The 57,395-nt window shown below is 71.1% G+C and carries 49 protein-coding genes (1 of these 49 cut by a window edge); 14 read left to right on the forward strand and 35 right to left on the reverse strand.

From position 1 onward, the window contains the following. Positions 1-357: 357 nt before the first annotated feature. Positions 358-888: a ferritin-like domain-containing protein gene (locus OHB04_RS05915; RefSeq protein WP_326686622.1), complete on the reverse strand. Its 531-nt coding sequence runs from the start codon at positions 886-888 to the stop codon at positions 358-360. Between the two features lie 170 nt (positions 889-1,058). On the opposite strand from OHB04_RS05915, the gene OHB04_RS05920 reads away from it, so the two are divergent. Then, positions 1,059-1,715, forward strand: coding sequence for a TetR/AcrR family transcriptional regulator (locus OHB04_RS05920; RefSeq protein ID WP_326806963.1), 657 nt, complete (start codon positions 1,059-1,061; stop codon positions 1,713-1,715). A gap of 70 nt (positions 1,716-1,785) precedes the next feature. Further along, complete coding sequence (locus OHB04_RS05925) at positions 1,786-3,951, forward strand: HelD family protein (RefSeq protein WP_326806964.1); 2,166 nt, start codon at positions 1,786-1,788, stop codon at positions 3,949-3,951. Here the strand turns inward: OHB04_RS05925 and OHB04_RS05930 are convergent. Further along, entirely contained in the window at positions 3,928-4,122 is a 195-nt protein-coding gene (locus OHB04_RS05930) for a hypothetical protein (protein WP_326686625.1), read from the reverse strand. The genes OHB04_RS05925 and OHB04_RS05930 overlap by 24 nt on opposite strands. A gap of 211 nt (positions 4,123-4,333) precedes the next feature. Here OHB04_RS05930 and OHB04_RS05935 point away from each other — a divergent pair, with 211 nt between their 5' ends. Together OHB04_RS05935 and OHB04_RS05940 are read left to right on the forward strand one after the other, a co-directional pair. Beyond that, positions 4,334-4,576, forward strand: coding sequence for a DUF397 domain-containing protein (locus OHB04_RS05935; protein ID WP_326686626.1), 243 nt, complete (start codon positions 4,334-4,336; stop codon positions 4,574-4,576). A gap of 166 nt (positions 4,577-4,742) precedes the next feature. Then, on the forward strand, positions 4,743-5,651 hold the full coding sequence (locus OHB04_RS05940; RefSeq protein ID WP_326686627.1) for a helix-turn-helix domain-containing protein: 909 nt from the start codon (positions 4,743-4,745) through the stop codon (positions 5,649-5,651). 100 nt (positions 5,652-5,751) lie between these two features. On the opposite strand, the gene OHB04_RS05945 is transcribed toward OHB04_RS05940, so the two are convergent. Next, positions 5,752-6,582 carry an SAM-dependent methyltransferase gene (locus tag OHB04_RS05945; protein ID WP_326686628.1) on the reverse strand — a complete coding sequence of 277 codons (831 nt, stop codon included), beginning with the start codon at positions 6,580-6,582 and terminating at the stop codon, positions 5,752-5,754. Between the two features lie 197 nt (positions 6,583-6,779). After that, complete coding sequence (locus OHB04_RS05950) at positions 6,780-7,232, reverse strand: ATP-binding protein (protein ID WP_326686629.1); 453 nt, start codon at positions 7,230-7,232, stop codon at positions 6,780-6,782. Positions 7,233-7,560: 328 nt separating this feature from the next. Between OHB04_RS05950 and OHB04_RS05955 the strand changes: the two genes are divergently transcribed. From OHB04_RS05955 to OHB04_RS05970, 4 genes are all read left to right on the forward strand, one after another. Continuing rightward, on the forward strand, positions 7,561-8,418 hold the full coding sequence (locus tag OHB04_RS05955; RefSeq protein WP_326686630.1) for a helix-turn-helix domain-containing protein: 858 nt from the start codon (positions 7,561-7,563) through the stop codon (positions 8,416-8,418). A gap of 3 nt (positions 8,419-8,421) precedes the next feature. Further along, a complete protein-coding gene (locus tag OHB04_RS05960) occupies positions 8,422-8,682 on the forward strand; it encodes a DUF397 domain-containing protein (protein ID WP_326686631.1) in 261 nt (86 codons plus the stop codon). 30 nt (positions 8,683-8,712) lie between these two features. Next, positions 8,713-9,537 (forward strand): SAM-dependent methyltransferase, encoded by an 825-nt coding sequence (locus OHB04_RS05965; RefSeq protein WP_326686632.1) that lies wholly within the window; start codon positions 8,713-8,715, stop codon positions 9,535-9,537. A 279-nt stretch (positions 9,538-9,816) separates the two neighbouring features. After that, positions 9,817-11,628, forward strand: coding sequence for an acyl-CoA dehydrogenase (locus OHB04_RS05970; protein WP_326806965.1), 1,812 nt, complete (start codon positions 9,817-9,819; stop codon positions 11,626-11,628). Positions 11,629-11,679: 51 nt separating this feature from the next. On the opposite strand, the gene OHB04_RS05975 is transcribed toward OHB04_RS05970, so the two are convergent. Next, a complete protein-coding gene (locus OHB04_RS05975; protein ID WP_326686634.1) occupies positions 11,680-13,230 on the reverse strand; it encodes an FAD-dependent oxidoreductase in 1,551 nt (516 codons plus the stop codon). A 259-nt stretch (positions 13,231-13,489) separates the two neighbouring features. On the opposite strand from OHB04_RS05975, the gene OHB04_RS05980 reads away from it, so the two are divergent. Together OHB04_RS05980 and OHB04_RS05985 are read left to right on the forward strand one after the other, a co-directional pair. After that, complete coding sequence (locus OHB04_RS05980; RefSeq protein WP_326686635.1) at positions 13,490-14,482, forward strand: DUF6227 family protein; 993 nt, start codon at positions 13,490-13,492, stop codon at positions 14,480-14,482. A 193-nt stretch (positions 14,483-14,675) separates the two neighbouring features. Continuing rightward, positions 14,676-16,031, forward strand: coding sequence for a transglycosylase family protein (locus tag OHB04_RS05985; RefSeq protein WP_326806966.1), 1,356 nt, complete (start codon positions 14,676-14,678; stop codon positions 16,029-16,031). Here the strand turns inward: OHB04_RS05985 and OHB04_RS05990 are convergent. The 5 genes from OHB04_RS05990 to OHB04_RS06010 form a co-directional block, all read right to left on the reverse strand. After that, positions 15,988-16,776, reverse strand: a complete 789-nt coding sequence (locus tag OHB04_RS05990) for an ABC transporter ATP-binding protein (protein WP_326806967.1) — start codon at positions 16,774-16,776, stop codon at positions 15,988-15,990. The two genes, OHB04_RS05985 and OHB04_RS05990, sit on opposite strands and share 44 nt — an antisense overlap. Beyond that, entirely contained in the window at positions 16,773-17,804 is a 1,032-nt protein-coding gene (locus tag OHB04_RS05995) for an ABC transporter ATP-binding protein (protein WP_405807601.1), read from the reverse strand. The genes OHB04_RS05990 and OHB04_RS05995 overlap by 4 nt, the downstream gene beginning before the upstream one ends. A gap of 122 nt (positions 17,805-17,926) precedes the next feature. Further along, on the reverse strand, positions 17,927-18,739 hold the full coding sequence (locus tag OHB04_RS06000; RefSeq protein WP_326692605.1) for an ABC transporter permease: 813 nt from the start codon (positions 18,737-18,739) through the stop codon (positions 17,927-17,929). 86 nt (positions 18,740-18,825) lie between these two features. Continuing rightward, a complete protein-coding gene (locus OHB04_RS06005; RefSeq protein ID WP_326686639.1) occupies positions 18,826-19,824 on the reverse strand; it encodes an ABC transporter permease in 999 nt (332 codons plus the stop codon). Beyond that, complete coding sequence (locus tag OHB04_RS06010) at positions 19,821-21,416, reverse strand: ABC transporter substrate-binding protein (protein ID WP_326686640.1); 1,596 nt, start codon at positions 21,414-21,416, stop codon at positions 19,821-19,823. Before OHB04_RS06010 ends, OHB04_RS06005 begins: the two co-directional genes overlap by 4 nt. Positions 21,417-21,696: 280 nt before the next feature. On the opposite strand from OHB04_RS06010, the gene OHB04_RS06015 reads away from it, so the two are divergent. Together OHB04_RS06015 and OHB04_RS06020 are read left to right on the forward strand one after the other, a co-directional pair. After that, the gene (locus tag OHB04_RS06015) at positions 21,697-22,518 is read left to right on the forward strand and encodes an SAM-dependent methyltransferase (protein ID WP_326686641.1); all 822 of its coding nucleotides are present in this window, start codon (positions 21,697-21,699) and stop codon (positions 22,516-22,518) included. Beyond that, complete coding sequence (locus OHB04_RS06020) at positions 22,428-24,659, forward strand: putative bifunctional diguanylate cyclase/phosphodiesterase (RefSeq protein ID WP_405806529.1); 2,232 nt, start codon at positions 22,428-22,430, stop codon at positions 24,657-24,659. The genes OHB04_RS06015 and OHB04_RS06020 overlap by 91 nt, the downstream gene beginning before the upstream one ends. Before the next feature lie 27 nt (positions 24,660-24,686). On the opposite strand, the gene OHB04_RS06025 is transcribed toward OHB04_RS06020, so the two are convergent. The 22 genes from OHB04_RS06025 to solA all read right to left on the reverse strand — a co-directional run bounded on the left by OHB04_RS06025 (position 24,687) and on the right by solA (position 51,658). Continuing rightward, positions 24,687-25,622 carry an alpha/beta hydrolase gene (locus OHB04_RS06025; protein ID WP_326806969.1) on the reverse strand — a complete coding sequence of 312 codons (936 nt, stop codon included), beginning with the start codon at positions 25,620-25,622 and terminating at the stop codon, positions 24,687-24,689. A 51-nt stretch (positions 25,623-25,673) separates the two neighbouring features. Next, positions 25,674-28,754 (reverse strand): glycoside hydrolase family 2 TIM barrel-domain containing protein, encoded by a 3,081-nt coding sequence (locus OHB04_RS06030; RefSeq protein WP_326806970.1) that lies wholly within the window; start codon positions 28,752-28,754, stop codon positions 25,674-25,676. 242 nt (positions 28,755-28,996) lie between these two features. Next, positions 28,997-29,581: a GAF domain-containing protein gene (locus tag OHB04_RS06035; RefSeq protein WP_326686645.1), complete on the reverse strand. Its 585-nt coding sequence runs from the start codon at positions 29,579-29,581 to the stop codon at positions 28,997-28,999. Then, positions 29,532-30,173 (reverse strand): GTP-binding protein, encoded by a 642-nt coding sequence (locus OHB04_RS06040; protein ID WP_326686646.1) that lies wholly within the window; start codon positions 30,171-30,173, stop codon positions 29,532-29,534. Before OHB04_RS06040 ends, OHB04_RS06035 begins: the two co-directional genes overlap by 50 nt. Further along, the gene (locus OHB04_RS06045) at positions 30,151-30,594 is read right to left on the reverse strand and encodes a DUF742 domain-containing protein (RefSeq protein WP_326686647.1); all 444 of its coding nucleotides are present in this window, start codon (positions 30,592-30,594) and stop codon (positions 30,151-30,153) included. Before OHB04_RS06045 ends, OHB04_RS06040 begins: the two co-directional genes overlap by 23 nt. Before the next feature lie 8 nt (positions 30,595-30,602). Continuing rightward, complete coding sequence (locus OHB04_RS06050) at positions 30,603-31,019, reverse strand: roadblock/LC7 domain-containing protein (protein WP_326686648.1); 417 nt, start codon at positions 31,017-31,019, stop codon at positions 30,603-30,605. 32 nt (positions 31,020-31,051) lie between these two features. Continuing rightward, positions 31,052-33,106, reverse strand: coding sequence for a sensor histidine kinase (locus OHB04_RS06055; RefSeq protein WP_326686649.1), 2,055 nt, complete (start codon positions 33,104-33,106; stop codon positions 31,052-31,054). A gap of 194 nt (positions 33,107-33,300) precedes the next feature. Next, positions 33,301-34,053, reverse strand: coding sequence for an alpha-ketoglutarate-dependent dioxygenase AlkB family protein (locus OHB04_RS06060; protein WP_326806971.1), 753 nt, complete (start codon positions 34,051-34,053; stop codon positions 33,301-33,303). A gap of 89 nt (positions 34,054-34,142) precedes the next feature. Next, on the reverse strand, positions 34,143-36,899 hold the full coding sequence (locus tag OHB04_RS06065) for a SpoIIE family protein phosphatase (protein WP_405806521.1): 2,757 nt from the start codon (positions 36,897-36,899) through the stop codon (positions 34,143-34,145). Between the two features lie 107 nt (positions 36,900-37,006). Further along, entirely contained in the window at positions 37,007-38,110 is a 1,104-nt protein-coding gene (locus tag OHB04_RS06070) for an ABC transporter substrate-binding protein (RefSeq protein WP_326686651.1), read from the reverse strand. Positions 38,111-38,482: 372 nt separating this feature from the next. Next, positions 38,483-39,766 carry an NAD(P)/FAD-dependent oxidoreductase gene (locus OHB04_RS06075; RefSeq protein ID WP_326806972.1) on the reverse strand — a complete coding sequence of 428 codons (1,284 nt, stop codon included), beginning with the start codon at positions 39,764-39,766 and terminating at the stop codon, positions 38,483-38,485. 29 nt (positions 39,767-39,795) lie between these two features. Then, entirely contained in the window at positions 39,796-40,461 is a 666-nt protein-coding gene (locus tag OHB04_RS06080) for a haloacid dehalogenase type II (protein WP_326686653.1), read from the reverse strand. An 80-nt stretch (positions 40,462-40,541) separates the two neighbouring features. Then, on the reverse strand, positions 40,542-41,495 hold the full coding sequence (locus tag OHB04_RS06085) for an aldo/keto reductase (protein WP_326686654.1): 954 nt from the start codon (positions 41,493-41,495) through the stop codon (positions 40,542-40,544). Continuing rightward, on the reverse strand, positions 41,492-42,946 hold the full coding sequence (locus tag OHB04_RS06090; RefSeq protein WP_326806973.1) for an aldehyde dehydrogenase family protein: 1,455 nt from the start codon (positions 42,944-42,946) through the stop codon (positions 41,492-41,494). Before OHB04_RS06090 ends, OHB04_RS06085 begins: the two co-directional genes overlap by 4 nt. Continuing rightward, positions 42,943-43,896 (reverse strand): succinylglutamate desuccinylase/aspartoacylase family protein, encoded by a 954-nt coding sequence (locus OHB04_RS06095; RefSeq protein ID WP_326686656.1) that lies wholly within the window; start codon positions 43,894-43,896, stop codon positions 42,943-42,945. Before OHB04_RS06095 ends, OHB04_RS06090 begins: the two co-directional genes overlap by 4 nt. A 35-nt stretch (positions 43,897-43,931) precedes the next feature. Continuing rightward, entirely contained in the window at positions 43,932-45,332 is a 1,401-nt protein-coding gene (locus tag OHB04_RS06100; protein ID WP_326686657.1) for an aminotransferase class III-fold pyridoxal phosphate-dependent enzyme, read from the reverse strand. Beyond that, a complete protein-coding gene (locus OHB04_RS06105; protein ID WP_326686658.1) occupies positions 45,329-46,192 on the reverse strand; it encodes an ABC transporter permease in 864 nt (287 codons plus the stop codon). Before OHB04_RS06105 ends, OHB04_RS06100 begins: the two co-directional genes overlap by 4 nt. Further along, on the reverse strand, positions 46,189-47,109 hold the full coding sequence (locus tag OHB04_RS06110) for an ABC transporter permease (protein WP_326686659.1): 921 nt from the start codon (positions 47,107-47,109) through the stop codon (positions 46,189-46,191). Before OHB04_RS06110 ends, OHB04_RS06105 begins: the two co-directional genes overlap by 4 nt. Before the next feature lie 5 nt (positions 47,110-47,114). Next, complete coding sequence (locus OHB04_RS06115; RefSeq protein ID WP_326686660.1) at positions 47,115-48,281, reverse strand: ABC transporter ATP-binding protein; 1,167 nt, start codon at positions 48,279-48,281, stop codon at positions 47,115-47,117. Then, on the reverse strand, positions 48,274-49,374 hold the full coding sequence (locus tag OHB04_RS06120) for an ABC transporter substrate-binding protein (protein ID WP_326686661.1): 1,101 nt from the start codon (positions 49,372-49,374) through the stop codon (positions 48,274-48,276). The genes OHB04_RS06115 and OHB04_RS06120 overlap by 8 nt, the downstream gene beginning before the upstream one ends. 119 nt (positions 49,375-49,493) lie before the next feature. Beyond that, on the reverse strand, positions 49,494-50,519 hold the full coding sequence (locus OHB04_RS06125; RefSeq protein WP_326686662.1) for a succinylglutamate desuccinylase/aspartoacylase family protein: 1,026 nt from the start codon (positions 50,517-50,519) through the stop codon (positions 49,494-49,496). A gap of 5 nt (positions 50,520-50,524) precedes the next feature. Next, entirely contained in the window at positions 50,525-51,658 is a 1,134-nt protein-coding gene (gene solA, locus OHB04_RS06130) for an N-methyl-L-tryptophan oxidase (RefSeq protein ID WP_326806974.1), read from the reverse strand. Positions 51,659-51,924: 266 nt separating this feature from the next. Between solA and OHB04_RS06135 the strand changes: the two genes are divergently transcribed. Next, entirely contained in the window at positions 51,925-52,671 is a 747-nt protein-coding gene (locus tag OHB04_RS06135) for an IclR family transcriptional regulator (RefSeq protein WP_326692607.1), read from the forward strand. A gap of 347 nt (positions 52,672-53,018) precedes the next feature. Beyond that, positions 53,019-53,813: a tyrosine-protein phosphatase gene (locus OHB04_RS06140; protein ID WP_326806975.1), complete on the forward strand. Its 795-nt coding sequence runs from the start codon at positions 53,019-53,021 to the stop codon at positions 53,811-53,813. Positions 53,814-53,917: 104 nt separating this feature from the next. Here the strand turns inward: OHB04_RS06140 and OHB04_RS06145 are convergent, their stop codons facing one another. From OHB04_RS06145 to hpnH, 3 genes are all read right to left on the reverse strand, one after another. Continuing rightward, on the reverse strand, positions 53,918-55,309 hold the full coding sequence (locus tag OHB04_RS06145) for an aspartate aminotransferase family protein (RefSeq protein ID WP_326686665.1): 1,392 nt from the start codon (positions 55,307-55,309) through the stop codon (positions 53,918-53,920). Beyond that, entirely contained in the window at positions 55,306-57,270 is a 1,965-nt protein-coding gene (gene dxs / locus OHB04_RS06150; RefSeq protein ID WP_326686666.1) for a 1-deoxy-D-xylulose-5-phosphate synthase, read from the reverse strand. The genes OHB04_RS06145 and dxs overlap by 4 nt, the downstream gene beginning before the upstream one ends. Before the next feature lie 67 nt (positions 57,271-57,337). Beyond that, positions 57,338-57,395, reverse strand: partial view of an adenosyl-hopene transferase HpnH gene (hpnH, locus tag OHB04_RS06155; protein ID WP_326686667.1) — the final stretch only. The gene runs 974 nt beyond the window's last position; 58 of the gene's 1,032 nt are visible here — the last part of the coding sequence; the start codon falls outside the window, past its right edge; the stop codon is at positions 57,338-57,340.

Genomic DNA, 57,395 nt, shown 5'->3' on the forward strand with positions numbered 1-57,395 from the left:
ACACCCCGTCAAGGATTCATCGCCGCACACCCGTTGGCCTTCAGTCCACGGGAACGGCTGTCGACGAACAGGCACTCGGCCATGGCACCGGGCTCGCCCGGACCAGGCGGGCACGCGCCCTCCTTCGCGCCCGCGTGCGTGGGCGCTCCTCCAACGTGCTGGTATCGCGGGGCCTTCGCACGTCTCCTCCAGGGACGGCGTTCCCCGCGGCGGCGCGGCCGGTGGTGTCTCGGCCGCGCCGCCGCGGAGCGGCAGTTCAGGTCGCGACCTGTCCTGACTGCCCTGCCGCCCCCTCCTGATCCCCATGGCCCACGCCGGACGCTCGCCTCCGGCTCGCCCACTCCGTCGCCCGCCGGCTCAGCGCTGCGGCTCAAGGAAGGTGAGCATGTCGTCGGCGTGCTCCTCTTCCTTCTCCAGGACGTTTTCCAGCACCCGCCGGGTGGTGGGGTCCGCCGTGCCGATCCAGTTGATCATCTCGGTGTAGGAGGCGATGGCGATTCGCTCGGCGATGAGGTTCTCGCGGATCATCTCCGTCAGATCCGTCGAGGTCACGTACTCCGAGTGGGAGCGGTCCAGCAGGCGTGAGGGGTCCATCAGCGCCTCGCCGCCGAGCTGGTAGATGCGGTCGGCGATCTGGTCGGCGTGGTCCTGTTCCTCGTTGGAATGCTCGAGGAACTCCGCGGCGACCGGCTCCGAGTCCAGACCCTTGGCGGCGAAGTGGTGCTGGCGGTAGCGCAGTACGCACACCAGCTCGGTGGCCAAGGCGGTGTTCAGCAGCTCGATGACCCTCCCGACGTCGGTGCCGTACGCCGTGGTCACCGGGCCGTTCATGATGCCGTCGCGCGCGCGCTCCCGGAGGGTCTGTACGTCGGTGAGGAAGTCAGGCATGCCACGTCCCTGTTCGCTCGCGGGTGGTTCCGCTGGGTTTCCCCTCACGGGTCTCCGCTCCACTACAGCAGCACCGGGAATAAGCCGCAAAGGGAAGAAAATCTACACACAATGCCCCATTAACCGGGGAATAAAATTTACCCAGTTACATTTTCTGTTACCGTCTTTCCATGAGTGAGAACCCCACAGGACTGCGCGAGCGCAAGCGGCAGCGCACCTACCGGACGATCTCCGAGGCCGCCGTCGCCCTCTTCCTGGAAAAGGGCTTCGCCGCCGTCTCCGTCACCGAGATCGCCGAGGCGGCCCAGGTCTCCAAGCCCACCCTCTTCCGCTACTTCCCGGCCAAGGAGGACATGGCCCTCTACCGCTTCGCCGACCACGAGGACGAGGCCGCCCGGGTGGTCGCGGCCCGCACCGAGGGGACCGCACCCCTCGACGCGCTGGAGGCACACTTCCTGACCGGACTGGAGGCCCGCGACCCGGTGACCGGGCTGTGCGACGCGCCGGAGGTGCTGGCCTTCCACCGGCTGCTGTACGGCACCCCGAGCCTGGTCGCCCGGCTGCACTCCTACACCGCGCGCTCCGAGGACGCGCTGGCCGGCGAGCTGGCGAAGGCCGCCCCCGCGGGCGCGGACCCCGGAGCGGGCGCGAAGCTGACGGCGCGGCTGGCGGCGGGTCAGATCGTCACCGTCCAGCGGGTGCTGGCGACCGAGAACTGGCGCCGGATCTCCGAGGGAGCCGACGCCGAGAGCCTGTACCCCCCGTCCCGCCGGGACGCCCGGAAGGCATTCGCACTGCTGCGCTCGGGCCTCACGCCGTACGCCTGACGACGAACGACAAACGACCAACGACGAAAGAAAGACGAAAGAAAGAACAACGACGAAGGGGGGAGGCCCCATGACCGGGGAGCACACCACGGGTGACGACGGCGGGAGCCCGCACGGCGAACTGGCCGCCGAGCGCGCTTACACAGCGCTGTGCGGCGCCGCGCTCGACCGGATGTCCGAACTGGCACAAGGCCGTGTCCTGGAGGGCGCCGGCATCCTCACCGGCCGGCACTCGGGCGAGAGCGCGGGTGAGGGCGTGGCGGGCGACGGCGCGAGCGCGGAGGCCCTCGGGCGCCATCTGCGCAGCCGGGCCAAGGAGTGGCGCGAGGAGCCGCAAGGGCCGCCCTTCTTCGGACGGCTCGACTTCGAGTGCGAAGGTGCCGGCGGCGACGAAGCCGGGGAACACCGGGGTCAGCGCTACTACATCGGGCGCCGCCGCGTCTGCGAACACCCCGCGTCACCGCCCCTGGTCCTGGACTGGCGCGCACCCGTCTCCCGCGCCTTCTACCAGGCGAGCGCCCTGCACCCCCAGGGCGTCCGGATGCGCCGCCGCTTCGGCTGGGCGCCGGGCAGCCCGGGCACGGCCGGGGATCTGACGGGCATGGAGGACGAGCCGCTCGCGGACGCGGACAGCGCGCCGGAGCCTGTCCGCGCGAGCCGGATCGTCGCCGGGGAGATCGAGAGGCCACGGGTCGGCCCGATGCGCGACATCGTCGCCACGATCCAGCCCGAGCAGGACGAACTCGTCCGCTCGGGGCCCGAGGACTCCGTGTGCGTCCAGGGCGCGCCCGGCACCGGCAAGACCGCCGTGGGCCTGCACCGGGCCGCGTATCTGCTCTACACCCATCCCCGCAGGTTCGAGCGCGGCGGCATGCTGGTGGTCGGGCCCAACAGCGCGTTCCTCGGCTACATCTCCGAAGTACTGCCCTCGCTGGGCGAGGCGGGCGTGCGCCAGTGCCGGGTGGACGACCTGCTGCCCGGCCGCCCGGTGCGCGCGGCGGACAGCCCCGAGGCGGTGGAGGTCAAGCACGGGGCGGCGATGGCGGCCGTGCTGCGGCGGGCCCTCTACTCCCGGGTCCGCCTTCCGGACGCGCCGCTGGCCGTGCCCGACGGCTCCTACCGTTGGCGCCTGCCCGAGGAGGACCTGCGCGCCGTCGTCGAGGAGACGCTGGCCCAGGCGCCGCCGTACGGGGTGGGCCGGGAGCGGGTGCGGGCGCGCACCGTGGCACTGCTGCGGTCCCAGGCCGAGCGCCGCGCCGGGCCGCCGGACGGGGCCTGGCTGCGCCGGATGGGCAGGACCAAGGCGCTCACGGGCTTTCTGGACGCGGTGTGGCCCCGGGCGAAGCCGGAGGAGGTCTTGATCCAACTCCTGGGCAGCAGCGCCGCGTTGGAGGCGGCGAGCGAGGGCCTGCTGAGTCCCCGGGAGCGGGAGGCGCTGCTGTGGAGCGCGCGCCGTCTGCGATCCCCCCGTGCGGCGCAGTGGTCGCCGGCGGATCTGCTGCTGCTGGACGAGGTGGCAGGGCTGATCGCGCATCCGGAGGAGAGCTACGCCCATGTGGTGGTGGACGAGGCACAGGACCTCTCTCCCATGCAGTGCCGCGTCCTGGCGCGCCGCAGCCGCTTCGGCTCACTGACCGTGCTGGGCGACCTGGCGCAGGGCACCACGCCGTGGGCGGCTCGCGACTGGTCCGCACAGCTCGCACACCTGGGCGCGCCCGGGGCGAGCGTGGTCCCGCTGACCACCGGATTCCGGGTGCCCGCCGTGCTCGTCGAGGCCGCCAACAGGCTGCTGGACTCGCTGGAGGTGCGGGTACCGCCGTCGCGGTCCCTGCGCCGCGACGGCGAGCTGACGACACTGCGGGTGCCGGGTGACTCCGCGCTGGCGCGGGCCGTGACGGAACGGGTCAGGGCCGCACTCGACGGGGAGGGTTCGGTCGCGGTGATAGCGGACCGGAAGCGCGTGGAGCCGCTGCTGTCCGCCCTGCACAGCGCCGGGCTGGCGGCCGGCGGGCCCGAGGACGGGGGCGGAGGCGGAGGCGCCCTGGGGCGGGTGGCCGTGCTGCCGGCCGACCTTGCCAAGGGACTTGAGTACGACCACGTCGTACTGGCCGAGCCCGCGCAGATCGCGGAGAGCGGTCCGCGGGGTCTTGAGCTGCTCTATGTGGTGCTCACCCGCGCGGTCTCACGGCTGGACATCCTGCACGCGCGGGAACTACCCGAGGCGATGGCGGGCTGAGGCGGGCCCGGCCGAGGGGGCGGTGGGGTCCGCGGAGACGAAGTCACGGAGCCAGTCGGGCTGATCGGCGATCTCCAACAGCAGGATCAGCCGCGTCAGCGGGTGGTCCCAGTCGAGGTCATCGTCCACCGGGCCCGCTTGTAGGGGTTGTGCGGCGCCTTGTGTGGTCACTGTGGCTCCTGTTGAGGGACGGAAGCGCGAACTCCGGGATGCCGACGGAGAGTTGCGTGATAGCTGGACTACAGACGGCATTGTCGCGGCTGCGCACTTACTTCTGCAAGTACATCTGCACTTACAGATGCAAGAACGCTCGGCTGTGAGACGCTTCCAAATGTCACAACCGCCCACGGGGGACAAGCAAGTGACGTAGGGAGAGACGTACATGCAGATCGAGAACGGCATCGAAGCCACCCGGATCGAAGACGCTGTGTGGCGCAAGAGCCGCCGCAGCAATCCGAACGGCAACTGCGTCGAGGTCGCCTCACTCCCGGGCCAGGGGGTCGCCGTGCGCAACTCCCGGTTCCCCTCGGGGCCGGCCCTCGTCTACACACCCGCTGAGATCGCGGCCTTCGTCCAGGGCGCCAAGGACGGAGACTTCGACGACCTCCTGAACGTCCAGGACTGACCCGGCCCAGGCGAGACACAACCGCACCGCACGACACCGCAATCGCCGCCGCCACATGTCACCGACATGTGGCGGCGGCACGTGTAACCAGCATGTCTGTACGCCCGGATGGCCTAGTGGGACACTGAGCATCCGGTCAGTCACTCAGGGAAGCAAGGCGGGCGCGATGTCAGCAGAGCCGCGGCGCGAGGCGTCGGTCGGACGCATCCTGGATCACCCTCGGGGCGGTCCCACGATCTTGCGTATCGTCCTGGGCACCCAGCTGCGACGGCTGCGCGAGGAGCACGGGATCACCCGCGAGGCGGCGGGCGACGCCATCCGCGGATCGCACGCCAAGATCAGCCGCCTGGAGCTGGGGCGGGTCGGCTGCAAGGAGCGGGATGTCGCCGACCTGTTGACGCTCTACGAGGTGTGGGACCCGAAGGAGCGCGAGGAGTATCTCTCCCTCGCGCGCCAGGCGGGCAGTCCGGGCTGGTGGCAGAAGTACAGCGACGTGATGTCGCCGTGGTTCGACCGCCTCATCGGCCTGGAAGAGGCCGCCTCGATCATCCGCATGTATGAGGTGCAGTTCGTACCCGGTCTGCTCCAGACGCGGGACTACGCACGCGAGGTCATCAGACTCGGTCACCCCAGGGACGACGAGCGGCAGTCGGGGCGGCGGATCCAGCTGCGCATGGAGCGCCAGTCGATCCTGGACCGGCCGCACGCGCCCCGGCTGTGGGCCGTGATGGACGAGGCGGCGCTGCGCCGTCCGCTGGGCTCCCGAGAGGTGATGCGCGAGCAGCTGCGGCATCTGATCAAGGCCACTCAGCAGCCCAACATCACTCTCCAGATCGCCCCGTTCAACATCGGCGGCCTCGCCGCCGCGGGCGGGCCGGTGACGATACTGCGCTTCCTGGAGCCCGACCTGCCCGACATTGTCTATCTGGAGCAGCTCACCAGCTCCCTCTACCTGGACAAGCGCGAAGAGGTGGAGGGTTACATGGTGGTGATGGACCGGTTGTGCGCGATGGCCGAGCCGCCTGCCAGAACGGCCGGCTTCCTGGAAGAGCTGCTGAGCGAGTACGAGCGCTGACGCCGACGGGCGGGCATCCTGGCGCAGACGGGCGCCCGGACCGAGTAGACGGGTGTCAGGGCAAAGACGGACGGAGCCTCAGCCACTCGTCCGGAGGCCGCTACGGCTTGCGGGCCACGCCTCCGTACTCGAACCACTCGTCCGTGAGCTGACGCGGCCCCACCTCGGAATCCCGGCGCCAGTCGTCGATCCTTCCGAGGCCGGGATCCAGCAGTTCGAGGCCCTCGAAATAGCCGTCGACCTCGTGCGGTTCGCGGACCCTGCCCCACTGTCCGCCGGTGCTGCGGTCCATGAACTCGGTGACGAAGTCGCGGGTTCCCTTGTCGTGGCTCACCAGCTGGTTGATGACGACGAAGCTGCCCCGGGGCAGCCGCTCCATGACACGGCGCACCACTGCGGCCGGGTCCGAGGAGTCGGGGATGCAGTGCATCACGGAGACGAACAGCGCGGCCACGGGCTGGTCCCGGTCGAGCAGTCTGCGCACTTCCGGATGCTCGAAGATCTCGTCGGTGGCCCGCATGTCGGCCTGGATGACACAGGTGAAAGCGTTCTCCTCCAGGAGCGCGCGGCCGTGCGCCAGCACGATCGGGTCGTTGTCGACATAGACGACGCGGGCTCGGGGATCCACCCGCTGCGCGACCTGATGGACGTTGTCCTGGGTGGGCAGCCCTGATCCGTGGTCCAGGAACTGGCGGATGCCGTAGTCCTCGGCCAGGATGCGCACCACGCGCCTGAGGAAGCGCCTGTTGTTGAGCGCGAGGGGCTTGGTGCTGGGGACCATCTTGTCCAGCTCCGCCACTGCCTCGCGGTCCACGGCGTAGTTGTCCTTGCCGCCGAGGTAGAAGTCGTACATCCGCGCCACGCTCGGCACGGTCACATCCACCGACTGCTCCGGCTCTTGCCCTTCGGAACCGGGCTCTTCTTTCCGCATACGCGCCCCACCGTGTCACCGCACGCCCTCCCCGAGCATGCGTGCCGTCACGCGGAAGCATCCCATGCCAGGCAGGGGCGGGCTACGCCAAGTGGCGTTTACCTGAACAGAACCGGGAGGAGCGCGGACCCGGGAAACGGAACCGGCAGACGGGGCCGGCGGTCAGGTCGGCCCGCAAGCAGTCAGCGTGCGGGTGGTCAGCACGTGCCCAGCTCGGCCCACACCACACGGCCGCACCGGGCGTCCCCCGAGGAGACCCCCCACCGCTCGGCGAGAGCCCCGACAAGCTGAAGACCCCGGCCGTTCACCTCTTCCGGGGTCGCGATACGGGGCTGAGGCGCGCAGCCTTCCGCGCCTTCGTCGCTGACCTCTATACGCAGGCGCTCCCCGTCCAGATGGAGGCTGCACCCTATGCGCCCGCTGTCCGTGTGCAGGACGGCGTTGGTGACGAACTCGGAGATCACCAGCTGTGCCGTGTGACCCAGGTCCTCGGGAAAGCCCCAGCGGCGCAGCTGGCCGCTGACGTGGGCCCGCGCTCTGGAGACGGAGGACGTGTGCGCGGGCAGCTCGAATCCCTCCCGCCGCACTGCCTCGGCCGGGTCGGCCTGGTGCGAAGGGATGAGCTGCGTAGGGGGGTGCGAGGAGGCCACGAGCGGTTCGCCTTCCGTCTACCTGTGGAGGGAGAGGACGGCTGCCGGTTGACACTGCGCGCATCGTCTGGGCCTGAGGCACGCGTGGGGAGACCGGGGGGCTGTTGCTGCCAGGCCCTCCGGCGACGCGGACGATGCTGTGCGGCTCCGGTGCCGCAGCCTCATGAGCTGGGTCACGTTGTTCACTATGCGCCGCACACTTCACAGATGGCAAGGGGAGTTCTGCAATTCGCAGAATCGGAGGGGCAGTATGGCTGCTGCACGGGAAGCCATGGCACACTTCTGACGCGACAGGGTCCGCTGGGGGAGGCAATCGGAGGAGGGCACAGTGGCCGAGGCCCGTTCCGCACCAACTGTGGGGCAGATAGTTCTCGGCCTGCGGCTGCGCGAGTTGCGCGAGCGCGCAGGATGCTCCTTCACCGAGGCGGCGTACGCACTCAGCGTCAACACGACCACCGTGCGGCGCATGGAGAAGGCCGAGGTCGGTCTCAAGCCACCGTATGTGGAGAAGCTGCTGAAGGTCTACGGCCTCTCCGACGAGGAGACGGAGTCGTTCCTCTCCCTCGTGGAGGAGGCGAACCGCCCCGGATGGTGGCACGGCTTCCGCGATGTGCTGCCCGCGTGGTTCAGCCTTTACGTGAGCCTTGAGGGCGAGGCCAGCTTGATCAGGGCCTATGAGCCGCACTGCGTCCCAGGGCTTCTCCAGACCGAGGACTACGCGCGTGCACTGCTGCGCACCGGATTCCCCGGGGCCGACGAGGAGGAGCTCGACCGCAGGGTCGCGCTCCGTATGGGCCGCCAGCGGCTCCTCGAAGGACCGGAAGCCCCGGTGCTGTGGGCGGTGCTCGACGAGCAGGTACTGCGGCGCCACGTGGGATCGCCCGCCGTGATGCGGGAGCAGATCGACCGGCTCATCGAGGTCACCGCGCGGCCGAACATCACGCTTCAGATCATTCCCTTCACCTCGGGTCCGCACCCCGGCATGTTCGGGCCCTTCCAGCTCTTCCGCTTCGAGATCCCGGAGCTCCCGGACATCGTCTACACGGAGAACCTGACGGGTGCCGCGTATCTGGACGAGCGTCCGGACACCGCCGCCTATCTGGAGGTGCTGGACCGCATGGGCGCGCAGGCCGCGCCGGTACCACACACCGAGGCCGTCCTCGGTGAGATCCGCAAGGAGTTCTGAACCATGGGTCACACAGGCCACAAGCGCCACATATACAACGGCATGCCTGCGAAGGACCTCGGCACCGAGGGCTGGCAGAAGCCCTGGAGTGGCACCAACGGCGGAAGCTGCGTCGAGGCGATGAAGCTCGGCGACGGGCGCGTCGCGCTACGGCAGTCGACGGACCCGGAAGGGCCGGCGCTGATCTACACCACCAACGAGTTCGAGACCTTCCTCCGGGGCGCCAAGCAGGGCGTGGCCGACTTCCTGCTGGCCACCGACTGATTGTCACCACCGGAAAACGGAGAGACCGTAATGACCACACGGGAGAACCTCCCCGGCATAGACACGACCAAGCCGCACTCGGCTCGGATGTACGACTACTACCTCGGGGGAAAGACCCACTACGAAGTGGACGTACAGGCAGCGGAGGCCGTCATCGCCACCGTGCCGTACGCCGGTGCCATGGCCCGCGCCAACCGTGACTTCATGATCCGCGCGACCCGCTGGCTGACCGCCGAACGCGGCGTGCGGCAGTTCCTGGACATCGGCAGCGGCATCCCGACCGAGCCCAACTTGCACCAGGTGGCGCAGGCGGTCGCCCCCGACGCACGGGTGGTCTACACCGACAGCGACCCGATCGTGCTCCAGTACGCGCAGGCGCTGCTGCACAGCACACCGGAGGGACGCACCACCTACCTCCAGGCGGACGCCACCCGTCCGGAGACGATCATGGACTCGGACGAACTGCACACCACCCTCGACCTGACCCGTCCGGTGGCCCTGTCGGTCAACGCGCTCTTCCACTTCGTCCCCGACGAGTCGGGCCCCTACGAGCTCCTGCGAGGGCTGATGGAGCGGCTCGCGCCCGGCAGTTTCCTGTGCCTCTCACACGCCACGGCCCAGCCGGACGACCTTGAGCTGGCGGTCCTCGGCAAGAAGGTCGAGGAGATCTACGCCAAGGGCGGCACGACGATGCGGCTGCGCGAGAACGCGGAGATCGCGCGCTTCTTCGACGGCCTGGAGCTGGTCCAGCCGGGGCTCATCATGGCGCACCAGTGGCGTCCCGAGCCCGGAATGACCTGCGAGCTCAAGGACGGCGAGCCCAGCATGCTCGCGGGGGTCGCGCGCAAGCCCTGAGAAGCGGAGGGGGAGGGCGGCGTCGGACCAACGCTGCCCGGGCGGGAGGTCCAGGACCTCGGCCGGCAGCGGCCAGGCGGCGTGGAACTCCCGCTCCCCGTAGGGCCACGTGGGGCGAGCCGCCCGGATGCCGGGCGGCCGGGACCGGCGGAATACGGGGCGGAAGGTCAGGGAAGAGGCCAGGGCGCCCGTTGACAGGGCAGGCTCGGCCGACCGAGCATAAGCAAGCGCTTAGAGATGCGCTCAGTGCCCCGTCGCCCCTGGGATCGGATCACCGCCATGGCCACACCCTCGCTCCTCCTCTCCCGCCGCGATCTCGACTTCCAGCTCTACGACTGGCTGGACGTCGGGGCGCTGACCCGGCGCGAGCACTACGCGGAACACTCCAGGGAGACCTTCGACGACGCCCTCGACCTGAGCGAGCGCATCGCCCAACGGCACTTCGCGACGCACAACAAGAAGAACGACCAGGAAGAACCCTGGTTCGACGGTGAGCGCGTCCACACTCTCCCGGAGGCGGCCGAGGCGCTGGGGGTGTTCGCCGAATCGGGGCTGCTGGCGGCGTCCATGGACGAGGAGTTCGGCGGCATGGGCATGCCGCACACCGTGGCGACGGCCTGCTTCAGCTACTTCCACGCGGCCAACGTGGGCACGTCCGCGTATCCGTTCCTCACCCTCGGCAACGCGCGCCTGCTGTGCGCGCACGGCTCGCGCGAGCAGGTCGACACCTATGTGCGGCCGATGCTGGAGGGGCGGTTCTTCGGGACCATGTGCCTGTCCGAGCCGCAGGCGGGCTCCTCGCTCGCCGATGTGGCCACCCGTGCCGAGGAGCGGCCGGACGGCACCTACCGGCTCTTCGGCACCAAGATGTGGATCTCCGGGGGCGACCACGAGCTGGCGGAGAACATCGTCCATCTGGTGCTGGCCCGCATCCCCGGTGGGCCGCCCGGGGTCAAGGGGCTCTCGCTGTTCATCGTCCCCAAGCACCTGGTGGGCCCGGACGGCGGCCTCGGCGAGCGCAACGACGTGGTGCCCGCCGGGCTCAACCACAAGATGGGGTACCGGGGCACCACCAACGCGCTGCTCAACTTCGGCGAGGGCGCCCGCCACCGGCCCGGCGGCGAGGCCGGCGCCGTGGGTCACCTGGTGGGCGAGCCGCACCGGGGCCTCGCGTACATGTTCCACATGATGAACGGCGCGCGGATCGGCGTCGGAGCCGGCGCGATGGCGCTCGGCTACACCGGATACCTCAAGTCTCTGCGCTACGCACGCGAACGCCCCCAGGGCCGCCCGCTCAGCGCGGGCGGCAAGGACGCCTCGGCCCCGCAGGTGCCGATCATCGAGCACACGGACGTACGCCGCATGCTGCTCGCACAGAAGTCGTACGTGGAAGGGGCGCTCGGACTGCTCCTGTACTGCTCACGGCTGGTGGACGAGCAGTGCTCCGCCGCCACGGAGGAGGAGCGCGCACGCGCCGGACTGCTGCTGGACGTGCTGACCCCCCTCGCCAAGAGCTGGCCCTCCCAGTGGTGCCTGGAGGCCAACAGCCTCGCCATCCAGGTGCACGGCGGATACGGCTACACCCGGGAGTACGACGTCGAGCAGCACTACCGCGACAACCGTCTCAACCCCATCCACGAGGGCACCCACGGCATTCAGGGCCTGGACCTGCTGGGCCGCAAGGCGGTGATGCACGACGGCGCGGGGCTGCGCGCGCTGGGCGAGGCAGTGGCCGGGACGCTGGAGCGGGCCGCGGCTGCGGGGGGCGAGGCCGAGCGGCTCGGTGCCCCGCTGCGCGCCTCGTGGGAGCGCGTGACGACGGTGACGGCCCGGCTGTGGGAGAAGGGCGACCCGGCGGTGGCGCTGGCCAACTCCTCCGTCTACCTGGAGGCGGTCGGCCATGTGGTGGTGGCCTGGATCTGGCTGGGGCAGTTCCTGGCCACGGGCTCGGGCGACGACGACTTCCTGCGGGGCAAGCGGCAGGCGGCGCGTTACTTCTTCCACTCGGAACTTCCCCGCACAGGGCCGCAGTTCGACCTGCTGGAGTCGCTGGACACGGTCGCGCTGGAGACCGACCCGGCCTGGCTGTGACGGCCCGGCCTCTTCCCCGCCCTCGCCCCGCGCGGGCGCCTGGCCGCTGCCTCACTCCTCGCCGAGGTCGCGCTTCTCCAGAGGGCGGGTCGCCGGGCCCTGGATCACCCTGCCGTCCGTACCGAAGCGCGAGCCGTGGCAGGGGCATTCCCAGGCCGCCTCCTCGTCGTTGAACCGCACCAGGCAGCCCAGGTGCGTGCAGCGCGGGGAGACGGCGCGCAGCTCACCCTCCGTCGTACGGTGCACGGCGCAGCGACGGCCGCGCACCCGCACGATCGCCCCCGTACCCGGCGGGATCTCGTCCACCGAATCCAGGTACGAGGGGCGCAGCCGGTCGCCCACGAACCGGCGCGCCACGGCCGACTGGAACCGCAGCAGCGCGGACGCCTCGCTCGGGCGGAGCCTGACCGGGTCGTACAGCCGTGCCCACGGCGGCAGCGGCTCACCCGTGATGTGCGCGGCCAGCAGCTGCCCGGACAGCACGCCTGAGCTCATCCCCCAGCCGCCGAACCCGGTGGCGACATAGGTGTGCTGGGCCGCCGGGTGGAAGCGGCCGATGTAGGGCACGCGATCGGAGGATTCGTTGTCCTGTGTCGCCCAGCGGTGGGCGAGCCGCGCGCTGGGGAAGCGCTCGTACGTCCACGCGGCGAGACGTTCGTAGCGGGCGCCGACGGACCCTATTCCGGTCATCCCGGGGGTGAACTTCTCGCCCGTCACGATCAGCAGCCGCTGCCCCTCGGCGAAGGGGTAGGGAGCGGTGTGCACCGAGCGCGTGCTGCGCTCCGGGGTCAGATAGGTGCCGCCCGGGTCCTCGGCCTCGGGGAGCAGCGCGGAGATGACCAGCTCCCGGCGGGGCTCCAGCCGGGAGAACATCAGCGCTCTGTCGAAGACCGGATAGTGCGTGGCCACCACCACGTCGCGGGCGACGACCTCGCCGCCGTTCTCCGCCACCAGCCGGCACGGCTCGCCTTCATCCAGTGCGACGATCCGGGTGCGCTCATAGAGCAGCCCGCCCTCGCGCTGTATGGCGGCCACCAGGCCCAGCAGGTATTTGCGGGGGTGGAACTGGGCCTGGTCCTCCACCCTGACGGCAGCGCTCACCGGAAAGGGGAGCCCGGTGCGGGTCACGAAGGAGGCGGCGAGTCCCGCCGCCGCGGCGGCCTCCGCCTCCTCACGCACCTCGTCCTCGTGCTCGCCCGACTCCACGTAGGTGTAGGCGGGCACCCTCTCCAGCTCGCACTCGATGCCCAGCTCCCGTGCGATGTCCGCGAGATGCTCGACGGCGCCCTGCTGGGAGAGCGCGTAGTGGCGTGCCTCCTCCTCGCCCCTGCTGGAGCGCAGCCAGCCGTAGAACAGGCCGTGCAGCGCGGAGAGCTTGGCGGTGGTGTGGCCCGTGACCCCTGCCGCCATCCGGTCGGACTCCAGGACGGCCACACTCCGGCCGGCCCGTGACAGCTCCCATGCCACCGAGAGGCCCGCCATCCCGCCGCCCACCACCGCCACGTCCACCTCGACCGAGCTGTCGGACGGCAGTGCCGGGCACGGGGTTCCTGTCGCTGAGAGCATCCAATAGGACTCGTAACCGACGGGCAGTGTCGTCACCGCCGCGCTCCCTCCGTCGCCCGGCCCGGTCTTGGCCGAGGGATCAGGCGTTCGTATTCACTGTGTCGTTCCCTCTCAGTCACTTCTCACGCACAGTGAGCCGTCTTCGAATTCCCCCAATCCAGCCGAAAACACGCTTGCCCTGGGCTTTTAGCAGCGAGAATTTGTCAAAAGCCGCCCCCGCACGGCCCGTTGAGCGCTACGGTGTGTGCCCGCGGGGATCGATCGGTTGTTGGCTGCATGCCGGAAGGGTTCCGCGATGGGAGAGGAAAGGCACCTGACTCCTGCTCACCACGTCGACGCACTGCTGACGCGCGCTCAGAACCCGTTCGATGTCTCCGACCGGGTCCTCGAACGGCTGTGCGGCGCGGTGATGTTCCGGGTCGAGCTGCACGGCTGGCGGCACCGCAATGTCCCGCCGCCCATGCTTCGGTGCAGCAGCTTCCGGCACGTCTTCCTGCTCGCCGACGGCAGCAGTCTCGTGCTGTGGGAGCTGTGTTACGACAGCGGCGGCGCGGAGGGCACCGAGCTGTACGAGGTGTACGACAGCGCGGAGGCACTGCGCCGCTCGGAGCACCGGGTGCACTCCTGGATGGGCGGCGGGCCCGAGGCGCCGGGCGCACCGGCCCCGCACGAGAACCCGGCCGACGGCGATGACGGCCACGACGCTCCGGGCGGCCCGGGTGGCCTGGAGGGCGTCGACCCGGACGGCTTCGAGGCCGAGGACGGGCTGAAGGGGCACGGCTTCGAGGGACACACCCTCGGGGAGTACGGCCTGGAGGAGCACGACGGCTTCGGCGCCCTCGACGGCTGTTTCGACTCCGCCGACCCGCTCGGCGAGCGCGGCCACGGCCCGACGCGGATCTCCTTCGACTTCCTCGCCGCGACCGGGGCGGCCTACGGGCGGCGCGAGTACACCGAGACCGACTCCCCCGAGCACGCGCGGCGGCTGCTGCGCCGGGCGGAGAACCGCGACCGGCCGGGCGAGGAGACCCTCACACTGCTGGCCACCGCGCTCGGCCACCACATCCTGCACGTCCCCAAGCCCCTGGTACCGGCCACCGACGGCCAGGTGTGGTGCTCGGTGTACGAGCACGCCTTCCTGCTCGCCGACGGCAGCAAGGTCAGCCTGTACGAGCTGGAGCACAATCTGACCGGCAGCGGGCGCCTGGTGTGCGAGGTGTATCTGGACGAGACGGTCGCGGATCAGGCCGCCCAGCGCCTCGCCCGGGACCGGGGCATCGACCTGTGAGCCCCCGTGCGATCCCGGTGAGCCCCCCGGTGCGCCGCGCACCCCACGAGAGAACCGCAGGTGCCGAACTCGCCTGTGTCATACGCGGGTTGAGCCCCTCGTTACCCCCTTGTGAGGCCGAAACGAGCGCCTCTATCGTGGGCCCGCTCGCCCACGCTTGACCGTGGGCCGCCAACCTACGGAGGGACCGGCCATGTCCGCTCGTGGACGCCACCGTCGCTACAAGCCCAGCTCCGTCCAGCGCGTCACCCTCCAGGTGACGGCCGGCGGCGCCGGGATCGCGATCCCCTTCGCCGCGGCCCAGGTCGCGCACGCGGCTGCGCAGGATGCCTGGGAGAAGGTCGCGTCCTGTGAGAGCGGCGGCAAGTGGGACATCAACACGGGCAACGGATTCTTCGGCGGGCTCCAGTTCACCCAGAGCACCTGGCAGGCGTACGGCGGCAGGGCCTACGCCTCCCGCGCCGACCTCGCCTCCAAGAGCGAGCAGATCGCCGTGGCGGAGAAGGTGCTGAAGGGCCAGGGCCCGGGGGCGTGGCCCAACTGCGGGCCGCGTGCGGGGCTCTCCCGTGGTGACGCGGAGCCGGGCAGGGCTCCGGCAGGCCAGGCGTCCGAGGAGCACAAGAGCGCGCCCGGGTCGCAGTCCGCCAAGGCATCCGGTCCCTCACCTGCCGAGAAGGCAAGGGCGGAGAAGGCGGCGGCGCGGGCCAAGGCCGAGAAGGCGAAAGCGGAGAAGGCCCGCTCGGAGCGCGCCGCCCGCGCGAAGGCCGAGCGCGGGAAGAAGCAGACGACCTACGAGGTGATCGGCGGCGACACTCTTTCGAGTATCGCCGACTCGCACAGCGTGGACGGCGGCTGGCACTCCCTCTACGACAGGAACCGCTCGGAAATCGGCGAGGACCCCGATCTGATCCTGCCCGGACAGCAGCTGCGGATGACGGGCGCACCGCAGAAGGCGGAGGCCGAGAAGCCCGCGCGGCCGGCCCCCGAGGAGCAGCCCCGCCCGCAGAAGCCGCGGCACAAGGCGCAGAACAAGCAGCAGTCCGACAAGGCCGAGTCCCACAAGCGGCAGCCCAAGGCGCAGCCCCACAAGGCTCCCCGGAAGGCCGACAAGGCCCCCGCCAAGGCTCCGCAGAACGCGAGCCAGGGCGCGATCGCCCCCGTGAGCGGCGTCAGCCCGAGCACGGGCTACCGTGCGTCCGGCGGCAGCTGGTCGTCCGGGCACCACACAGGCGTCGACTTCCCGGTCGGCACGGGCACCACCGTCAAGGCGATGGCCGGCGGAAGGGTCGTCTCCGCCGGCTGGGGCGGCGCCTACGGATACCAGGTGGTGCTGCGCCACGCCGACGGCAAGTACAGCCAGTACGGGCACCTTTCGGCGATCTCCGTGCGCGCGGGCCAGTCCGTGGACACGGGCCAGCGCGTCGGCCGCTCCGGTGCCACGGGCAACGCCACCGGCCCGCACCTGCACTTCGAGGTCCGCACGGGCCCCGGATACGGCAGCGACATCAACCCGTTGACGTATCTGCGGGGGCGTGGCGTCCGGATCTGAGGGCTTCGCCGCCTCCGCCGGAAGCGCCTCTGTCCTGCCCGCCTTGCCCGCCCCGCACCGCCTCGTGCTCGACCGTGCGGTCGCACCAGCGCTCCAGGAGCGTGCGGTCGTGGCCGACGGCCAAGAGCGCGGCCCCGGTGCGCTGCCGGTAGTCCTCCACCACGGCGACCAGCGCCGCCGTGGTGGAGGCGTCCAGCATCGCCGTCATCTCGTCGCAGACGAGTATCCGGGGCCGCAGCACCAGTGCGCGGGCCACGCAGGCGCGCTGGAGCTGGCCGTCGCTCACCTCGTGCGGGCGCCGGGTCAGCAGCTCACCCGTGAGGCCGACGGCCCCGGCCAACTCCTCGGTACGCTCGGCCGCCTCGGTCTGACGGCCCGTGGCACGCAGCGGCTCGGCGATCAGCGCGGCGAGGGTCAGCCTGGGGTCGGCGGCCAGGCGGGGCTGCTGGAAGACGACGCCGACGGCGGTGCGCTGGGCGCGGGGCGCCCGGTGCCGCCAGCCGGTGGCCCGCTCGCCGAGCAGGTGCACGGTGCCCGCGTAGGGGCGGTGCAGCAGCGCGGCGACCCTCGCCAGGGTGGACTTGCCGCAGCCGCTCGGCCCGAGCAGCCCGACGGCCTCGCCCGCCGGGACGCTGAGCGAGACATCGCGCAGCACGGGCGTACGTCTGTCGTACCCGGCGGTGATCCCGCGCAGCTCCAGCCCGGGACGCCCCGCACCGGATGCCGCCGCGCCCGTGCTGCTCATCTCCGGCTCCCTTCGCACGCCTTCTCGTCCTCCTCCGCACCATCCGGCCCGCCGGACACGCGCACGACCGGATGGTGGCAGGCCACGTCCTCCACCAGCGCGGGCACGGCGTCGCACTCGGCGCCCGCCCGTGCGCACCGGGGCGCGAAAGCGCAGCCATCCGGGAGAGCGCCCAACTCGGGCGGCATGCCGGGGACGGGGACGAAGGCGCGCTCGGGCAGCGCCTCCAGCAGCCCGCGCGCATACGGGTGCCGGGGACCGGGCTGCCCGAAGAAGGCTTCCGCGTCGGAGAGTTCGACGATCCGCCCGGCGTACATCACCGCGACCCGGTCGGCGACGCGCTCGGCCGCCGCCAGGTCGTGGGTGATGATCAGCAGCCCCCGCCCGTCGTCCGCGTGGCCGCGCAGCTCGTCGACCGTTCGGTCCACCAGTTCGCGGTCCAGGCCCGTGGTGGGCTCGTCGGCCAGGAGCAGCGGCGCGTCCCCGACCAGCGCCAGTGCGGTCGCCGCGCGCTGGGCGAGCCCGCCCGAGAGCTGGTGGGGGTAGCGGTCCAGATGGTCGGCGGGGAAGGCCGCCCGCTCCGCCGCGGCGAGCGTCGCCCGGACAAGTTCCCGGCCGCGGGCTCCGGTCAGCTCGCGCACGGTCTCGGTCAGCTGGGCACGCACGCTCCGCACGGGCGTCAGATGTGCCGCGGGACTCTGCGGCACGAGTCCGACGCGCCGGCCGCGCACGGTGCGCGCGAGCGTGGCCTCGTCGGCCGCCAGCAGGTCGAGCCCCCCGGACGCCGCGCCGTTTTCCTGACCGCCTCTCCCGTCCCCCGCGCCGCCGCGCCCGTGACCGCCGCGCCCCTCTCCGCCGTGCAGCAGCGCCCGTCCCCGCGTGCGGGCGTTGCCGGGGAGCAGGCCCAGCAGTGCGGAGGCGAGCACGGACTTGCCGCAGCCGCTCTCGCCGACCAGCGCGAGGCACTCCCCCGCCGCCAGGTCGAACGAGGCGTCCGTGACGGCGGCGACCTCGCGTCCCCCGCGCATCCGGAAGCGCACCGTCAGCTCCCGTACGGCCAGCAGGATCTCGCCGGCCGGGCCGTCACCGGCCACCGCCGGGTGTGTGGTCACCGTCCCCTGGGTCACAGCGTCAGCTCCGGTCGACCGGGTCACAGCATCAGCTCCGATCGGCGGCGCGGGTTGATCCGCTCCCGCCACACTCCGGCGAGGCCCGCGAGGGCGAGGGTGGGAACGATGATGAACAGGCCGGGAAAGAGCGTGGGCCACCAGTCGCCGGCCAGCAGCGTGCCCCGCGCGTCCTGGATCATGTTGCCCAGGCTCGCCCGGTGGGTGGGCAGGCCCAGCCCGAGGAAGGAGAGCGCGGACTCGTGCCAGATGGCGTGCGGCACCATCAGGACGGCCGCGAGCCCCGCCTGGGGCAGCACCCCGGGCAGCAGATGGCGCACGGCGACCCGCAGGCGTGAGGCCCCGCCGGATATCGCCGCGTCGATGAACGGCCGCGAGCGCAGCGAGAGCACCTCGGCCCGTACGATCCGCGCGGTGGACAGCCAGTGGGTCAGCCCCACCGAGACGACCACGGGCCAGACGCCGGGCCGGAACATCGCGACGATGAAGATGCCCAGCAGCAGGTGCGGCACCGAGGAGAAGACGTCCACGACCCGCATCACCATCCGGTCGGTCCTGCCGCCCGCAGCGCCGGCCGCCGCGCCGACGGCCGTTCCGATGACGGTGGAGGCCAGCGCGGCGACGACGCCGACGAGCAGCGAGACGCGCAACCCGTAGACGCAGCGCAGCAGCACATCGCGCCCCACGTCGTCGGTGCCGAACGGGTGGGCTGTGGAGGGCGGCAGGAGCTTGTTCGCCATGTCGACGGCCTGCTCGTCCAGCGGAAAGAGCAGGGGGACGAGCACGACGGCGAGGACCACCGCCACGGCCAGTCCGGCGGACGTCCACACCCGCAGCCCACGCCGGTCCCGGGATCCGCGCCGCTCGCGCGCTCCTCGCCGCTTCGGCGGCTTCGGCGGCGCGGGCCGCTCGCGCACCGTGCTCACATCTCCTCCCAGGCGACGCGGGGATCGGCCAGCCCGTAGAGCAGGTCGGACAGCAGGTTCCCGGCGAGCACGGCGGCCGTCGCCAGGGTGGTCAGCGCTGCCAGCAGCGGGAAGTCCGCAGCGGTCGCGGCCTCCACGGTGGCCGAGGCGATCCCCGGCCAGCTGAAGACGGTCTCCACCAGCAGCGCTCCGGTGATCAGTTCGGGCACCCGTGACCCGACGAGCGTCAGCACGGGCAGCAGCCCCGAGCGCAGCGCGTGCCCGAGCAGCACGGTGCGCTCGGCCAGCCCCCTGGCCCGCGCGCCGCGCACCGCGTCCTCCTCCAGCGCGTCGCCGACGCCCTGGCGCACGTACAGCAGGAACCACGGCACCTGTGAGATGCCGAGCACCAGCGCGGGCAGCGCCAGATGGCGGACCAGCGAGCCGACGGTGACGGCGTCGCTGCCGGTGTCGGTCAGCCCGCCGGCCGGCAACACGCCGAGCTGGACGGCGAACAGCCAGATGCCCAGCAGCCCGAGCCAGAAGGGCGGCGCGGCCTCCAGGGTGTAGGAGACGGAGGTGACGGCCCGGTCGAGCGGCCCGCCCCTGCGGCGGGCCGCGGCCACGCCGAGCACGGTTCCGGCGAGCAGTGCGAAGGCGAAGCCGACGGCGCACAGCAGCACCGACCAGCCCAGCCGCTCCCCGATGACCTGGGTGACGGGCTGGCGCAGCGCGGTGGAGTCGCCGAAGTCGCCGGACAGCGCGCCGGTGAGCCAGTCCCACCAGCGCTGCGGGAAGGGCCCGTCGGCGTTGAGGTTGCGGCGGAGCTGGTCGAGGGTCTCCTGGGAGGCGCTGAGCCCGGCCGAGCCCGCGTACTGCTGAACGGGGTCGAACGGGGACGCGGCGGCGACGGCGAAGACCCCGAAGGTCACCGCCGCCAGCACCGGCAAGGAGGCCAGCAGCCGCCGCCCGACGAGGCGCGCGATGGGCGCCCACAGAGCGCGGCGGCCGGTCACTTCTGGGGCTGCCAGTCCTGGACGTTCCACCAGGGTCCGGCGCCGATGCCGTGGTCGTGCGGCTCGACCTGGGTGGTCAGGCCCCGCCACTTGTCGTTGATCACATAGACGTGGTCGATGTGGGTGAGGAAGGTGTAGCCCGGGTTCTTCTCGAGGGCCTGCTGTGCCTTGTCGTAGGCGGCCTCGCGGGCGGACTCGTCGCGGCTGCGGCGGCCCTTGTCCAACTGCTCGTCGACGGTCTTGTCGCGGTAGTGGCCCATGTTGTTCCAGCCGTCGCCGATCTGCGAGGAGTGCAGGGTCGGGTAGAGGTCGAAGTCGGGGTCGGCGGGGAAGCCGTTGCCCATCAGCATCGCGTCGTGCTTGAGCTTGGGGCGGATGACCTCTCGGCTGCCGGCCTGGACCTTGATGTCGATGCCGGCCTTCTTGGCGTCGGAGGCGTAGGCCAGCGCGTGGTCCTGGCGCAGCTTGTCGCCGGAGAAGTACCAGAGGGTGAAGGCGGCGCGCTTGCCGTCCTTCTCCCGGACGCCGTCCTCGCCCGGCTTCCAGCCCGCCTTGTCGAGGATCTTCTTCGCGCCGGCCAGGTCGTGGGAGCGTTCGGTGCCCTTGGCGAACCACGGCCCGTCCACCGGCAGCGGCCCGTAGGCGGGCTTGCCCGCGCCGTTGAGGACGGACTTCACGATGGCCTTGCGGTCGACGGCCCGGTCGAGGGCGCGGCGCACCGCCTTGTCGCCGGTCACCGGGTTGTCGGTGGGGAGCGTCACGGCGCGGTAGTCGGCGGTCTTGGCGCTGAAGGTGCGCTTGTCGCCGTCCTTCTCGTACGCCCTGGCGAGGTTGGGCGGGAGGATGGCGCCGTCCAGGTCTCCGGAGCGCAGCCGGGTGGCGCGTACGTCGTCGTCCTCGATGACCGCGACGGTGAACCGCTCGACCTTCGGCTTGCCGCCCCAGTAGTGCGGGTTGGCCCTGAAGCTGAGCTTCTCGCCCTTGCGCCAGCTGGTGAGGATGTAGGGCCCCGTGCCGACGGGCTTGGTGTTGTACGCGCCGGTGTTGACGTTCGTGCGGCTCGCGACGGCCTGGGAGGCGATGGGCAGAACGGTGCGCTCGGCGAAGGCCGCGTAGGGGTACTTCAGCGTGAAGACGACCTTGTGGTCCCCCTCGGCGCGGACGTTCTTGAGCGCGTCCAGCTCGCCCTTGGAGGCATTGTTGGTCTTCTTGCCGAGGATCGTCTTGTACGTGTAGACGACGTCCTTCGCGGTGAAGGGCTTGCCGTCGCTGAATTCGACGCCCTCGCGGAGGGTGAAGGTGTAGGTCTTTCCGTCGGAGCCGACCTTGGGCAGTTCCTCGGCGAGGGCCGGCTTGAGCCGCATCCGCGCGTCGTGGGTCAGGAGGCCGTCGAATATCTTCGAATTGCCCTCCTTGCCGTATCCGAGCAGCGGGCTGAGGGTCTCGGGCTCCTGTGCGACGCCGACGGTGACGGAGTCCGTGCCGCCGCCCGCGCCGCCGCTGTCGCTGGGCGCCGAGCAGGCAGCGGCGCCCGCGAGGACCGCGGCTGCGGTCGCTGTGGCGGCGGCTGTCCGTACCGTCCGGGCAGTCATGTGTGGCACACCCCTTGTTCAAGATCACAAGTTCTTGCGAACGACTCGCAATTAAATCATGGGCCGGAGGATCACCCTCCGACTACCTTTGTGCCGCCCCGGGAGGTCGATCGGGCATGCGCCGGAGTGCTATGCCCCAATACCTCCGGTACGTGGCGACAGGATCCGATGAGATCCAGTCGCAGAACCACCATTTCCTTCCGCCCGCCGCATCCGGGTCAGTAGCCTCGTGCACTCGACCGGAACTCCCCGGTGAATTCAGCGAGCTGGAGACCCCTTGATGGAACGTCCCGCCTGGGCCCCACAGGGCATCGATCTCAATGTGGCGAGCGTGTCGCGGATGTACGACTACTACCTCGGCGGCTCGCACAACTTCGAGGTCGACAGGGAGACCGCGCGACGCGCGATCCAGGCGTGGCCGGGACTGCCCAGGGTCATGCAGACGAACCGGGCCTTCATGCGCCGTGCGATCCGCTTCGCGGTGGCCGAGGGCGTCACCCAGTTCCTCGACATCGGCTCGGGCATCCCCACCTTCGGCAACGTCCACGAGGTCGCCCACGCCCTCGACCGGGACGCCCGCGTCGTCTACGTCGACAACGACCCGGTGGCCGTGGCGCACAGCCGCGCGGTGGTGGAGGGCGACGCGCGGGTCGGCATCGTCTCCGCCGACTTCCGCTCGCCGCAGGACATCCTGGAGAGTCCCGAGGTCGAGGCGATCTTGGACATGGACAGACCGGTCGCGCTGATGCTGGTCGCCCTCCTGCACTTCGTCGAGGACCGCGACGAACCCGCGAAGACCATCGCCGAGTTGGCCCGCGCGCTGGCCCCCGGCAGCCTCCTGATGATCTCGCACGGCTCCGGCGACTGCGGCCCCCGGCGCGACGGCACCAGCGCGCTGCGCAAGGTCTACGAGTCCGCGAGCTCGCCGCTGATACCGCGCTCCAAAGACGAAATCGCCCGCTTCTTCGAGGACTTCGAGATGATCGACCCGGGCCTCGTCCCGATCCCCAGATGGCGCCCCGACAATCCCGCCGAACAGGAGGACGCCACCGTCCTCGCCGGCTTCGCCGGAGTGGGCCGCAAGGCAGGACTGGCCGGGTGACCTCCGAGGACGAGCGCGAGGGGCTCGATGACGGCAGCGAGGACGGACTGCGCCGCTTCGCGAGGATCTGGAGCCGCGCGATCTACCCGGCCACGCAGACCTCCCTGACCCGCGCGGAGCTGGAGGACTTCCTCCACCCGCTGGCCCGTCGCCTGGGCGACGCGCTGCACGCCCACCCGTTCACCCCGGCACCGGGCCGCGAGGTCGGCGAAGCGCTGGTCGCCGCGCACTGCACCAGCCCCGACGCGCTCCCGCACATCCTCGGCGTCGTCGAGTCCTACCTCGTGCTCTACGGCAGCGCCCCCGGCCTGCTCGACGTGGACGACGCCAGGTCGCGCTGCGCCAGGCTCCAGCACGCCATGGCCGCCGGCTTCACCCGCGCCGTGCGCGAGCGCACCCTCGCCGAGCAAGAGGCGCTCTCCCGCGCCGCGCTCGCCGCCCAGTCGGCCGTCGGAGAGGCACTGCACGCCTCGGAGACCCGCTTCCGCACCGTCTTCAAGGACGCCACCATCGGCATCGGCATCGCCGACATGAGCGGCCGGCTGCGCGACGCCAACGGCGCCCTCGCCCGGATGTTCGGGCACTCGGAGGAGGAGATGCGCCGCCGCAACATCAACGACTGGGTGCATCCCGACGACGCCCCCGAGGTGTGGCGGCTCCACCGCGAGCTGGCCCGCGGCGAGCGCGACCACTTCCGCGTCGAGAAGCCCTACCAGCGCCCCGACGGCACGGTGCTGTGGACCAACCTCACGGTCTCCCTGCTGCGGGACGCCGAGGGGGAGCCGCGCTACCAGCTCGCGCTCATGGAGGACATCACCGAGCGCCGCCTGCTCCACCTGCGGCTGCGCTACGAGGCCACCCACGACGAGCTGACCGGGCTGCCCAACCGCACGCTGTTCGCCGAGCGCCTCGACCGGATCCTGGCGCCGAGCAGCGGGGTGAGCCGGTTCGGGCTGTGCTACCTCGACATCGACGGCTTCAAGACCGTCAACGACAGCCTGGGGCACGCCGTCGGCGACCAGCTGCTGATCTCCGTCGCCGAGCGCATCCAGTCCTGCACCACCGCGCCCGCGCATCTGGTGGCCCGGATCGGCGGGGACGAGTTCGTCATCCTGATCTCCGACCCTGCCAACCGCGAGGAGGTCACCGGCCTGGCGCGCGCCGCGCTGGCCGCGCTGGCCACCCCCATCTCCGTGGACGGGCGCGAGCTGTCCGTACGCGCCAGCATCGGCATCGTCGAGGGCCGCTCGGGCGAGCTGGAGCCCGCCGAGGTGCTGCGCAGCGCGGACATCACGATGTACCGCGCCAAGGACGCCGGCGGCAACCGCTACGAGCTGGCCGACCCCGACTCGGACGCGCGCGCCATAGACCGGCACAGCCTCACCAACCACCTGCCCGCCGCGCTGGAGCGGGACGAGTTCTTCCTGGAGTACCAGCCGCTCATCCGGATGAGCGACGGCAAGGTCGACGGCGCCGAGGCGCTGGTGCGCTGGAAGCATCCGGTGCACGGCAGGCTGGGCCCCGACCGCTTCATACCGCTGGCCGAACACACCGGGCTCATCGTGCCGTTGGGGCGCTGGGTGCTGGAGCAGGCCGTGGCCCAGACCAGCACCTGGGCGGGCGGGAAGCCGCTGCGCGTGAACGTCAACCTCTCGCCGCGCCAGCTGCACCACCCGGACCTGGTGCCCGACACCATCGCCGTTCTGGAGGCCGCGGGGGTGTCCCCGTCCTCACTGTGCCTGGAGGTCACCGAGAGCGCGCTGATCGGCGCGGACGAGGCCGAGCTGAAGCCGCTGTGGCAGCTGGCGGAGCTGGGGGTGGACATCGCGCTGGACGACTTCGGCACGGGCTACTCCAACCTCGCCAACCTGCGCAAGCTGCCCGCCACCACCCTCAAGCTCGACCGCTCCTTCACCCAGGGACTCCAGCGCCACCCCTCCGACCCGGTCGATGTCACCTTCGTCGAGGGCATCGTCTCGCTGGCGCACGCGCTGGGCCTGGCGGTGACCGTGGAGGGCGTGGAGACGGAGCACCAGGCCGCCCAGCTGCGCGACCTGGGGTGCGACACGGCGCAGGGCTGGTACTACGCGCGGCCGTCCTCGGCCGCCGAGTTCGCGAAGGACTGGGCCATCACGGGGTGACCGGGCAGGGGCCCGGCCACCGGGCGCCTACCGGCCGGCCACCAGGTGAGCCTCGAACCACTCCAGCAGATCGGCCTGGACCTCGTCCCGGTTGGTCTCGTTGAGGATCTCGTGCCGCGCCTGCGGGTAGCCGCGCCAGCTCAGGTCGCGCAGGCCCAAGTAGCGGTAGTCCTCCAGGAGTTCGTAGACGAGCGTCATGCCCTGGTTGCACGGGTCGAGCTCGCCCACGGCGACGTGCACGGGCAGCTCACGGGGAATCCTGGCGAGCTGGGCCGGATCGTTGATCTTGCGGGAGCCGAGCACCCAGTCGAGCGAGAGCCCCGCGCTGAACGCGAAGCCGCACCGCTCGTCCTGAGCGTAGCGATCGACCTCCGCCTCGTCGCGCGAGAGCCACTCGAAGCCGGTGCGGTGCGGGAAGGCGTCGTTGAAGGAGCCGAACAGCTCGGGAACGAAGCCGGAGACCGCGTCGCGCCCGCCCTTCACGATCTCCTCCTCCAGCCGCCGGATGTCGCTTTCCGCCTCACTGCCCGGCAGCGAGCGGAAGGTCCCCGAGAGCACCAGCCCGCTCAGCCCCGACCCGTGCTCCTGGGCGTAGTCCCGGGCCAGTTGGGAGCCCATGCTGTGCCCGAGGAAGAAGAACGGGGCGCCGTCGGGGACCTCGGCGCGCACACGGTCGCCGATCTGCTTGAGATCGGCGACCGTGCTGCGCCAGCCCTCGGCGCCGACCGCGCCGTAGCCCCCGGTGTGCTGGGCCGTCGCGCCGTGGCCCCGGTGGTCCGAGGCGACGACGGCGAGGCCGTGCCCGGTCAAGAAGCGCGCGAACCGGTCGTAGCGCTGGGCGTGTTCGGCGGCGCCGTGCGCGATCTGGACCAGCGCCCGCACCTCGCTCTCGGGCAGCCAGGTGTACGTCGCCACCGGCGTCCCGTCCGCAACCGTCGTGAAATCGTCGCGCCGTCCTGCCACGTCCAGCCCCTTCGCCGTCCCTCGCTGTGCTCTGTGCGGTCCCGCCGGGGATCACACCCCGCGCAGGCGGTAACCGTAACGGTAGGTACGGTCCGCGTGAAGGAGGTATTCCTCCAGCGGCGAAGCGCCCCACGAGTCGTTTCCGCCCACGCCCATCTGCCGGTGGTTGACCCCCAGCACGGCCGCCCGGCGCGGCTTCAGTTCGTAGGGGTGTCTGGGCCCGTCGAGGTCGGCGGGCCTGAACCGCAGTGCGCTCAGCTCCAGTTGGTCCCCGCCGTGTGCCTCGACGCGCAATCCGGTGCCGTCCTTGCCGGTGAGCTTGCCCCAGCGCACGTCGGTGACGTTGCCGCACTGCTGCGGGCGCACATACGGGGTGAACTGTTCGTCGACGCTGGAGCGGTAGCGCCCCACTCTGGCCCCGGTCTTGCGGTCCTGGTAGTTCTCCTGCGGCCCGCGCCCGTACCAGCCGAACGTGCCGTAGCGCTCGGGCAGCGTCAGCAGCGCCCCCACCATCGGCAGATCGGGCAGCCCCTTGCCCGGCTCCAGGGTGTGCTCGACGCGGACCTCACCGTCGCCGCGCACGGTGAAGACGGTGGTGTACGCGCAGGTGGCGGGCGCCGTGGGCAGGGTGGAGCGGACCTCGATGGTGACCACGGAGCGGCCCTCACGGGACGTCTTCACCGAGTCGGTCTTCCGCTTGGTGCCCGCCTCCTTCCAGGTCTTCGCCGTCTCGTGGAACTTCCGGCCGATGTCGTTGTCGGTCGGCGCGCGCCAGAAGTTGGGCACGGGGCCCCCGGTGAGCAGCCGTGTGCCTTTGTGCCGGAAGTCGGTGAGCGTGCCGCTGGCCTTGTCGAGCGTGCAGCTGAAGTCCCGCCCGCTGACGGTCACCTTGCTGTCGGTCTCCGCCACCTCGACCGGCGGAAGCCCGCCCGGACCGGGGTCGGCGGGTGCCGGCTTCTGCCAGCCGGTGAGCTGGAGCTGCCCTCCGGCGACCTCGTGCCCCACCTTCGCCCAGGAGGTGTCGCGGCGCAGGACGAGGGAGAGGTTGAGCCAGAACTCGGCCCCGGGCACGGGCCGCCCGGGGCGCTCGACCGGGACGCGTACGGTGCTGCGGCGGCCGGGTTCCGTGGCGGGCGGGCACAGGGTGCCGTGCTGTACGCGCTCGCCGTCGCGGGTGACCTCCCAGCGCAGTTCGTAGGCGTCGAGTCCGCTGAAGAGCTGCTTGTTGGTGATCTCGACCTCGCCCCGTGCCACCGCGCAGTCGCCGGCGCCCCGGAAGGAGACGCGCTGGTAGACGTGCTTGACCTCCTGGAGCTCCGGATCCGGTTCGCGGTCGGGGCGTACGAGGCCGTCGCAGGAGAAGATGCCGTCGGTCGGGTATCCGGGCACCCAGTCGCCGCCGTAGGAGAAGTAGGTGCGCGAGGGGTCGCCGGGTACGGGGCGGGTGATGGCCTGGTCGACCCAGTCCCAGACGAAGCCGCCGTGGAGGTTGGGATAGCGCTCGAAGATATCCCAGTACTCGCGGAAGTTGCCGGTGCTGTTGCCCATGGAGTGCGAGTATTCGCACAGGATGAAGGGCTTGGGGTTGCCGGACTTCCCGTACTCCTCGACCTCGGCGGGCGGCGCGTACATCCAGCTCTCGACGTCGGCGACCGCGTTCATGCCCTCGTAGTGCACGGGGCGGGAGCTGTCCCGCTCGCGGATCCAGTCGGCCATCGCGCGGAAGTTGCTGCCCTCGCCCGCCTCGTTGCCCAGGGACCACATGACGACACACGCGTGATTCTTGTCGCGCTCGACCATGCTGCGCGCCCGGTCGAGGCAGGCGGCCTTCCACTCGGGCAGCGAGGCCGGCAGGGTGTCGCGGAGCTCGTGGGTCTCCAGGTTCGCCTCGTCGATGACGTACAGACCGTACTCGTCGCACAGCTCCAGCCAGCGGGGCGCGTTGGGGTAGTGCGAGGTGCGGACGGCGTTGATGTTGTGCTGCTTCATCAGCCGCACGTCGCGCAGCATGACCTCCTCGGGCACGGCCTGACCGTGCACCGGGTCGGACTCGTGCCGGTTGGTGCCGGCCAGCACGAGCGGCTTGCCGTTGATCTCCAGTGCGCCGGGCCCGAAGGTGATCTCGCGGAAGCCGAAGCGCACGCGCTGGATCTCGGTGCGCTCGCCGCCGGGGGCCCGCACGCTCAGGAGAAGCGTGTAGAGGCTGGGGCTCTCGGCCGACCACAGCTTCGGGTCCCTCACCTTTCCGGCCAGCTCCACAGCGGCCGTGCCCGACGGCGGGGGCGCCACGCTGCCGCTGAGCGGGCCCGCGTCCACCTCCCGCCCCTCGGCGTCGTAGAGGGTGCCGGAGACGGTGTAGGTGCCCGCGGTCCCTCCCGTGGTGTCGCGTAACCGCACGTGGAGGTTCAGGTCCGCGAGCGTGCGCGTGTCGTTGAAGGAGGTGCGCACGTGGACGTCGTGCAGGTGGATACGGGGGACGGAGTAGAGGTAGACCTCGCGGAAGATCCCGGACAGGTCGATCATGTCCTGGTCCTCCAGCCAGCTGCCGTCCGACCAGCGGTAGACCTCGACGGCGAGGGTGTTGTCGCCCTCGCGCAACCGGTCGCCGATGTCGAACTCGGCCGGGGTGTAGCTGTCCTCGCTGTATCCGACGCGCTCTCCGTTCACCCAGACGAAGAAGGCGGACTTCACGCCCTGGAAGGAGAGGAGGGTGCGGCGCCCGCGCCAGCCGCGTGGCACGGTGAAGGTGCGCCGGTAGGAGCCGACGGGGTTGAAGTCCTTCGGCACGTGCGGCGGTTCGGGCCGCTCGTAGCCGGTCCACGGGTAGGGGATGTTGAGGTAGATGGGTTCGCGGTAGCCGCGCATCTCCCAGTTGGACGGGACGGGGATACGGTCCCAGTCGCTGTCGTCGTAGCCGGGGCGGTGAAAGCCCTCGGGCCGCTTGCCGGGGTTCTCCGACCAGCGGAAGCGCCAACTCCCGTTCAGTGACCGGTAGTAGGGCGAGGTAGTGCGTTTTCCCCGGAGTGCGGAAGCGGTGTCCCGGTACGGCACGAGCGCCGCGCGCGCCGGTTCGCGGTTGACCTCGAAGGCGGTCGGATCCGCGTCCCACTCCTTTCCGGTTCCGTCATCCATCGGTCCGTCTCCGGCAGCGAAGGCCCCCTTCTGTTCCACGAGGGCGGCCCACCCTGCAAGAACGCCGCCACTTGCCGTCAGAAAATTCCGTCGTGCCCATGGCTTGGCTTCCATGCCCCACAAGACACCACGGAGATCAAGGGATATCAACGCTTTCGCACAACATCGTTCCCCCCTGCCGCACCACCGCCGACCGCCCCGCCGCTGCCCGGACCGGTGAACCCCGCGTGGCGGGCCCGCGCTCAGCCGGTCCCTGCCTCCAGCCGGTGGATCCGCTCCACCAACTCGGCCGCCATCGACTTGATGGTCTCCAGGCCCTGTCGTCCCCAGGGCCTCGGCTCCTGCGCGACCACACACACGGTGCCGAGCGTCATGCCCGTACGGTCGATCAGCGGCGCGCCCAGGTAGGAGCGGATGCCGATCTCGTCCACGACGGGGTTGCCCGCGAAGCGCGGGTAGTCGCACACGTCCTCCAGCACCAGCGCCTTGCGGCGCACCACCACGTGCGGGCAGTAGCCGTGGTCCCGCGCCATCACCCGGCACGGCCGGGGGGCCGTGCCGGGGGCGCCCGAGGGCGCCGGCCCGACGGCCGTCCCGGCGGCGGGGGTGTAGAGCCCGGCGAAGTACTGCCGGTGCTCGTCGATGAAGTTGACCATCGCGTACGGCGCTCCGGTCACGTTCGCCAGCTCGCGGGCGAACTCGTCGAACTCGGGAACCGGCGCCTCACCGAGCCCCAGCTCACGCAGCCTGACGACACGGCGGGGCGCCTCGGCGTCTTCAGGAGTGAGGAGGAGGTGGCTCGTGGGGTCGTACGACGTCGGGGGCATGCGGACTCCATGAATCGATCAGATGCTGCACCAGTGAGACCAGGACTCCCGCGCCCGAGCTGGCGTGCCGGGCGTCGCAGAGCACGACCGGCACCTCGGGCTTGAGGTCTATCGCGGCACGTACTTCGTCAGGGTCGTAGTGGAAGGCGCCGTCGAACTCGTTGACGGCGACGATGAAGCCGATGCCTCTTCGCTCGAAGAAGTCCACTGCGGAGAAGCAGTGTTCGAGCCTGCGGGTGTCGGCGAGCACCACGGCGCCCAGCGCCCCCGCGCACAGCTCGTCCCACAGGAACCAGAAGCGCTCCTGGCCGGGGGTGCCGAAGAGATAGAGGACGTGCTTGGAGCCGAGGGAGATGCGGCCGAAGTCCATGGCCACGGTCGTCGTCGACTTGTTCTCCACCCCGGTCAGGTCGTCCGTGCCCACGCCGGCCTGCGTGAGCAGTTCCTCGGTGCTCAGCGGTTCGATCTCGCTGACGGCGCCGACGAAGGTGGTCTTGCCGACCCCGAAGCCTCCCGCCACCAGGATCTTCAGCGCCGTGGGAAAGGGGTCCGCGGGCGGCATGTTCGTCTCAGAGTCGTTTACGGAGCCCATCCAGCACCGCCTCCAACAGTTCTCGGTCGGTCGGATCGGGGCCCAACGGCGCGCGTGAGGGGGCCCGCGCGGAGATCGCCCCGCAGTCGGCCAGGTCCGACAGCAGGACCTTGGTGACGACGGCCGGCAGCCGTATCTGTGCCGCGAGTTCGGCCACCGAGACCGGGCCGCCGCACAGGCCCAGGACCTGGGTGTGGTCGGGGCCCAGATAGCTCTGGGGGCGGGCGCCGGTGGCCATCACCAGGGTCATCAGGTCGAAGTGCGCGGTGGGCCTGGTGCGTCCGTCGCAGACGGTGTACGGCCTGACCAGCCGGCCCGCGTCGTCGTCCAGCAGCGGGGGCGCCCCCCGCACTCCCGCGGCGTCCGCACGCGGCTTCCGCACACTGCGGGGGCCGCCGGGACCCTGCTGGGGAGTGCGCATCGGCGGCCTCAGTGCCCCACGCGCTGCCGTGCGGGTGTCACAAGACAGGGACGGACGCTCTTGACCAGCATCGCCATCTCGTACCCCAGCACCGCGGCATCCGCCTCGCGGCCCGCCAGCACAGCCAGGCAGGCTCCCTGTCCCGCCGTGGAGACGAAGAGCAGCGAGACCTCCAGCTCGACCACCACCTGCCGCACCTCCCCGCCCTCCCCCAGCCGGACCCCCGCGCTGCGGGCCAGGGAGTAGAGGCCGGAGGCGAGCGCCGCCATGTGGTCGGCGGTGTCGGGCTCCAGTCCGTGCACGGCTTTCACCAGCCCGTCGGAGGACAGCAGCAGCGCGCTGTTGGTATGCGGTACGCGCTGCACCAGACCGGTCAACAGCCAGGAGAGGTCGGTGTTCTGCCCCGCCGGGGCTTCGCTCACCATGATCGCGTTCTTCTCCTTGAGGGCGGGCCACGCTAGCGTGCGGGGCGTGAGGTGTCCCCGCCGGAGGCGGGGGACGGACCACCGGGGACCTCACCGCTGACGGCGGGGTCGGATCCCTCGGTGAGATCGGGGAGTTCGGGCAGGCCGGGCAGGCCCGGCGCTTCAAGCAGCCCCGGCATCTCGGCGGAGCGGGCCCCGCCGGGTGTGCCCGGGTCCCCCTCATCGGCCCCGCACGCTTCGTAGGCCAGGCTCGTGCCCCTGCGGAAGGCGGCCATCAGGCCCGGGTCGTGGCCCTCCTCGGCGACCGCCTCCGCGCGGGAGCCCAGGTAGGCGGGCGGGGGATCGCGCAGTTCGGGGACCAGATGTTCCTGGCGGCGGCGCTTGGGCAGCCGGGGGCGGCCGTTGCCGGGGCCCTCACCGGCGCTCTCCCAGGACCGCTGATCGCCGTGCGCGCTCGCCGCTCCCGTCTCCGGCTGCTCGCGGACATCCAGCCGGGGCAGCGGCTGGAGCCCCGGGTATCCGGAGGCGCGCTCCTCGCCGGCAGCCCCCTCCGGATCCGGCCGGGCGTGCGGGGCCTTGGCGCGGATCTGCGAGCGGGGCCGGGGGTCGGGCACGCTCGCGGCCGGGCGCGCGGGCACCGGATGTCCGTCGACCGGCTCCGGCTCGGCAGGCGGTGGGACCGACCCCTCACGGTCGGCGCCCGCCTGCGCGGGAACGGCGGTCGCGGCGCGCACCGGCGGGGCGCCGCTCGCGGACCGGGCACCGGCGTCGCCCGCCTTCCCGGCCTCCTCGCCGGTGTCCCCCAGCAGCCCCCTGGGCAGCACGAGCACGGCCTGGACGCCGCCGTAGATGTTGCTCTGGAGCTGTACGACGACGCCGTGCCTGCGGGCGAGCGCCGAGACCACGAAGAGCCCGATGCGGCCGTCACGCAGCAGCTCGGGCACGTCGATCTGGCCGGGCTCGGAGAGCACCGCGTTCATGTGGCTCTGCTCGGCCGGCGTCATGCCCAGGCCCCGGTCCTCGACCTCGATGGCGAGCCCGGCGGTGACGTGCTGGGCGCGCAGCAGCACCTGGGTCTGGGGCGCGGAGAACACCGTGGCGTTCTCGATGAGTTCGGCGAGCAGGTGGATGACGTCCGCCACGGCGTGTCCGCGCAGCGTGCCCTCGATGGGGGGCACGAGCTTGACCCTCGGATACTGTTCGACCTCCGCGATGGAGGAGCGCAGCACCTCCGTCATCGAGACGGGGCGGGTCCACTGGCGCCGCGAGACGGCGCCGCCGAGCACGGCGAGGTTCTCCGCGTGGCGCCGGATGCGGGTGGCCAGGTGGTCGACGTGGAAGAGGCCCTTGAGCAGGTCCGGGTCCTCGACCTCGTTCTCCAGCTCGTCCAGCAGCTCGATCTCCCGGTGCACCAGGGACTGGAGCCGGCGGGCGAGGTTGACGAAGACCTCGACCTTCTCCTCACTGCCGCTGTAGGTGCTGCGGATCAGCGCCGCCGCCTCGGCGACGGCGGTCTCGGCGCCGCGCTGGGCGAGTACGGCCTCGTAGGAGAGCAGGTCCAGCGCGTCTCCGACGGGCTCGCCCTCGGGGGCCGGGGTGCGCGGCCTGGGGCGCTCGCCGCGCTCCAGCGCGTGCAGCATCGACTCGAGTTCGGCCTGACCGCGCGCGGTGGAGCGGCGCAGCGCGGCGCAGCGCTCGACGGTGCCGTGCGCCTCGGAGGAGGCCAGCATGGCGGCGGTGACGATCACCGCGCAGACCAGCAGCAAGCTGCCCGCCAGCACTCCCCAGACGGGGGCGCCCACGGCTCCGGGCCCCGGCGTGCCCGTGGCGTCGATCCCGCCCCGGACCCGCATGACGTAGGCGACCACGGCGGCACCGGCGACCGCGATCAGCCCGGCGGGCAGCACCGCGAGCCGGACCAGGCGGCGGCGCACCGCCGCGTCGCCCGCGCTCTCGCGTGCGGGAGCCCTGCCGTGCCGCCGTCGCGCGCCGCCGGCGCCGGGAGGCCCGGACGGAGCGACGGCCGCGGGAGCGGTACCGGAGGTTCCCCTTCCTGTCTGCACCGTGCAGCTCGGAGGTTCAGGCATTGGGTCCTCGGTGGGAGTTGAGGGTGAGGGAGGTGTCTGAGCCGTCGCCACGCTAGCCCTCGCGATGACCCCTGCCCGGCACAGACGGGGTATTCGCCACCCCTCGCCAGCTCCCAACGAGTGAAGATCTCAGGTTTCCGATTGACCCTTCGTACCCCTCCGAGCGCCCCAACTCCCCCGGTGGCGCCGGGATTTCAATATGCCCGCACCGTCACGTTGACCCGCCCGCGCAGCCCGAGCGCGGCGGGTGCCGTGCCCGGATCCGTGCGGGGCACACCGTGGTAGGCGAGCCTGCTGGGGCCGCCGAAGACAAAGGCGTCGCCACTGCGCAGCACCACGTCCCGCCAGGGCCTGCCGCGTCCCTGCGGGGTCCCGAACCGGAAGACGCAGTCGTCCCCCAGGCTGAAGGAGACGACCGGTTCGCCGGAGCGCTCGTCGCTGTCGCGGTGCATGCCCATGCGCGCCGAGGCACCGTAGAAGTTGACGAGTGCGATGTCGTACGGAGCGGCGCACGGCCTCTCCCCGTACGCCCCTGACCCGGACCCCGCTTCCACGACGGCCGAGGCGTCGTCCACGGCGGTGCGCGCCCACTCCCCCAGCCACTCCGGGAACGGCTTGACGGGCTCGCCCCCGCCGTCCACGACGGTCGGCGCGTAGCCGTAGGGGAACCGGTGGCGGTCACAGGATTGCGGGGGTTCATTTACGGCCTGCCCGCAGTTCGGGCATCTGGCCACCGGGCCCCAATGCCGGCCGAGCGAGAACTGTTTGACCGACATCTCCTTACCGCCTGCCAACCGCACAGTTCGCAGCCCAGCAGGCGGCTTCGCCCACTCCCGGCACGCCGCCAGCAGCTCGTGCTGCTCCTGCCCGGACAACCAGTCCGGCAGGTGCACCGCGCCAGGGGCGACCTCCTCCGTTTCGCGCGCGAACAGCTCACCCGTACTCATCCGCCGATTCTGCCGCAGGCGCCGGCCCCGGACAGGTCCGCGTCTGCCGCCCGGCTGGGACAGCACCACCTCATCGCTCCGCGCGGCCGTCACCAGGCCGGGTCGTCCCATTGGTCCAGCAGGTCGTCGACGCTTGCTCCGCCGGCGTCGGTCGCTGGGCCGTGGAGGAACTGTTCCGTCCAGATCACCTTGCCGCGGGCGATGTAGCGGGTGCCCCACCGTTGCGCGAACTGGGCGACGAGGAACAGCCCTCGCCCGCCTTCGTCGGTGGCCGCGGCCCGACGCAGGTGCGGCGAGGTGCTGCTGCCGTCGGCGACCTCGCAGATCAGGCTGTCGCGGTCGCGCAGCAGCCGCAGCCGGATCGGGCCGGTGCCGTAGCGGATGGCGTTGGTGACCAACTCGCTGATCACCAGCTCGGTGGTGGGAGCCACCTCTGCCAGTCCCCAGGCTTCCAGCCGGCGGGTTGCGTCCGCCCGGATCCTGGCGACGGCCGCGGGATCGCCGGGTACGTCCCAGTCCGCGACCTTGGAGGGGTCCAGCAGGCGGGTGCGGGCGACGAGCAGAGCGATGTCGTCACTCGGGCGGGCCGGAAGCAGGGCGTCGAAGACGGCCTGGCAGGTCTCCTCCGGGGTCCGGCCCGGGTGGGCCAAGGCGTCGCGCAACATCTCCTGGCCGGCGTCGATGTCCCGGTCCCGGTTCTCGATCAGGCCGTCGGTGTACAGCACCAGCCGGGAGTCCTCGGGCAAGGTGAGCTCAGCGGTCTCGAAGGGCAGGCCACCGCCCAGGCCCAGCGGCGGCGAGACCGGCACGTGGAGGAACTCCACCGTGCCGTCGGAGTGCACCAGGGCGGGCTCCGGATGCCCGGACCGGGCCAGCGAGCACGCCCCGGAGACCGGGTCGTAGACCGCGTAGAGGCACGTGGCTCCCGTGACGCCCTCGCCGTCGCTTTCGGGGCTCTCCTGGCTGTCGATGCGGGTGACCTGTTCGTCCAGGTGCCCGAGCAGCTCGTCCGGGGGCAGGTCCAGTGCGGAGAAGTTGTGTACCGCGGTGCGCAGCTGGCCCATGGTGGCCGCGGCGTGGAGGCCGTGGCCGACCACGTCGCCGACCACCAGCGCGACCCGTGCGCCGGGCAGCGGGATGACGTCGAACCAGTCGCCGCCCACCCCTTCCCTGGCCGGCAGGTAGCGGTGGGCGACTTCGACGGCTGACTGGTCGGGCAGGGAGCGGGGCAGCAGGCTGCGTTGGAGCGTCTCGGCCAGGGCGCGCTCGCGGGTGTAGCGGCGCGCGTTGTCGATGGCCACCGCGGCCCGGGCGGCGAGTTCCTCGGCGAAGGCCAGGTCCTCCTCCTCGAAGGGGTCTTTCTCCGAGCGCCAGAAGCTGGCGATCCCCAGCACCACACCGCGGGCCTGTAGCGGCACGGTGATCAAAGAGTGGAAGCCCTGGTCCAGCAGATGCTGGGCGTGTTCGGGATCCTGGGCCTTCCAACCGTCGGAGGTGACCAGGTCGGCTTCGAGGACCGCGCGGCCACGCGCGGAGCCGACGGCCATGGGCGTGGTGGGGGCGAAGCTGATCAGTTTTCCCACGGGGTAGAGAGATCGGGCACTTTCGCCGCCGTGAACCGCCGCGCGGCGCATCTCGGGGCTGGGCCCGGCCGGCTCCTCACCCCGCAGGACCGGGTCCAGCAGGTCGACCGTGGCGGCGTCGGTGAACCGGGGGACCGCCACCTCGGCCAGCTCCTGGGCGGTGCGCGCCACATCCAGCGTCGTACCGATCCGCACCCCCGCCTCGTACAGCAGCCACAGTCGCTCCCGGGCCACCTCCGCCCGGCCCGTCAGCGCCCGCAGTTCTGTCGTGTCGCGCAGCGTTGCCACGCTGCCGGCCGGCCCGCCGCCGGGGTCGACCGGTCGCATGTTGACCGCCAGCAGCCGGTCGCCGGCCAGGTGCACCTCGTCGGTGACCGCCCGGCCCGAGACCAGCAGCTCGGCTGTGCCCGCTTCCAGGTCCAGATCTGTGACGCGGCGTTCCTCGGCGTCCGCGGGCAGATCCAGCAGTCGCCGCGACTCGTCGTTGGCCAGCAGCAGCCGCCCGTCACCACCAATGATCAAGACCCCCTCCCGCACCGCGTGCAGAACCGCGTCGTGGTGTTCGTACATCCGGGTCATCTCGGATGGATCCAGGCCGCGGGTCTGCCGTCGCAGCCGCCAGGAGACCAACGCCGTCCCACCCGCCGCCACGGCCAGCGCGCCGCCGGCGATGCCGAGCAGGTTCGGCAACTGCCCCTCCACCACGTCGTTCACGCTGCTGACCGTGACTCCGACCGAGACGAAGCCGACGATCGTCTTGCCGCCGGTGTCGTAGACCGGGACCGTCGTGTCCACGGCGAGGCCCAGGCTGCCCTCGAAGGTCTGGGTGAAAGGCTTGTCGGCAGCCGCGTTCTTGCGAATGGCGTAGACGTGCTTCCCGATCAGCTTCGGGTCGGGATGGGTCCAGCGGAAGCCCTGCGGATCGAACGCGACGATGTAGTCGACCCCGGTGTCCTTCCGGGCCTCCTCCGCGCGGGGCTGAAGCAGCGAAGTGGGGTCGTGGGACTTCATGGCGTCCAGCGTCCCTGGGGCGTGCGCGAAGGTCTGGGCGACTCCCATCGACAGCTTCCGGGCCTCGGCGATGGTCGAGTGCCGGGCCTGCAACACCAGGGTGACCCCCGCTACCGCGGCGAACAGCACCATGATCACCAGTTGCAGCAGGAACACCTGGCCCGCCACGCTGCGCGGCCTCAGCAAGGAGCGCAAACGCCGCCCCGGCGACCGCCTGGCAGACTCCCGGAATCGACCGAAGTACTTGTCCATACCCTTATTTCTCATATGTTGTCAATTGCGAGATTGCTCCGGAACTCTCATCGAGCCCGGCGGCGAGGAGAGCTTCGGGGACCGCCGCTTGAGGCAGCGCATCGGACTCAGGCGCGCATCCACTTTCGCCAGCGCTTGGTCACGGTGTCCTTGTTCTTGAGCCACCACTCCACGTCCAGGTCGAAGCTGGACGCCAGGTGCCCGGGAGTGCTGGCCAGATTCGTGGCGTCGTTCTCCGACAGGTTCGTGTAGGCGATGGGCACGACGGGGCCCTGGGGGTAGATCTTGGCGGTGTTGGCCTGCACCTCGGGCCGCAGGGCGAAGTCGATGAGCCGGTAGGCGGCGTCGGGGTTCTCGGCGCCCTTGGGGATTCCGTAGCCGTTGCTCTGCCTGCGGGCGCCGTTCCACTGGTAGGCGAGTGGGGCGCCACGCTGGATCAGATCCTGGAGGCGGCCGTTCCAGACGCTGGAGGCCACGACCTCCTTGCGGTCCAGCAGTTCCCCCGGCACAGCGCCGTCCTCCCAGAACGTCCGCACGGAGCCCTTGATCTCGTCGAGGGCCTTGAAGGCGCGGTCGACATCGAGGGGGTACAGCTTGTGGAGCGGCACGCCGTCGGCGAGCAGGGCGAACTCCAGCTCCGGAAAGTCCACCGATCCTTGCAGCGCACGGCTGCCCCGGAACGCCTTGGTGTCCCAGAAGTCCGCCCAGGTCTCGGGCTTCTTCCCGCCGAACGCGTCGGTGCGGTACGCCATGACGCTCGCCCAGTAGTTCTTGCCGAGGCCGTAGGAGGTGAGCAGGGACTCGGCGATGCCCGCGTCCTTGGCGTGCTTCAGCCGGTCGTAGTCCAGCTCCTCAATGGCATCCTCCTGATGGAAGCGCGCCAGGTCGGCCATGTTGGTGTCCATGACGTCGAAGCGCGGGCGGCCCTTCTTGATCTGGGCGAGCATCTCCTCGTAAAGGGGGTTCACCACTTTGATCCGGATGCCGGTCTCTTTGGTGAACGGGTCGTAGACGGCCTTCCGGTTCGCTGCGCCGTAGGTGCCGCCGGCGTCGCGGACGACGAGCGTCTTGCTGCCCTTGGCCCCCTTCGTGCCGGTGCTGTCGCGGTCGGCGCCGGTCTCGCACGCGGTGAGCGAAGTGGTGGCGACGCCTGCCGCGATTCCACCGACTCGGCGCAGGAGCGCCCTGCGGTCGATCCCGACGTCTCTCACCGTCGGCCTCCCGCGATGCCGGCCCGCGACAGCCAGGTCGGTGCGGCGTCAACGCGCTCGCGATTCGACATCACCATGGGAACTCCTCCTCCTGCGCGAAACCCCAGCCAAGGACTTAGCAGGACATATCATGCCTTAGCAGACGGAACATGGAGGGAGACCGCAACTGTTCGGTGCGGAGCCTGGCGATGGCCCATCCCCACGGGTGCGGGGAGTGGCGTCCGGGGGGCCGGCTGAAGTGCGGTGCCGTCCGGAGGACTTCGCGGCGGATGTGTCCGAGCCGTGCGCGCGGGCGGATCCGCCGCACGCATGCCGGGGGCCCTCCGCCCGGCATGGCGGAGGACCCCCGGCAGTGCCGGTCCCGGCACCCGCTCAGCGCAGCCGGTCCTTGGCCTTGTAGTACGCCCCGCCGAACGGCAGGAACCACGCGGTGCCGTTGTAGAAGGGGACAGGGACCTTCGGGAAGCCGAGGCCGCGCAGCGGGTTCGCATCCGGCTTGCCGTCCATCATCTCGGCGACCGCGCGGCCCATGTAGGTGGCCATCTGGACGCCGTGGCCGCAGTAGCCCATGGAGTAGTACAGGCCGCCCGCCTCGCCCGCGTGCGGGAGGCGGTCCCAGGAGAAGCCGACCATGCCGCCCCAGACGTAGTCGATCCGCACGTCGGCCAGCTGCGGGAAGATCTCCGTCATCTCCCGCTTCAGGATGGCGCCGCTCTTGACGTCGGAGGCGGGGTTGGACGGGGCGAAGCGGGCCCTGCCGCCGAAGGCGAGGCGGTTGTCCGGGGTGAGACGGACGTAGTGGCCGATGTTCTTGGAGTCGACCACCAGCCGGGCGTTCGGGATGAGTTCGCGGGCGCGCTCCTCCCCCAGCGGTTCGGTGACGATGATGAAGCTGCCGACGTTGATCAGCCGCTTGCGGAACCACGGCATCGCCTTGTCGGTGTAGGCGTCGGTGGCGGCCATGACCTGCTTGGCACGGATGGTGCCGTGCAGGGTCTCGACCAGGAAGCCGCCGCCGGGAAGGCGGGTGAGGCCGGTGGCGGCATTGCGTTCGTGGATCTCGGCGCCGGCCCGCTCGGCGGCCTCGGCGAGACCGTGGACGTACTTGCCCACGTGCAGGGCGGCGCTGAGCGGGTCGAGCAGAGCACCGTGGTAGTACCCCGAACTCAGTTCCGACTTCAGCTCACCGCGGGTCAGGAGCCTGGTCTCGTGCCCGAAGTTCTCCGCCAGGTCGCGCTGGGTGGCCCGCATCGACTCGAAGTGCTGCGGTTTGAAGGCGACACCGAGGCGGCCTGCACGGTGGAAGTCGCAGTCGATCTGCTCCTTCTGCGTCAGCTCCTCGACGACGTCGACCGCCTCACGGAACGCGTCGTACAGCTCGCGGGCGCGCTCTTGACCGAAGCGCCTGCGGGCCTCGCCGACACCGATGGTGATGCCCTGGGTGCACATACTGCCGTTGCGCCCCGAGGCGCCCGAGCCGACCTTGTCCTTCTCGACAAGGACGACCCGAGCGCCCCTGCGGGCGGCGTGGTAGGCGGTGGACAGGCCGGTGAGGCCGCCGCCGACGACCACGACGTCCGCCTCGTCGGGCAGGGCGTTTCCGGAGCGGTCGGGCAGGGCGGGAGCGGTGTCGAGCCAGTAGGGGATCTGTTTCATGGCGTGCGTCCTCACATCCGTCCGGAAGTTCAGCAGCCGAGCAGCGCCGGCAGACCCGACAGGTCGGGCAGCTCGTCGTACGGCTGGTGGTCCGTGCTGCCGCGGCGGCCGGAGCGGTTGATCCACACCCGGCGCTTCAGCCCGAGGTCGCGGGTCGGGATCTGGTCGTACTCCCAGCCCTGCGCGGTATGGATGACCTGCGCCGGGTCGGCGCCCATGGTCTTGAACGCGTGCTCGAAGGTCTGCCGGTCCGGCTTGTACGCACCCGCCTGCTGGGCGGTGATGACGTAGTCGAACTCGACACCGATGTTCTCGACGTTCCGCGCGATCAGGTTGTCGTCGGTGTTGGAGATGATGGCGATCTCGTACCTGCTCTTCAGCGCGTTCAGGGCGTCCGGGACCTCCGGGAAGGGGCCGAAGGTGGGGACGGCGTCGACGAGCGCTTCGCCGTCGGACGTGCGGTACTCCAGACCGTGCAGGCGCATGGCCATCCGCAGGCTGGAGTGCAGGACCTCGTGGTAGGGGCGGTAGGGCTCCAGGACGGCCTGGAAGCGCATGACGCGGAAGTCGTCCAGGAACTCGTCGACGTCCAGCCCGTCCAGGTCCAGCCGGTCGGAGAGGACCTTCAAGGTGGTGGGGCCGAGCCGGAAGTCGACCAGGGTGCCGTAGGCGTCGAAGGTGACGATCTCTCGCATGGTGTTCAGCCTCGCTTCGCGGGGTTTTTCAGGGGAGTCGGAGAACGGGGTTTCTCAGGAGAGCGGGGATGCGCGGGAGTTCAGACGACGCGTTCGCCGGGGGCGACGATCGTGTCGAGAGCGGCCAGGTCGGGCGCGTCGGGGAGCCAGTCGGCCGCAGCGGCGTTGGCGGTGACCTGTTCGGGGGTCATGGCGCCGCAGATGACGGAGCCGACGGCGGGCAGCGCTGCGAGCCCGCCCACCGCGACCTGGAGGAGGGTCAGGCCACGTTCGGCGCCGTACGCGGTGAGTGCCTCGACGCGGTCGAGGGCGGCGTCGGTGAGCCAGCCCTGCCGCCAGGACAGGCGGCTCCCGGGCGGAGGCGGCCGGCCGCGCCGGTACTTGCCGCTGAGCAGGCCGTTGGCCAGCGGATAGTACGGAAGGAGGCCGACGCCGTTGCGCAGGCAGGCGGGGATCAGGTCGTTCTCCGCACCGCGGTCGAGGAGGTGGTAGCGGGCCTGGGTCGACACGAAGGCGTCGCTGAGCTGCTCGGCCGGGAGGCTGGAGCAGCCGAGGTGTCCGATCTTGCCCTCGTCTGCGAGCTCCCGCAAAGCCGCGGCCGTCTCCTCCAGCGGGGTGACGCCGTCCGGCTCGTGGTACTGGTACACGTCGATCCGGTCGGTGCCGAGCCGGCGCAGCGACGCCTCGACGGCGTACCGGACGTAGCGGCGGGAGCCTCGCGGGCCGTGTCGTCCGGCCTCCGCTCCTTCCCCGTGGGAGCCCATCTCCATGCCGAACTTGGTGGCCAGGACGACGTGGTCGCGGTGCCCCTTGAGGGCGGCGCCGAGGAGGCGTTCGCCGTCGCCGCGGGCGCCGCCGCTCTCGCCGAACCCGCCGTACATGTCGGCCGTGTCGAACAGGGTGATGCCCGCGTCGAGGGCCGCGTGGACGATGGCCTTCGTGCCGTCCTCGCCGAGGCGGGAGCCGAAGTTGTTGCCACCGACGCCGACGACGGAGACGGTCGGGCCGCGTGCGCCGAGTGCGCGGTATCTCATGACCGGCTTCCGAATCCGATGCAGACGTTCTTGGTCTGCGTGTAGCTCGCCAGGGCTTCGAGCCCCTTCTCCCGGCCCCAGCCGCTGTGCTTGTAGCCGCCGAAGGGGAGTTCGACGCCGGTGCCGACGCCGGTGGCGTTGACGTAGACCTGCCCGGCCCGGATGCCCTGGGCCAGGCGCATCGCCTTGTCGATGTCCCGGGTCCAGACGTAGGAAGACAGGCCGTACGGACTGTCGTTGGCGATCTCCAGGGCCTCGTCCGGGTCACCGAAGTCGATGACGGTGATGACGGGTCCGAAGATCTCCTCGCGGGCGCACCGGGCATCGTTCGTCAGGCCGGTGAGGACGGTCGGCTCGACGTAGTAGCCGTCGGCCAGCTCGGGATCGGAGGGCGCGCCGCCGCCGGTCAGTGGCACTGCGCCTTCCTGCCGCGCCAGATCCAGGTAGCCCAGTACCCGGTCGCGCTGCCGGGCTGCGACCAGTGGGCCGATGTCCGGGTCCTTCAGGCCGGGGCCGACCCGCAAGGTGGCGATCTTCTCGACCAGCCGCTCCAGGAACCCCTCGGCACCGCGCTGGAGGAGGAGCCGGGTCCCGGCCGAGCACATCTGTCCCGCGTTGCTGAACGACGCGCCGAGGATGGCGGTCAGTGCCAGGTCGAAGTCGGCGTCGGCGAAGACGACGAACGGCGACTTGCCGCCCAACTCCGTCACCGACGGCACCACATTGGCGGCGGCGGCCTGGGCGACCTTGATGCCCGTGGGCACCGAGCCGGTGAAGGTGACCTGGTCGATGTCCGGGTGCCCGGCGAGGGCCGCACCCGTCTCCCCGTCGCCGGGGACGACGTTCAGCACACCCGGCGGAAGCCCGCACTCCAGCGCGATGCGGCCGATTTCCAGCGGGGTGAGCGGCGCCTCGGGCGACGGCTTGAGCACCACCGTGCAGCCGGCGGCCAGGGCGGGAGCGGAGCCCCTCGCGGTGTTCTGGAGCGGGTAGTTGAACGGGATGATCTGGCCGGAGACGCCGATCGGCTCGCGCACGGTGTAGTCGATCAGACCGGGGCCGAGAGGGATCGTCGAGCCGCCGAGCTTGTCCGCGACGCCCGCGTAGAACTCGAAGTAGCGGGCGGCGGATTCGACGTCGGCCTTCGCCTGGCTGAGCGGCTTGCCGACGTCCTGGCTCTCCAGCCGGGCCAGCCGCTCGCCCTGGTTGCGGATCGCGTCGGCGATGCGCAGGAGCAGCCTGGCACGGTCGGCGGCGCGCATCCGGGCCCACTCGGGTGAGGCGAAGGCCGCGCGTGCCGCCGCCACCGCCTGCTCCACGTCGGCCGGACCGGCCAGCGCCACCTGGGCGATGGCTCTCCCGTCCGCCGGGTCGAGGACGGTGAAGGTGCGGCCGTCGGCGGCGGGCACCTGGTCCCCGTCCACGAGCAGCAACCGCGTATCGCTGCTCATGGCCGGATCTCCCCCTGCACCTCGCCGAAGATGACCACCTCGTCGCCCGGACGGACCGTGCGGATGCGGCGCACCCAGAGCACGATGCCGCCCTGCGGTGCGCGGACCTCTTCGAGCGTGTTGCCGTAGTGGTCGACGATGTGGGCGATCAAGTCGCCTTCCTTGCAGGTCTCCCCCGGCTCGGCATGCCCGAGGAAGAAGCCGCCGGCGGCGGAGCGGGCGAAGGTGCCGGAGACCGTCGTGCAGGTGCCGCGCAGCTCCGCCTCGCCGTCGGTCATGCCGAGCTGTCGCATGATGTTGCGGATCGAGCGGATGTGCAGTTCGACGTTGGACTCGCGGTAGGTGCCGCCGCCCGCCTCGATGGTGATCGCGGGCTTGCCGGCCGCGAGGGTGGGGTGGCGGACCGTGCCGCCCCACTTGCCGCCCTTCCAGACCAGCTCGTGCCCGGCCGCGAGGGCGAGGTCCGTGGCCAGTTCCTCGTAGCCGCCCTGGAGAATGACGAGCGGGGCGATCTCGCCGAAGGTGCCACCGGTGTGCAGGTCGACGAGGGCGTCGACGGCGGGGACGACCTGCTCGACGAAGGTGGCGGCCAGCCGCAGGGAGTAGGAGCCGTCCGCGTCGCCGGGGAAGACGCGGTTGAGGTTGAGGTGGTCCAGGCCGCTGGTGCGGGCCGCCGCCTCGAAGGCGGGGGTGTTCACGCAGGGGATGCCGACGAGGGTGCCGCGGAGGGTGGCCGGGTCGGTCTCGGCGAGGACGCGGCGGATGGACTCCTGGCCGTCGTACTCGTCACCGTGGACGCCCGCGTCCACGCAGAGCACCGGGCCGGGCTCGGCGCCGTTGACGACGATCAGCGGGATGCCGAGGTCCACGCCGTAGGTACTGGCGCCGACCGGGATGAGGCCCTGGGCGCGCTCGCCGGGGGCGACGGTCAGCGGACCGATGGAGTACATGGGGTTCCTTTCACAAACGCGTTCGGAAACGGGTGTCACAGTCCTGCGGACGCCTCGTCGAGCGTGTCCGCGAGGATGTCGGCGATGCGGTCGAGGAGCCCGCGGTCGCTGGTCAGCGGGGGTGCGATCTGGACCAGCGGAGCGGCGCGGTTGTAGACGCGGGCGAGCAGCCCGGCCTCGCGCAGCCGGCGCGGGATCAGGTCGGCGACGAGCGCGGCGCGGGCGGTGTCGCTGAAGCCGCCGCCGTCGAGGTCGCCGACGAGTTCGCAGGCGTAGAAGAACCCGGCACCGCGGACGTCGCCGACGATCGGCAGGTCCGCGAGGGACGCCATGCGCTTCGCGAGGTGGCCTTGGAGACCGCGGACGTTCTCCAGGATCCGGTCGCGCTCCATGATCTCCAGGCTCCGCAGGGCGATGGCCGCGCTCAGCGGGTGTCCGGCGAAGGTGTAGCCGTGGTTGAGGACGGCGCCGGGCTGGTTGATGACCTCGACAACGCGATTGCTGACCAGAGTCGCCCCCATCGGGGCGTATCCGGCGGTGATGCCCTTGGCGACGGTGACGATGTCCGGGCGTACGGCATAGCGGTCGCCGCCGAACCACTCCCCCAGCCGTCCGAAGGCGGTGATCACCTCGTCCACGACGAGCAGGAAGCCGTACCGGTCGGCCAGGGCCCGCAGGCCCTGCCAGTAGCCGTCGGGCGGGGTGATGCAGCCGCCGCGGTTTTGCACCGGCTCGGCGATGAGCATGGCGATCGTCTCCGGCCCCTCGGCCAGGATCGCGGTCTCCAGCTCGGTGAGCAGACGGGAGGTGAACGTCGCGTCGTCCATGGACCCGGGGGCCTCGGGGGCGAGGCCGAAGCGGTTGGTGTTGGACACGAACCGGGTCTCGATCGCGCCGGGGCCGTACGGCTCCCGCAGCCCGGCGTCGTCGGTCAGCGAGAGGGCGCCGATGGTCAGCCCGTGATAGGCCCCGTGGCGGGAGATCGCCTTGGTACGGCCCGCCTCGCCGCGTAGCGCGTGGTAGCGCCGAGCGATCTTCCAGGCGGTCTCGACCGCTTCGGCACCGCCGCCGCAGAAGAAGGTGTGCTCGACATCGACCGGGGCGATCCGGGACAGCCGGTCGGCGAGTTGGATCGCCGTGGGGTGCGCGGAGGCGGACCACAGCGGGCTGAAGCACAGCTCGCGCAGCTGCTTGTCCGCCGCCTCGGCGAACTCGGGGGCGTAGGAGTAGCCGAGCTGACAGCAGTACAGGCCGGAGAGTCCGTCGATGTAGCGCCTGCCGTCCGCGTCGTCGACGTAGGGGCCCTCACCGCGCCGGACGACGAAGAGGTTCTCGCCGTCGTGGCCCAGCGAGCCGTTGGGGGTCATGTTGAGCAGGAGGTGTCTGGCCGCGGTGGCGGACAGTTCGCCGACGGGGGTGCGGGTGCTGGGGGTCATGGGGTCTCACTTCCGGCGGAGAGGCCCGCGGGCTCGGTGGGCAGCAGGCCGTCCTGCTTGCCGGAGCCGCTCAGCCGGCGGGCCACGCCGACAAGTGCGAGGGCGACGACGGCGACCGCGATGAGGATCGCGCTGACGGCGGTCACCGACGGGTCGACGTTGTACTGGAGGACGTTGAACACCTCGACGGGCAGGGTCACGGTGTCCACGGAGGACAGGAACTGCGAGATGAAGAACTCGTCGAAGCTGGTGATGAAGGAGAAGATCGCGGCGGCGACGATGCCGGGAGCGGCCAGCGGGAAGGTGATGCGGCGGGCGATGGTGAGGCGGCTCGCGCCCATGCTGGCGGCGGCGTCCTCCAGGCGTTCGTCGATGCCCTTGAGCGTGGCTATGAGGATCAGCACGGCGATCGGCGAGGCGAGCACGGTGTGGCCGAGGGCGATGGCGATCGGGCTGCCGAGCATCGCGGCCGGTTCGAACAGCAGGAACAGGCCGAGCGCGATGACGACCTGGGGGATCACCAGCGGGGCGAGGACCAGGCCGTAGACCGCTGTCCGCAGCGGCAGGTCGCTGCGGACGAGGGCCGTGGCGGCGGTCATGCCCAAGGTGAGCGAGAAGACGGTGGTCATGGCGGCGACCAGGGCGCTCAGGGAGAGCGCGGCCGGCCACTTGCTGCCGTCGGCGAACAGCTGCTTGTACCAGCCGAGCGTCCAGGCCTCCGGCGGAAAGGTGCCGAAGGCGTCCTTGCCGAAGGAGGTGACCACGATGACGACGATCGGCAGCGCCAGGAACAGCAGGATCAGCGTGGAGAGGAGCGCCAGGGTGAGGCGCCCCGCGAGGGTGGAGCGAAGCCCGGTCATGCTGCGGTACCCCGATTCCGGTAGGCCTCGCTCGCGGACTTCAGCAGCCTGAGCAGCAGCAGTCCGGCGAAGGTGAGCAGCAGCAGGATGATGCCGAGCGCGGAGGCGCCGTTCCATTGGTTCTGCTTCATGACCTGCTCGTCGATGAGCGAGGCGACCATGGTCTGCTTCTCGCCGCCCATGAGGGCGGGGGTGAGGTAGTACCCGACGCACAGGATGAAGCACAGGACACCGGCGTTGACCACGCCGGGGGCCACCAGCGGCAGGTAGACCCGGCGGAAGATCGTGATCCGTCCGGCGCCCATGCTGGCCGCGGCGGCGAGCAGCCGCCGGTCGATGCCGCGCATCACGGCGTAGAGCAGGAGCACGGTGTACGGCAGCATCACGGCGGTGGTGCCGATGACGACTCCCAGTTCGTTGTAGAGCAGCTGAAAGGGAGCACCGGGGAAATGCGTGTCGGTCAGGACGTTGTTCACCACGCCGTTGTCACCGAGCAGGATGATCCAGCCGTAGGTGCGCACGAGGGCGCTGATGAAGTGCGGGACGACCACGATCAGCATCGCCAGGCCCGCCCACAGGGGCTTGAGCCGGGAGATCGCGGAAGCCAGCACGAAACCGACGACCAGGCTGATCAGCGACGTCTCGGCGGAGACCCGCAAAGTGGTGAGCAGGATCTGAAGGTTCGCGCCGCGGAAGGCGTCGGCGTACCAGTGCAGGGTGAAGCCGCCGTTCTCGCCCTTGAGGCTCAGCATCAGGGTGCTGAAGATCGGATAGACGAAGAGGATCAGCAGGTAGACGACGACAGGGGTGGCGTTGAGCAGTCCGAAGCGGGTGCGGCGGTCGGCCAACGCGCGGTTCAGTCGTTTCTTGCGGGGCACCGGAGCGGCGGAGCCGGATGCGGGAGCCAGTACGGCCATGGTTCTCACCCTCCGTGTTCCGCGCCGGGGAGGACGTCGGGGAGCACCTCGGGAAACACGCTGACGTTCGCGGGGTCCGCGGTGAGGCCGACGCGTTCGCCGACGGCGGGGGCGCGTCCGGCGTGCAGTTCCAGCCGTACGAGGCCGGCGTCCGCGCCGACGGGGCGGACGGTGGCCCGGACGAGGGTGCCCACGTAGGTGACCGTCTCGACGGTCCCCGTACAGAACCCGTCGTGGGGAGGGCTCAGGGCGAGCCGGCCGGGCTGGACCGCCGCGCGTACCCGCGCGCCGTCCGGGACGGCCTGCGGGCGGGCTGTGAGCAGACCGCCCGTGTCGAGGCGTACGAGAGTGTGCGCACCTGCGTCGGGCCGCTCCTCCAGGCGGCCCGGGAGGAAGTTGGCGGCGCCGAGGAAGTCGGCGACGAACGGGGTGCGCGGGCGCTCGAAGAGCTCCTGCGGGGTGTCGAACTGGTCGATCCGCCCGTCCCGCATGACCGCGACGCGGTCGGAGAGGACCAGGGCCTCTTCCTGGTCGTGCGTCACATAGACGACGGTCAGTCCGAGTTCCCGCTGGATGCGTTTGATCTCGGTCTGGAGCTGGTCACGCAGCTTCTTGTCGAGGGCACCGAGCGGTTCGTCCATGAGGATCACCGGGGGCCGGTAGACCAGGGCCCGGCACAGGGCGACGCGCTGCTGCTGGCCGCCGGACAGCTCGCGCGGGCGGCGGCGGGCCATGGCGGACAGCCCGGCCATCTCCAGCGTCTCGCCGGCCCGGCGGCGCAGCTCCGCCTTCGGCAGGCCGCGCAGTTGCAGTGGGAAGGCGACGTTCTCCCAGACCGTCATGTGCGGGAAGAGCAGGTACTGCTGGAAGACGAAGCCCAGGCCGCGCTTTTGCGGGGCCAGGCGGGTCACGTCACGGCCGCCGACGACGATGCTGCCGGAGTCGGGCTCGCAGAATCCGGCGACCATCATCAAGGTGGTGGTCTTGCCGGAGCCGGAGGCCCCCAGGAAGGTGACGAACTCGCCCGCCGCGATCTCCATGGAGACGTCGTCGACGGCGGTGACACCGCTGTAGGTCTTGCGAAGCCGCGTCATGGACAGGGGCTTCCCGGTGCCGGTCGACCCGGACGGGTCGGCGAGCGACGGTTCGGGCATCACGTTCAGCTCAGTCATGCGTCCACTCCTGCCAGCGCTTGGCCACGGCGTCCTGGTGCTTGTGCCACCACTCCACATCCAGGTCGAAGCCGGTCTTCAGGTGCTCGGGGGAACTGCTCATGTTCGAGGCGGTGGCCGAGGAGAGCTTCTTGTAGGCGGCGGGCACCGACGGGCCCATCGGGTAGAGCTCGGCGTACTGGGCCTGTACCTCGGGCCGCAGTGCGAAGTCGATGAGCTTGTAGGCGGCGTCGAGGTTGTCGGCCCCCTTGGGGATGCCGAAGGCGTTGCTCTGCCGGCGGGCGCCTTTCCACTGGTAGGCGAGCGGCGAGCCGCCTTTGATCAGGGCATCCAGACGGCCGTGCCAGACGCTGGAGGCGTCGACCTCCTTGCGGCCGAGGAGTACGCCGGGCAGGGCGCCGGTGTCCCAGAACTTCCGCACGGATCCCTTGATGTCGGACAGGGACTTGAAGGCGCGGTCCACGTCGAGGGGGTACAGCTTGTCCATTGGTACGCCGTCAGCCAGGAGGGCGAACTCCAGTTCGGGCAGGTCGGCGTCCAGAGCCTGGAGGGCGCGGTCGCCGGGGAACGCCTTGGTGTCCCAGAAGTCGGCCCAGGAGGAGGGTTTCTTCCCGCCCCAGACGTCGGTGCGGAACGCCATGACGCTGGCCCAGTAGTTCTTGCCGACCGCGTTGGAGGTGACCAGGGACTTGGCGATGCCGGCCTTCTTGAAGTTCTTCAGCCGGTCGTAGTCCAGGGCTTCGGTCGCGTCCGCCTTCTGGAAACGCAGGAAGTCGGCCATGGAGTCGTCGATGACCTCGAACTGCGGGCGGCCCTGCTGGATTTGGGCGAGCATCTGCGCGTACTGGATGTTCACCACATCGATCTGGATGCCGGTTTCTTTGGTGAACGGCTCATAGATGGCCTTCTTGTTGGCCTCGCCGTAGGCGCCGCCGCTGTCGCGGACGACGAGCTTCTTGGAGCTCTTGCCGCCGCCGGCGCCGGACCGGCTGGTGCCGGTGCCGCACGCGGTGAGCGACGTGGCGGCGACGCCTGCGGCGACGCCGCCGACTCCGCGCAGGAATCCCCTGCGGTCTATCCGGACATCTCTCACCGAGTGCCTCCTGGGGGTGCGGTGCGTGAGGGGGAGCGTCGGGGGTGAGTTCTGTGGGGCCAGGCGACTCGTTCTGGTCTTGGGGTGGTTTGCGGGGACTCGGGGCCTCGGTCCGCGATTCAGGCAGGGGCTCGGTCCGCGGTTTCGCCGGGGTCACTGTTGCCGGAGTGCTCGGATGCGGACGCCGCGATGGCGGCCAGCTCGGCGCCGGGGGCAACCGTGAGGGCGTGCATCCCGTAGAAGACCCGTCCGGTGACCGGGGTGCGAACCTTGTGCTCCTGGCCGTCGACCGGGTCGATGATGTGGCCGATGACCTGGCTCGCCGTCACGTCGTCCCCGGCGGTGAATTCCGGGTACCACAGGCCGGTGGCCTCGGCGGCGACCGCTCCCGCCCAGACCCAGGCGTGAGCGGGAGCGGGCTCGTCCGGCGTGTCGCGTGGGTCGAGGACCCCGAGCCGGCGCAGCAGCGAATGAAGTCCGTCGACGAGGCGGCGGGCCGCGTCCTCGTCGCGCTCGCCCAGTTGGCCGGACTCGACGAGGACGGCCGGGATGCCGCGGCGGGCGGCAGCCGCGTGGCTGTTGCCGCCGTCGGCGTTCAGCCCGAGGACGACGTCCTCGATGCCGAGGGACCGGGCCATGTCGGCGGCTTTCGCGTCGAGGCCCGCATCCCCGGTCAGGCGGTACCCGACGAAGTCGCGCAGGGTTTCGTCGATGCCGCCGGAGTGGAGGTCGACGTAGGCGTCGGCGCCGTCGACGAGGTGGGCGAAGAGCCAGGCGGCCAGCCGCTCGGTGGGACGGCCGTCCGGGTCACCGGGGAAGACCCGGTTGATGTTCACCCCGTCGAGAGGGGAGGCGTCGACCCGTCCCTGGTACACGACCGGGGGGTTGGCGACCGGGCAGACGATGACCTGGCCACGTACGTCGCCGGGCTCCAGCCGGGCCGCGAGCCGGGCTGCGGCGTCGATCCCGGTGAACTCACCGCCGTGCACACCGGCGGTGATGACGACGCGAGGACCCGGACGGGCGCCGTTGACCAGGGTCAGCGGGATGTCCACGGTCAGGGTGCCGAGGTCCGCCGGGACGCTGCCGCGGGTCTTGCCGCCGGGCTCGGCGCTCAGGGAGCCGACGGAAAGGGTGCCGGTCATGGCCGTCAGGCCTCCGCTCGGTCGAGGGTGGAGAGGAAGTCGATGGGCTGCGGCGAGGCACCGTCCAGCGCGAGGTCGGCCGCGATGTCGCCGAAGGCGGGCGAGAGCTTGAAGCCGTGGCCGGAGAACCCGGCGAGCAGCACCACGTTGTCGGCCCCGGGCAGCGGGCCGACCAGCGGGCGGCTGCTTTCCGTGTAGCCCTCCATGTAGGCGGAGAGGCGGACCGGGTCGGGGTTCAGGTCAGGCATGTAGCGGCCGATGAGGTCGGTGAAGGCCTCCAGCTCCTCCGGCTGCACCGTCCGGTCCAGCTGGTTCGGGTCACCGGCCGGGCGGTGCAGGGCGCGGGACAGACCGAGCTTGACGGAGACGCCGTCCGGCGAGGGCAGGCCGTAGCAGTGGGTGGGGGCGGTACGGATGAACGCCGGGCGGTCCTCGCCGGACCAGGCGTCCGTGGTGGGCACGTACCAGGCGCTGATCAGCCGGCGGATGTCCACCTCCCACGGCAGGTCGGGCAGCAGGTCGTTCACCCAGGGGCCGACGGTGACGACGGCCGTGTCGAAGCACTCGCTGCCGGAGTCGGTGTGGATCTCGACGCCGTTCGCGACGGGGACGATCTCGCGGACCGTGGCGTAGCGGTGGATGCGCGCGCCCAGCTGCTCGGCGCGGCGGGCGGCGGTCTGGATCGTCAGCTCGGGGCGGATGAAGCCGGCACGGCGGTCGAGCACGGCCGAGTCGGCGTCCTCGATCCGGAACTGCGGCAAGCGCTCGGCGAGCGACGCGGCGTCGAGCACCTCGTGGTCGAGGCCGTGTTCGGCGATGGACTGGAGGACCGTGGCCATCTGGTGGTGATCGGCCGGACCCATCAGCAGGCAGCCGGTCAGGCGGCGCAGTTCGCGGCCGGTCTCCTGCTGGAGCTGCTCCCACAGGGCGTCGGCGTGCTTGAGCAGCGGCACGTACCGCGAATCCTCGAAGTGGGCGCTGCGGAAGATGCGGGTCTCGCCACCGGCCGCACCGCGGTCGTGGCCCGGGGCGTAGCGGTCGTAGCCGACGACCTCGACTCCGCGGGCGGCCAGGCGCCAGGCGGCCTGGCTGCCCATCGTTCCGACACCGACGACGGCGACGCGCTTGCTGGCAGACACGAGAGGGGTCCTTTCGTCTCCGGGTGGGTGGATGCTGGGCGTCCGGCAGGCGGCTGTGTGGTTCCGGATGTCATGGCGGCCAGAGGCTGCCGACTCGGACTGGCCGGAGAGAGGTGAGAGGGCTTCAGGGCGCTTCTTCGGTGAAGCGTGTGCCACATTGTGGAACGCTGTGCTAGAATCTGGCACGAGAATGGCAGTGGCGCAGAGGGGAGTCAAGGGATGTCACGCAAGGAATCCGCAGACTTAACGGGGGAAATCAGATGGAAATGAAGAGCGTGACCAGGTCGCTGCTGATACTGGAGGCGGTCGCACAGCATCAGCCGGTCACAGTGGGGGAACTGACGAAGCTCTTCGGACTCCCCAAGTCGACGGTGCAGCGCACGCTGGTGACCCTCAGCGAGGCCGGCTGGCTGCGGGCGAACCGGAAGGACACCACGCGCTGGGAGATCGGCGCGCGCGTGCTCGCCGTCCGGCCGGCAGCGCTCCAGGGATCGAACCTGCTCGCGGCGGCCAGGGATCCCATGATCAAGCTGCGTGACGCGCTGAACGAGACCATCCACCTGTCGGTGCCGGACGCGTTGCAGGGCATGGTGGTCGTGGACCGGGTGGACTGTAGCCACGCGGTACGGACGTATTACGGCATCGGCGACACTTCCCCGCTGCACGCCACCGCCACCGGGCGCGCCATCCTGGCGCACCTGCCGAAGGCGGACGTCGAGGAACTCATCGAGCGCGGGCTGGAACAGTTCAGCGAGGCCACCCCGACCGACGCCGACGTGCTGCGCGCCGAGCTGGAACGGGTGCGCGCCGACGGCTACTCGGTCAACAGGAACCAGTACCGGCCGGACGTGTGCGCCGTGGCCGCGCCGATCCTGGACGAGGACGCCACGCCGATCGCGTCCGTGGCCGTCTCCATGCCCGATTCGCGGTACGACGCGGAACGGGTGCCCGAGCTGGGGCATCTGATCGCCGACACGGCCCAGGAGATCGCGATACGGCGCAACGGCGCGTAGCAGCTGGGCCGGGTCGGCGCGGGCGCGAGGGCGCGGCGGCGCGAAGGCGCGGCGGCGCCGCGCCGCGCAGGAAGACGGGGGGCGAAAGCCCTCCCCGGTCCCGACCCGGCACCGACCTGCTGCCGCCCCTCCGCCTCTGTCCGGACGCCACCGGCAACAAGACCGCAGCCAACAAGACCGGCGCCGCGCGCCACGGCGGCCTGTCCCGCGAGGCCTTCTTCCGGTGGTGAGGCCGGCGGAAGCAGCTCGCCGCTCACCCGCGCAGCCCACGGTGACGGGCCCTGGAGCTGCGAAGATTCCGTGCCGTATGGTCGAAACGACGGCCGTCGCCGAACCGAGGAGAGCTCGTGAGCCAACAGTCCGCCGAACCGCAGCTGACCGGGGTGCGCAACTTCCGCGACGTGGGCGGTCTGCCCACCGTGGACGGGCGGCGGGTGCGCCAGGGCGTGCTCTTCCGCAGCGGTCACCTCGCGCACGCGACGGACGAGGACACGGCCTTCCTCGGCGGCCTGGGCCTGCACACGGTCTTCGACTTCCGCAACGAGGCCGACCAGGCGCTGGAGGGCCCCGACGTCGCCCTGCCGGGTGTGCGGAACCTCAACATCCCGCTGACGGACCCGGCCGAGGGCGTGGAGTTCTGGCGGATGGTGCGGGACGGCGAGCTGGACCAGCTCCGCGCGATCCTGGGCGACGGGCTGGCCGCCGCGCGGATGACCGGCTCCTACCGCACGATGATCTCCTCCCGCACCGCCGAGCACAGCCGGATCCTGCACGCGCTGGCCGAGGACAGCGTGCCGGCGCTGATGCACTGCGCCGCCGGCAAGGACCGGGCAGGTCTTTCGATAGCCATCACGCTGCTGGCCCTGGGGGTGGAGCGGGGCCCGATCGAGGCCGACTATCTGGAGTCGAACTCCCCGCACCGCCGGTACCGGGTGCGCCGCAGCGAGAAGTCCAGCGCCGGGATGTCGCCCGAGGTCATGGAGCTGCTGGCACCGCTCTTCGACGCGCGGGCCGCCTACCTGCACGCGGCGTTCACCACCATCGACGAGACCTGGGGCGATGTGGACACCTACCTCGCCAAGGGGCTCAAGATCTCGGCGGAGACCCGGGCCCGCCTCCAGTCCCGGCTCCTGGAGGACTGACCTGACGGGCGGGCCGGAAGGGCTGCCCCTCCCGGCCCCCTGCCCTCAGCTCCCGGCCCGGCACCGGCTCTTGGCTCGGCACCGGCTCCCCGCTCCCGGCCCGCTCAGCGGTTGGCGACCGCCTGCTTGACGAGGGTGCGGCCGAAGTCCCACATGAGGCCGCCGCCGTTGTGTGCGTCGTCCATGACCTGGGTGAAGGCGTCCACGAAGCGTTCGACCTCGGCCTCGCCCACCACCAGCGGCGGGATCAGCTTGATGACCTCCAGGTGGTCGCCCGAGACTTGCGTGAGGATCCGGTGCTTCTGGAGCAGCGGGGCCACCACCAGCTGCGCGAACAGGCCCTTGCGTGCGGCCTGGAGCATCGCCCAGCGGCTCCGCAGCCCCAGCGACCGGGGCTTGCCGAACTCGATGCCGATCATCAGCCCCCGGCCACGCACCTCGTGCAGCAGCTCGTACTTGTCCACGAGCGCCGCGAGCCGGGTGCGCAGCAGATCGCCGGTGCGGCGGGCGTTCTCGGTGATCCGCTCGTCGTCCATGACGGCGAGCGTGGCCAGGCCCGCGGCCATGGCCTGCGCGTTGGAGCCGAAGCTGGCGGAGTGGACGAGCACCCGGTCCATCGAGGAGTAGACCTTCTTGAAGATCCATTCCTTGCCCAGCGTCGCGCCGACCGGGATATAGCCGCCCGACAGCGACTTGGCGACGCACACCAGATCCGGGGCGGCGTCCGGACCCTCCAGATCGTGCTGGTAGGCGAAGAAGTCGCCGGTGCGGCCGAGCCCGGTCTGCACCTCGTCGGCGATCAGCAGCGCCCCGTGCTTGTGCAGCAGCTCCCGCGCCGCGCCCAGATAGCCGGGCGGCGCCTCGTGAACGCCCTTGCCCTGGATGGGCTCCACGACCAGCGCGGCCACATCGCCCGCCTTCAACTCCCGCTTCAGCGCGTCCAGGTCGCCCAGCTCTACGGGGGTGTCCGGCAGCAGCGGCGCGAAGCCGTCGCGGAAGCCGTCCTCGCCGTTGACGGACAGCGAGCCGGTGGTCAGCCCGTGGAAGGCGTGGGCGCAGTACAGGACGCGGGGTCTGCCGGTGGCGTAGCGGGCGAACTTCAGCGCGGTCTCGACGGCCTCGGTGCCGCTGTTGCCGAAGAAGACGCGCTCCAGTCCCGGCGCGTACGACAGCAGCCGCTCGGCCAGCAGTCCGGGCAGCGGCTGGCAGTCGAAGCGGGTCAGGTCGGCGAGCTGCGCGTCCAGCACGTCGTGCAGTGCCTGCCGTACGACGGGGTGGTGACGGCCCAGGCCCATGACGCCGAAGCCGGCGAGCATGTCGAGGTAGTCCTTGCCCTCGTCGTCGTAGAAGTACGCGCCCTCGGCCCGCTCGTAGACCCGGTCGAAGCCGATGGTGTGCAGCATCCGCGGCAGTTGGTGGTTGAGATACCGCGTATGCAGCTCATAGCGCTCGCCGCCTCGTTCGGCAAGCAGCTTCGTCAGGTCGAAGCCGGTCACGCCATGCTCCCTTCACTCGTACGGGCAGGAACGCCGGTACGGGCCCGGCCCGTCTCCGCCTCCCAGCGCTCCCGCCTGGCCCGATCCCGCTCCTGGGCGCGTGTCAGCTCCTCCGCCGCGCGGGCCGCGATCTCGACGGGGGTCAGCCCCAGCTCGGCCAGCAGCTCCTCGCGCTTGGCGTGCGGCAAGAAGCGCTGCGGCAGCCCTATGGAGCACAGCGGCACATCGGCACCCGCGTCCCGCAGTGCCTCGGCGACGGCGGAGCCGACGCCGCCGGTGCGCCCGTTGTCCTCGACGACGGCCACGGCCCGGTGCCGCTCGGCCATCGGCACCAGCTCGGGGTCGACCGGCTTGACCCAGCGCGGGTCCACGACGGTCGCGCCGATGCCCCGCTCCGCCAGCAGCGCCGCCGCCTCCAGACAGGCGGGCACCATCGCGCCCACGGCGACCAGCAGGACATCCTCGCCGTCGCCCTCCCTGAGCACATCCACGCCACCTACGCGGCGCAGCGCCTCGATGGGCTCGCCCACGCTCGCCTTGGGCAGCCGCAGCACCGTCGGCGCGTCGTCCACCGCCACGGCTTCCCTCAGCTCCTCACGCAGCCGCTCGGCGTCCCTGGGAGCGGCCAGCCGCAGCCCCGGGACGACCTGGAGGATGGACAGGTCCCACATGCCGTGGTGCGAGGCGCCGTCGGGCCCGGTGACCCCCGCCCTGTCCAGCACGAACGTGACGCCGCAGCGGTGCAGCGCGACGTCCATGAGCAGCTGGTCGAAGGCGCGGCCGAGGAAGGTGGCATAGACGGCGACGACGGGGTGCAGCCCGCCGGTGGCCATCCCGGCAGCCGAGGTGGTGGCGTGCTGCTCGGCGATCCCGACGTCGAAGACCCGGTCGGGGTAGGCCTCGGCGAAGCCGGCGAGGCCCACCGGGTGCAGCATGGCGGCAGTGACGCCGACGACGTCGGGCCGCTCAGCCCCCAGGTGCACCATCTCCTCGCCGAAGACCGAGGTCCACGACCGCCCCTTCGACTGCTCGACGGGCTCGCCGTTGGCGGGGTCCATCCGGTTGACGGTGTGGAAGTGGTCGGTCTCGTCGGCGAGCGCGGGCTCGTAGCCGCGGCCCTTCTCGGTGAGGCAGTGCACCAGCACGGGCCCGCCGAACCGTTTGGCCCTGCGCAGCGCCGACTCGACGGCGGCGATGTCGTGGCCGTCGATGGGGCCGACGTACTTCAGGCCGAGGTCCTCGAACATGCCCTGCGGCGCGAAGGCGTCCTTGAAGCCCTTCTTGGCGCCGTGCAGGGAGTCGTACAGCGGCCTGCCCACCACCGGGGTGTGCTGGAGGACGCCCTTGCCCCAGGCGAGCACCCGTTCGTACTCGTTGGTGGTGCGCAAGGTGGCCAGGTGGTTGGCGAGGCCGCCGATGGTGGGCGAGTAGGAGCGCTCGTTGTCGTTGACGACGATCACCAGCGGACGGTCCTTGGCCGCGGCGATGTTGTTCAACGCCTCCCAGGCCATACCACCGGTCAGCGCCCCGTCACCGATGACCGCCACCACATGGTCCCCGGCACCGCGCACCTCGTTGGCCTTGGCCAGACCGTCCGCCCAGCCCAGCACCGTGGAAGCGTGCGAGTTCTCGATCACATCGTGCTCCGACTCCGCACGCGAGGGATAACCCGACAACCCGCCCCTCGCCCGCAGCTTGGAGAAGTCCCGCCGCCCCGTCAGCAGCTTGTGAACGTAGGACTGGTGCCCGGTGTCCCACAGGATGCGATCGGCCGGCGACTCGAAAACCCGGTGCAGGGCGATCGTCAGCTCCACCACCCCCAGATTCGGGCCCAGATGGCCGCCGGTGCGGGACACCGCGTGGATCAGGAACTGCCGGATCTCCTCGGCGAGTTCCTCCAGAATTTCCTCTGACAGCGCGTCCAGATCGCGCGGCCCGTTGATGGACTCCAGCAAGGACATGGTCGGCCCCCCTGCTCTCCGAATGGTCCGGTGGTCCGGTCGTGGCGGTGAGCGGTGAGCGGTGGGACTACCCGCTCACCTTGCTGCCGCCCCCCGCGGTCTCCCGCGCCGCGCGCAGGGACTCC

Origin of the sequence: Streptomyces sp. NBC_01775 (genome assembly GCF_035917675.1) — a bacterium.
Taxonomy (GTDB): Bacteria; Actinomycetota; Actinomycetes; order Streptomycetales; family Streptomycetaceae; genus Streptomyces.

Coding starts and splice junctions, on each gene's coding strand:
- OHB04_RS05915 (WP_326686622.1), bottom strand. CDS start 888: ATGCCTGACTTCCTCACCGACGTACAGACCCTCCGGGAGCGCGCGCGC.
- OHB04_RS05920 (WP_326806963.1), top strand. CDS start 1,059: ATGAGTGAGAACCCCACAGGACTGCGCGAGCGCAAGCGGCAGCGCACC.
- OHB04_RS05925 (WP_326806964.1), top strand. CDS start 1,786: ATGACCGGGGAGCACACCACGGGTGACGACGGCGGGAGCCCGCACGGC.
- OHB04_RS05935 (WP_326686626.1), top strand. CDS start 4,334: ATGCAGATCGAGAACGGCATCGAAGCCACCCGGATCGAAGACGCTGTG.
- OHB04_RS05940 (WP_326686627.1), top strand. CDS start 4,743: ATGTCAGCAGAGCCGCGGCGCGAGGCGTCGGTCGGACGCATCCTGGAT.
- OHB04_RS05945 (WP_326686628.1), bottom strand. CDS start 6,582: ATGCGGAAAGAAGAGCCCGGTTCCGAAGGGCAAGAGCCGGAGCAGTCG.
- OHB04_RS05960 (WP_326686631.1), top strand. CDS start 8,422: ATGGGTCACACAGGCCACAAGCGCCACATATACAACGGCATGCCTGCG.
- OHB04_RS05965 (WP_326686632.1), top strand. CDS start 8,713: ATGACCACACGGGAGAACCTCCCCGGCATAGACACGACCAAGCCGCAC.
- OHB04_RS05970 (WP_326806965.1), top strand. CDS start 9,817: ATGGCCACACCCTCGCTCCTCCTCTCCCGCCGCGATCTCGACTTCCAG.
- OHB04_RS05980 (WP_326686635.1), top strand. CDS start 13,490: ATGGGAGAGGAAAGGCACCTGACTCCTGCTCACCACGTCGACGCACTG.
- OHB04_RS05985 (WP_326806966.1), top strand. CDS start 14,676: ATGTCCGCTCGTGGACGCCACCGTCGCTACAAGCCCAGCTCCGTCCAG.
- OHB04_RS05990 (WP_326806967.1), bottom strand. CDS start 16,776: ATGAGCAGCACGGGCGCGGCGGCATCCGGTGCGGGGCGTCCCGGGCTG.
- OHB04_RS05995 (WP_405807601.1), bottom strand. CDS start 17,804: ATGCGCGGGGGACGCGAGGTCGCCGCCGTCACGGACGCCTCGTTCGAC.
- OHB04_RS06010 (WP_326686640.1), bottom strand. CDS start 21,416: ATGACTGCCCGGACGGTACGGACAGCCGCCGCCACAGCGACCGCAGCC.
- OHB04_RS06015 (WP_326686641.1), top strand. CDS start 21,697: ATGGAACGTCCCGCCTGGGCCCCACAGGGCATCGATCTCAATGTGGCG.
- OHB04_RS06020 (WP_405806529.1), top strand. CDS start 22,428: ATGGCGCCCCGACAATCCCGCCGAACAGGAGGACGCCACCGTCCTCGC.
- OHB04_RS06030 (WP_326806970.1), bottom strand. CDS start 28,754: ATGGATGACGGAACCGGAAAGGAGTGGGACGCGGATCCGACCGCCTTC.
- OHB04_RS06035 (WP_326686645.1), bottom strand. CDS start 29,581: ATGCCCCCGACGTCGTACGACCCCACGAGCCACCTCCTCCTCACTCCT.
- OHB04_RS06040 (WP_326686646.1), bottom strand. CDS start 30,173: ATGGGCTCCGTAAACGACTCTGAGACGAACATGCCGCCCGCGGACCCC.
- OHB04_RS06045 (WP_326686647.1), bottom strand. CDS start 30,594: ATGCGCACTCCCCAGCAGGGTCCCGGCGGCCCCCGCAGTGTGCGGAAG.
- OHB04_RS06050 (WP_326686648.1), bottom strand. CDS start 31,019: ATGGTGAGCGAAGCCCCGGCGGGGCAGAACACCGACCTCTCCTGGCTG.
- OHB04_RS06055 (WP_326686649.1), bottom strand. CDS start 33,106: ATGCCTGAACCTCCGAGCTGCACGGTGCAGACAGGAAGGGGAACCTCC.
- OHB04_RS06060 (WP_326806971.1), bottom strand. CDS start 34,053: ATGAGTACGGGTGAGCTGTTCGCGCGCGAAACGGAGGAGGTCGCCCCT.
- OHB04_RS06065 (WP_405806521.1), bottom strand. CDS start 36,899: ATGGACAAGTACTTCGGTCGATTCCGGGAGTCTGCCAGGCGGTCGCCG.
- OHB04_RS06075 (WP_326806972.1), bottom strand. CDS start 39,766: ATGAAACAGATCCCCTACTGGCTCGACACCGCTCCCGCCCTGCCCGAC.
- OHB04_RS06080 (WP_326686653.1), bottom strand. CDS start 40,461: ATGCGAGAGATCGTCACCTTCGACGCCTACGGCACCCTGGTCGACTTC.
- OHB04_RS06085 (WP_326686654.1), bottom strand. CDS start 41,495: ATGAGATACCGCGCACTCGGCGCACGCGGCCCGACCGTCTCCGTCGTC.
- OHB04_RS06090 (WP_326806973.1), bottom strand. CDS start 42,946: ATGAGCAGCGATACGCGGTTGCTGCTCGTGGACGGGGACCAGGTGCCC.
- OHB04_RS06095 (WP_326686656.1), bottom strand. CDS start 43,896: ATGTACTCCATCGGTCCGCTGACCGTCGCCCCCGGCGAGCGCGCCCAG.
- OHB04_RS06100 (WP_326686657.1), bottom strand. CDS start 45,332: ATGACCCCCAGCACCCGCACCCCCGTCGGCGAACTGTCCGCCACCGCG.
- OHB04_RS06105 (WP_326686658.1), bottom strand. CDS start 46,192: ATGACCGGGCTTCGCTCCACCCTCGCGGGGCGCCTCACCCTGGCGCTC.
- OHB04_RS06110 (WP_326686659.1), bottom strand. CDS start 47,109: ATGGCCGTACTGGCTCCCGCATCCGGCTCCGCCGCTCCGGTGCCCCGC.
- OHB04_RS06115 (WP_326686660.1), bottom strand. CDS start 48,281: ATGACTGAGCTGAACGTGATGCCCGAACCGTCGCTCGCCGACCCGTCC.
- OHB04_RS06125 (WP_326686662.1), bottom strand. CDS start 50,519: ATGACCGGCACCCTTTCCGTCGGCTCCCTGAGCGCCGAGCCCGGCGGC.
- OHB04_RS06135 (WP_326692607.1), top strand. CDS start 51,925: ATGAAGAGCGTGACCAGGTCGCTGCTGATACTGGAGGCGGTCGCACAG.
- dxs (WP_326686666.1), bottom strand. CDS start 57,270: ATGTCCTTGCTGGAGTCCATCAACGGGCCGCGCGATCTGGACGCGCTG.